General features: G+C 64.6%; 60 protein-coding genes and 1 pseudogene (1 of these 61 cut by a window edge). 31 read left to right on the forward strand and 30 right to left on the reverse strand.

The annotated features are described in order from the left end of the window. Window positions 1–82: 82 nt before the first annotated feature. The 5 genes and pseudogenes from EN804_RS32465 to EN804_RS32485 all read right to left on the reverse strand — a co-directional run bounded on the left by EN804_RS32465 (window position 83) and on the right by EN804_RS32485 (window position 2,748). A complete protein-coding gene (locus EN804_RS32465) occupies window positions 83–868 on the reverse strand; it encodes a DUF72 domain-containing protein (protein ID WP_135922148.1) in 786 nt (261 codons plus the stop codon). Between the two features lie 70 nt (window positions 869–938). Next, window positions 939–1,430: an SRPBCC domain-containing protein gene (locus EN804_RS32470; RefSeq protein ID WP_135863503.1), complete on the reverse strand. Its 492-nt coding sequence runs from the start codon at window positions 1,428–1,430 to the stop codon at window positions 939–941. Between the two features lie 43 nt (window positions 1,431–1,473). Then, window positions 1,474–1,920: an SRPBCC family protein gene (locus EN804_RS32475; RefSeq protein ID WP_135922149.1), complete on the reverse strand. Its 447-nt coding sequence runs from the start codon at window positions 1,918–1,920 to the stop codon at window positions 1,474–1,476. Next, window positions 1,920–2,237: a helix-turn-helix domain-containing protein gene (locus tag EN804_RS32480; RefSeq protein WP_135922150.1), complete on the reverse strand. Its 318-nt coding sequence runs from the start codon at window positions 2,235–2,237 to the stop codon at window positions 1,920–1,922. The genes EN804_RS32475 and EN804_RS32480 overlap by 1 nt, the downstream gene beginning before the upstream one ends. A gap of 86 nt (window positions 2,238–2,323) precedes the next feature. Continuing rightward, window positions 2,324–2,748, reverse strand: a pseudogene (locus EN804_RS32485) (GNAT family N-acetyltransferase). A gap of 153 nt (window positions 2,749–2,901) precedes the next feature. Between EN804_RS32485 and leuD the strand changes: the two are divergent. The 6 genes from leuD to leuB all read left to right on the forward strand — a co-directional run bounded on the left by leuD (window position 2,902) and on the right by leuB (window position 8,201). Then, window positions 2,902–3,507 carry a 3-isopropylmalate dehydratase small subunit gene (gene leuD / locus EN804_RS32490; RefSeq protein ID WP_127276567.1) on the forward strand — a complete coding sequence of 202 codons (606 nt, stop codon included), beginning with the start codon at window positions 2,902–2,904 and terminating at the stop codon, window positions 3,505–3,507. Window positions 3,508–3,561: 54 nt separating this feature from the next. Further along, on the forward strand, window positions 3,562–4,497 hold the full coding sequence (locus EN804_RS32495; RefSeq protein WP_135922151.1) for a hypothetical protein: 936 nt from the start codon (window positions 3,562–3,564) through the stop codon (window positions 4,495–4,497). Between the two features lie 314 nt (window positions 4,498–4,811). After that, complete coding sequence (locus EN804_RS32500) at window positions 4,812–5,819, forward strand: L,D-transpeptidase (protein ID WP_135922152.1); 1,008 nt, start codon at window positions 4,812–4,814, stop codon at window positions 5,817–5,819. Between the two features lie 204 nt (window positions 5,820–6,023). Then, window positions 6,024–6,407, forward strand: coding sequence for a RidA family protein (locus EN804_RS32505; RefSeq protein WP_127276581.1), 384 nt, complete (start codon window positions 6,024–6,026; stop codon window positions 6,405–6,407). 13 nt (window positions 6,408–6,420) lie between these two features. Beyond that, window positions 6,421–6,771, forward strand: coding sequence for a VOC family protein (locus EN804_RS32510; protein WP_135922153.1), 351 nt, complete (start codon window positions 6,421–6,423; stop codon window positions 6,769–6,771). A 326-nt stretch (window positions 6,772–7,097) separates the two neighbouring features. Beyond that, on the forward strand, window positions 7,098–8,201 hold the full coding sequence (leuB, locus tag EN804_RS32520) for a 3-isopropylmalate dehydrogenase (RefSeq protein ID WP_135922154.1): 1,104 nt from the start codon (window positions 7,098–7,100) through the stop codon (window positions 8,199–8,201). Between the two features lie 13 nt (window positions 8,202–8,214). On the opposite strand, the gene EN804_RS32525 is transcribed toward leuB, so the two are convergent. The 3 genes from EN804_RS32525 to EN804_RS32535 all read right to left on the reverse strand — a co-directional run bounded on the left by EN804_RS32525 (window position 8,215) and on the right by EN804_RS32535 (window position 9,959). Next, the gene (locus tag EN804_RS32525) at window positions 8,215–8,670 is read right to left on the reverse strand and encodes a MarR family winged helix-turn-helix transcriptional regulator (protein ID WP_135922155.1); all 456 of its coding nucleotides are present in this window, start codon (window positions 8,668–8,670) and stop codon (window positions 8,215–8,217) included. Continuing rightward, window positions 8,663–9,091 carry a polyketide cyclase gene (locus EN804_RS32530; RefSeq protein WP_135922156.1) on the reverse strand — a complete coding sequence of 143 codons (429 nt, stop codon included), beginning with the start codon at window positions 9,089–9,091 and terminating at the stop codon, window positions 8,663–8,665. The genes EN804_RS32525 and EN804_RS32530 overlap by 8 nt, the downstream gene beginning before the upstream one ends. Before the next feature lie 157 nt (window positions 9,092–9,248). Continuing rightward, a complete protein-coding gene (locus EN804_RS32535) occupies window positions 9,249–9,959 on the reverse strand; it encodes a DUF805 domain-containing protein (RefSeq protein WP_135922157.1) in 711 nt (236 codons plus the stop codon). 137 nt (window positions 9,960–10,096) lie between these two features. On the opposite strand from EN804_RS32535, the gene EN804_RS32540 reads away from it, so the two are divergent. Then, window positions 10,097–11,536, forward strand: coding sequence for a glycosyltransferase (locus EN804_RS32540; RefSeq protein ID WP_135922158.1), 1,440 nt, complete (start codon window positions 10,097–10,099; stop codon window positions 11,534–11,536). A 33-nt stretch (window positions 11,537–11,569) separates the two neighbouring features. Here EN804_RS32540 and EN804_RS32545 read toward each other — a convergent pair whose 3' ends face one another. Next, on the reverse strand, window positions 11,570–13,438 hold the full coding sequence (locus tag EN804_RS32545) for a DEAD/DEAH box helicase (protein WP_127872776.1): 1,869 nt from the start codon (window positions 13,436–13,438) through the stop codon (window positions 11,570–11,572). A gap of 398 nt (window positions 13,439–13,836) precedes the next feature. Here EN804_RS32545 and EN804_RS38760 point away from each other — a divergent pair, with 398 nt between their 5' ends. The 3 genes from EN804_RS38760 to EN804_RS32560 all read left to right on the forward strand — a co-directional run bounded on the left by EN804_RS38760 (window position 13,837) and on the right by EN804_RS32560 (window position 15,728). Further along, window positions 13,837–13,971, forward strand: coding sequence for a hypothetical protein (locus EN804_RS38760; RefSeq protein WP_281404934.1), 135 nt, complete (start codon window positions 13,837–13,839; stop codon window positions 13,969–13,971). 107 nt (window positions 13,972–14,078) lie between these two features. Continuing rightward, on the forward strand, window positions 14,079–15,113 hold the full coding sequence (locus tag EN804_RS32555) for an aspartate-semialdehyde dehydrogenase (RefSeq protein WP_127279020.1): 1,035 nt from the start codon (window positions 14,079–14,081) through the stop codon (window positions 15,111–15,113). Between the two features lie 162 nt (window positions 15,114–15,275). After that, complete coding sequence (locus EN804_RS32560; RefSeq protein ID WP_135922159.1) at window positions 15,276–15,728, forward strand: GNAT family N-acetyltransferase; 453 nt, start codon at window positions 15,276–15,278, stop codon at window positions 15,726–15,728. 2 nt (window positions 15,729–15,730) lie between these two features. Here the strand turns inward: EN804_RS32560 and EN804_RS32565 are convergent, their stop codons facing one another. Next, the gene (locus tag EN804_RS32565; RefSeq protein ID WP_135922160.1) at window positions 15,731–16,138 is read right to left on the reverse strand and encodes an ACT domain-containing protein; all 408 of its coding nucleotides are present in this window, start codon (window positions 16,136–16,138) and stop codon (window positions 15,731–15,733) included. A gap of 177 nt (window positions 16,139–16,315) precedes the next feature. Here EN804_RS32565 and EN804_RS32570 point away from each other — a divergent pair, with 177 nt between their 5' ends. The 3 genes from EN804_RS32570 (at window position 16,316) to EN804_RS32580 (ending at window position 18,121) form a co-directional block, all read left to right on the forward strand. Beyond that, on the forward strand, window positions 16,316–17,221 hold the full coding sequence (locus tag EN804_RS32570) for a bestrophin family ion channel (protein WP_127872780.1): 906 nt from the start codon (window positions 16,316–16,318) through the stop codon (window positions 17,219–17,221). Window positions 17,222–17,324: 103 nt separating this feature from the next. Beyond that, window positions 17,325–17,735 carry a DoxX family protein gene (locus EN804_RS32575; protein ID WP_135922161.1) on the forward strand — a complete coding sequence of 137 codons (411 nt, stop codon included), beginning with the start codon at window positions 17,325–17,327 and terminating at the stop codon, window positions 17,733–17,735. Between the two features lie 122 nt (window positions 17,736–17,857). After that, window positions 17,858–18,121: a YMGG-like glycine zipper-containing protein gene (locus EN804_RS32580; protein WP_127279015.1), complete on the forward strand. Its 264-nt coding sequence runs from the start codon at window positions 17,858–17,860 to the stop codon at window positions 18,119–18,121. 76 nt (window positions 18,122–18,197) lie between these two features. On the opposite strand, the gene rpsP is transcribed toward EN804_RS32580, so the two are convergent. The 6 genes from rpsP to EN804_RS32610 form a co-directional block, all read right to left on the reverse strand. Continuing rightward, window positions 18,198–18,599 (reverse strand): 30S ribosomal protein S16, encoded by a 402-nt coding sequence (rpsP, locus tag EN804_RS32585; RefSeq protein ID WP_127279014.1) that lies wholly within the window; start codon window positions 18,597–18,599, stop codon window positions 18,198–18,200. Window positions 18,600–18,663: 64 nt separating this feature from the next. Continuing rightward, complete coding sequence (locus tag EN804_RS32590) at window positions 18,664–19,005, reverse strand: chorismate mutase (RefSeq protein ID WP_135883770.1); 342 nt, start codon at window positions 19,003–19,005, stop codon at window positions 18,664–18,666. 8 nt (window positions 19,006–19,013) lie between these two features. Further along, window positions 19,014–20,618, reverse strand: a complete 1,605-nt coding sequence (gene ffh / locus EN804_RS32595; RefSeq protein ID WP_135922162.1) for a signal recognition particle protein — start codon at window positions 20,616–20,618, stop codon at window positions 19,014–19,016. A gap of 292 nt (window positions 20,619–20,910) precedes the next feature. Next, window positions 20,911–21,864, reverse strand: a complete 954-nt coding sequence (locus EN804_RS32600; protein ID WP_135922163.1) for a type II CAAX endopeptidase family protein — start codon at window positions 21,862–21,864, stop codon at window positions 20,911–20,913. A 176-nt stretch (window positions 21,865–22,040) separates the two neighbouring features. Next, window positions 22,041–22,640 carry a DUF1236 domain-containing protein gene (locus EN804_RS32605; RefSeq protein ID WP_127280417.1) on the reverse strand — a complete coding sequence of 200 codons (600 nt, stop codon included), beginning with the start codon at window positions 22,638–22,640 and terminating at the stop codon, window positions 22,041–22,043. Window positions 22,641–22,703: 63 nt separating this feature from the next. After that, window positions 22,704–23,801 (reverse strand): putative zinc-binding metallopeptidase, encoded by a 1,098-nt coding sequence (locus tag EN804_RS32610; protein WP_135922164.1) that lies wholly within the window; start codon window positions 23,799–23,801, stop codon window positions 22,704–22,706. Between the two features lie 296 nt (window positions 23,802–24,097). Here EN804_RS32610 and EN804_RS32615 point away from each other — a divergent pair, with 296 nt between their 5' ends. Beyond that, complete coding sequence (locus EN804_RS32615; RefSeq protein ID WP_127872785.1) at window positions 24,098–24,895, forward strand: lytic transglycosylase domain-containing protein; 798 nt, start codon at window positions 24,098–24,100, stop codon at window positions 24,893–24,895. Window positions 24,896–24,943: 48 nt separating this feature from the next. Here the strand turns inward: EN804_RS32615 and EN804_RS32620 are convergent, their stop codons facing one another. Further along, a complete protein-coding gene (locus EN804_RS32620; RefSeq protein ID WP_135916555.1) occupies window positions 24,944–25,465 on the reverse strand; it encodes a hypothetical protein in 522 nt (173 codons plus the stop codon). Window positions 25,466–25,470: 5 nt separating this feature from the next. Continuing rightward, window positions 25,471–26,694: an argininosuccinate synthase gene (locus tag EN804_RS32625; RefSeq protein WP_127872787.1), complete on the reverse strand. Its 1,224-nt coding sequence runs from the start codon at window positions 26,692–26,694 to the stop codon at window positions 25,471–25,473. 307 nt (window positions 26,695–27,001) lie between these two features. Between EN804_RS32625 and EN804_RS32630 the strand changes: the two genes are divergently transcribed. Together EN804_RS32630 and EN804_RS32635 are read left to right on the forward strand one after the other, a co-directional pair. Next, window positions 27,002–29,053: a bifunctional diguanylate cyclase/phosphodiesterase gene (locus tag EN804_RS32630; RefSeq protein ID WP_246693518.1), complete on the forward strand. Its 2,052-nt coding sequence runs from the start codon at window positions 27,002–27,004 to the stop codon at window positions 29,051–29,053. 91 nt (window positions 29,054–29,144) lie between these two features. Next, window positions 29,145–29,786 carry a LysE family translocator gene (locus EN804_RS32635; RefSeq protein WP_127280596.1) on the forward strand — a complete coding sequence of 214 codons (642 nt, stop codon included), beginning with the start codon at window positions 29,145–29,147 and terminating at the stop codon, window positions 29,784–29,786. Here EN804_RS32635 and EN804_RS32640 read toward each other — a convergent pair. The 3 genes from EN804_RS32640 to rlmN are packed head-to-tail and all read right to left on the reverse strand — an operon-like array spanning window position 29,758 to window position 31,915. Further along, window positions 29,758–30,237, reverse strand: coding sequence for a hypothetical protein (locus EN804_RS32640; RefSeq protein WP_135922166.1), 480 nt, complete (start codon window positions 30,235–30,237; stop codon window positions 29,758–29,760). The genes EN804_RS32635 and EN804_RS32640 overlap by 29 nt on opposite strands. Next, window positions 30,234–30,683, reverse strand: coding sequence for a hypothetical protein (locus EN804_RS32645; protein ID WP_135863465.1), 450 nt, complete (start codon window positions 30,681–30,683; stop codon window positions 30,234–30,236). The genes EN804_RS32640 and EN804_RS32645 overlap by 4 nt, the downstream gene beginning before the upstream one ends. Then, window positions 30,680–31,915, reverse strand: coding sequence for a 23S rRNA (adenine(2503)-C(2))-methyltransferase RlmN (rlmN, locus tag EN804_RS32650; RefSeq protein ID WP_135922167.1), 1,236 nt, complete (start codon window positions 31,913–31,915; stop codon window positions 30,680–30,682). The genes EN804_RS32645 and rlmN overlap by 4 nt, the downstream gene beginning before the upstream one ends. A 268-nt stretch (window positions 31,916–32,183) precedes the next feature. Here rlmN and EN804_RS32655 point away from each other — a divergent pair, with 268 nt between their 5' ends. Together EN804_RS32655 and EN804_RS32660 are read left to right on the forward strand one after the other, a co-directional pair. After that, a complete protein-coding gene (locus EN804_RS32655) occupies window positions 32,184–32,483 on the forward strand; it encodes a hypothetical protein (protein ID WP_135863461.1) in 300 nt (99 codons plus the stop codon). A 208-nt stretch (window positions 32,484–32,691) separates the two neighbouring features. Continuing rightward, entirely contained in the window at window positions 32,692–34,047 is a 1,356-nt protein-coding gene (locus tag EN804_RS32660) for a chloride channel protein (protein ID WP_135922168.1), read from the forward strand. A 53-nt stretch (window positions 34,048–34,100) separates the two neighbouring features. Here the strand turns inward: EN804_RS32660 and EN804_RS32665 are convergent, their stop codons facing one another. The 3 genes from EN804_RS32665 to EN804_RS32675 all read right to left on the reverse strand — a co-directional run bounded on the left by EN804_RS32665 (window position 34,101) and on the right by EN804_RS32675 (window position 35,673). Next, window positions 34,101–34,604 carry an invasion associated locus B family protein gene (locus tag EN804_RS32665; protein ID WP_127278701.1) on the reverse strand — a complete coding sequence of 168 codons (504 nt, stop codon included), beginning with the start codon at window positions 34,602–34,604 and terminating at the stop codon, window positions 34,101–34,103. Window positions 34,605–34,875: 271 nt separating this feature from the next. Further along, on the reverse strand, window positions 34,876–35,238 hold the full coding sequence (locus EN804_RS32670) for a YkvA family protein (RefSeq protein ID WP_127278702.1): 363 nt from the start codon (window positions 35,236–35,238) through the stop codon (window positions 34,876–34,878). Between the two features lie 138 nt (window positions 35,239–35,376). Further along, on the reverse strand, window positions 35,377–35,673 hold the full coding sequence (locus EN804_RS32675) for a 4a-hydroxytetrahydrobiopterin dehydratase (RefSeq protein ID WP_127278703.1): 297 nt from the start codon (window positions 35,671–35,673) through the stop codon (window positions 35,377–35,379). Window positions 35,674–35,729: 56 nt separating this feature from the next. On the opposite strand from EN804_RS32675, the gene EN804_RS32680 reads away from it, so the two are divergent. Continuing rightward, entirely contained in the window at window positions 35,730–36,248 is a 519-nt protein-coding gene (locus EN804_RS32680) for a low molecular weight protein-tyrosine-phosphatase (protein ID WP_135922169.1), read from the forward strand. On the opposite strand, the gene thpR is transcribed toward EN804_RS32680, so the two are convergent. Together thpR and EN804_RS32690 are read right to left on the reverse strand one after the other, a co-directional pair. Continuing rightward, window positions 36,152–36,748 (reverse strand): RNA 2',3'-cyclic phosphodiesterase, encoded by a 597-nt coding sequence (gene thpR, locus EN804_RS32685; protein ID WP_135883779.1) that lies wholly within the window; start codon window positions 36,746–36,748, stop codon window positions 36,152–36,154. The two genes, EN804_RS32680 and thpR, sit on opposite strands and share 97 nt — an antisense overlap. Before the next feature lie 128 nt (window positions 36,749–36,876). Then, window positions 36,877–37,521: an arylesterase gene (locus EN804_RS32690; RefSeq protein WP_135922170.1), complete on the reverse strand. Its 645-nt coding sequence runs from the start codon at window positions 37,519–37,521 to the stop codon at window positions 36,877–36,879. Window positions 37,522–37,606: 85 nt separating this feature from the next. On the opposite strand from EN804_RS32690, the gene EN804_RS32695 reads away from it, so the two are divergent. The 4 genes from EN804_RS32695 to EN804_RS32710 all read left to right on the forward strand — a co-directional run bounded on the left by EN804_RS32695 (window position 37,607) and on the right by EN804_RS32710 (window position 42,533). Then, complete coding sequence (locus tag EN804_RS32695) at window positions 37,607–38,302, forward strand: ABC transporter ATP-binding protein (protein WP_135883781.1); 696 nt, start codon at window positions 37,607–37,609, stop codon at window positions 38,300–38,302. Next, the gene (locus EN804_RS32700) at window positions 38,302–40,851 is read left to right on the forward strand and encodes an ABC transporter permease (RefSeq protein WP_135922171.1); all 2,550 of its coding nucleotides are present in this window, start codon (window positions 38,302–38,304) and stop codon (window positions 40,849–40,851) included. The genes EN804_RS32695 and EN804_RS32700 overlap by 1 nt, the downstream gene beginning before the upstream one ends. Before the next feature lie 231 nt (window positions 40,852–41,082). Next, complete coding sequence (locus EN804_RS32705; protein ID WP_127872799.1) at window positions 41,083–41,856, forward strand: Bax inhibitor-1/YccA family protein; 774 nt, start codon at window positions 41,083–41,085, stop codon at window positions 41,854–41,856. A gap of 104 nt (window positions 41,857–41,960) precedes the next feature. Next, a complete protein-coding gene (locus EN804_RS32710; protein WP_135916562.1) occupies window positions 41,961–42,533 on the forward strand; it encodes a GNAT family N-acetyltransferase in 573 nt (190 codons plus the stop codon). 105 nt (window positions 42,534–42,638) lie between these two features. Here the strand turns inward: EN804_RS32710 and EN804_RS32715 are convergent, their stop codons facing one another. Then, the gene (locus EN804_RS32715; RefSeq protein WP_135922172.1) at window positions 42,639–43,025 is read right to left on the reverse strand and encodes a DUF2794 domain-containing protein; all 387 of its coding nucleotides are present in this window, start codon (window positions 43,023–43,025) and stop codon (window positions 42,639–42,641) included. Window positions 43,026–43,554: 529 nt separating this feature from the next. On the opposite strand from EN804_RS32715, the gene EN804_RS32720 reads away from it, so the two are divergent. Genes EN804_RS32720 through EN804_RS32730 form a run of 3 tightly spaced genes read left to right on the forward strand, consistent with a single transcriptional unit; the run spans window position 43,555 to window position 45,898 of the window. Further along, the gene (locus EN804_RS32720) at window positions 43,555–44,214 is read left to right on the forward strand and encodes an XRE family transcriptional regulator (protein ID WP_135922173.1); all 660 of its coding nucleotides are present in this window, start codon (window positions 43,555–43,557) and stop codon (window positions 44,212–44,214) included. Window positions 44,215–44,233: 19 nt separating this feature from the next. Then, on the forward strand, window positions 44,234–44,491 hold the full coding sequence (locus tag EN804_RS32725; protein WP_245511786.1) for a TOBE domain-containing protein: 258 nt from the start codon (window positions 44,234–44,236) through the stop codon (window positions 44,489–44,491). A gap of 21 nt (window positions 44,492–44,512) precedes the next feature. After that, window positions 44,513–45,898 carry an FAD-binding oxidoreductase gene (locus EN804_RS32730; RefSeq protein ID WP_135916563.1) on the forward strand — a complete coding sequence of 462 codons (1,386 nt, stop codon included), beginning with the start codon at window positions 44,513–44,515 and terminating at the stop codon, window positions 45,896–45,898. Window positions 45,899–45,944: 46 nt separating this feature from the next. Here the strand turns inward: EN804_RS32730 and EN804_RS32735 are convergent, their stop codons facing one another. Both EN804_RS32735 and acnA read right to left on the reverse strand, forming a co-directional pair. Beyond that, window positions 45,945–46,760 (reverse strand): thioredoxin family protein, encoded by an 816-nt coding sequence (locus tag EN804_RS32735; RefSeq protein WP_127279203.1) that lies wholly within the window; start codon window positions 46,758–46,760, stop codon window positions 45,945–45,947. A gap of 436 nt (window positions 46,761–47,196) precedes the next feature. After that, on the reverse strand, window positions 47,197–49,887 hold the full coding sequence (gene acnA, locus EN804_RS32745; protein ID WP_135863433.1) for an aconitate hydratase AcnA: 2,691 nt from the start codon (window positions 49,885–49,887) through the stop codon (window positions 47,197–47,199). 281 nt (window positions 49,888–50,168) lie between these two features. Between acnA and ccmA the strand changes: the two genes are divergently transcribed. The 4 genes from ccmA (at window position 50,169) to EN804_RS32765 (ending at window position 52,532) form a co-directional block, all read left to right on the forward strand. Continuing rightward, window positions 50,169–50,777, forward strand: coding sequence for a heme ABC exporter ATP-binding protein CcmA (ccmA, locus tag EN804_RS32750; RefSeq protein WP_135916564.1), 609 nt, complete (start codon window positions 50,169–50,171; stop codon window positions 50,775–50,777). A 211-nt stretch (window positions 50,778–50,988) separates the two neighbouring features. Then, window positions 50,989–51,654, forward strand: coding sequence for a heme exporter protein CcmB (gene ccmB / locus EN804_RS32755; RefSeq protein WP_127872807.1), 666 nt, complete (start codon window positions 50,989–50,991; stop codon window positions 51,652–51,654). Window positions 51,655–51,786: 132 nt separating this feature from the next. Continuing rightward, the gene (ccmD, locus tag EN804_RS32760; protein ID WP_127280270.1) at window positions 51,787–51,960 is read left to right on the forward strand and encodes a heme exporter protein CcmD; all 174 of its coding nucleotides are present in this window, start codon (window positions 51,787–51,789) and stop codon (window positions 51,958–51,960) included. Further along, window positions 51,957–52,532, forward strand: coding sequence for a DsbE family thiol:disulfide interchange protein (locus EN804_RS32765; RefSeq protein WP_127872808.1), 576 nt, complete (start codon window positions 51,957–51,959; stop codon window positions 52,530–52,532). The genes ccmD and EN804_RS32765 overlap by 4 nt, the downstream gene beginning before the upstream one ends. A 243-nt stretch (window positions 52,533–52,775) precedes the next feature. Here the strand turns inward: EN804_RS32765 and EN804_RS32770 are convergent, their stop codons facing one another. Further along, a complete protein-coding gene (locus EN804_RS32770) occupies window positions 52,776–52,943 on the reverse strand; it encodes a hypothetical protein (RefSeq protein ID WP_127280268.1) in 168 nt (55 codons plus the stop codon). Window positions 52,944–53,193: 250 nt separating this feature from the next. Between EN804_RS32770 and EN804_RS32775 the strand changes: the two genes are divergently transcribed. Next, window positions 53,194–53,947: the 5' portion of an SMP-30/gluconolactonase/LRE family protein gene (locus tag EN804_RS32775; protein WP_127872809.1), read on the forward strand. It continues 167 nt past the right edge of the window; only the first 754 of its 921 coding nucleotides appear in the window; it begins with the start codon at window positions 53,194–53,196; its stop codon lies off the right edge, out of view.

Consider the following 53,947-nt stretch of genomic DNA (forward strand, 5'->3'; position numbering starts at 1 on the left):
CCGAAAGATTATGACCATCCTCAGCGCCATGCTTCGACACAACCAACCCTGGTATCCAGACAAAGCCTGAAAACACAGTTGCTCATCCGTCGCCTTCGGCGACACCTTCTCCCACAAGGGGAGAAGGAAGAAGCGTCTGGGCGATCGTCGATTCGACGGCAAGCGCGTTGCCCAGCGCATGGCCGGCGGCCGTGTTGTCGAAGATGCCCCAGACCTCGGCACCGAAAGCCGCCGCCGCCTCCATTTGCCGGCCAAATCTGGCGAGGCTATCGGCATCGTAGTCGGAGTAATAGGCGCGCGGCGCGCCGTGCCAGCGGAAATAGGCGAGGCCGGGCCAGCCTGCCGGCGCCGCAGCAGATGGCACCGGAGCGGGGTCGGCGGCGACACGCGCGATCCGGCGATCGGCCAGAAGCGCTTCAGCGTCGGCTTCGAACCAGCTGGGATGGCGCGGTTCGCAAACCAGCCTTGCTTGGGTTCGCTTGCCGACCATGTCGAAGAAACCGCTCGCGACATCCGGCTCGAAGGATAGGCTCGGAGGCAGCTGCACCAGAAGCACGCTCAGCTTTGCGCCGAGACCTTCGGCCTGCAGGAGAAAGCTCTCAAGGAGGTCGTCGCAGCCGGCGAGGCGGTGCTCATGGGTGATGGCCTTCGGCAGCTTGACGGCGAAGCGGAAGTGCTCCGGCACGGCGCGTGCCCAGCGCTCATAGGTCTCGCGGCGGTGCGGCTTGTAGAAGGATGTATTGATCTCGGCGACCGGAAAGTGCCGGGAATAGCGTTCGAGATGCGAACCGGGTTGTGGGAAGTCTTGGCCGTATCGTGTCGGAACGCCCCAACCGGCCGTGCCTATGAAACATGCCTGTTTTCCCATGTATGGGATGTGGGCCGGATGAGGTGTGGGTCAAGGCGGAGAGAGGCTACGCAAAGCAACGGCCCGCCGCTCACGCCGCGGCCAGTCTTCCAGCCTCGACATGTGCCTGCAGCCAGGCAAGCACCCGCGCCCAGCCCTCTGCATGTTCCGCCGCCGCTTCGTGCAGCCCGGCAAAACCGCCATGGCAGATGGTAAGGCGCGTGCCCCTGGCAACCGGCTGCAGCAGCCAGGCTACCGTGGTTTGCCGTCGGCCAAGCGCGGGATGGTCCCATGCATAGGCCCGCGTCTGGACGATCCGGCGCGGCGCCTCGATCTCGAGGAATTCGCCGCTGGCCGGCAGGTCCGTGCCGTCGGCCGTTCGGACAATAGCGGTCCAATGGCCGCCGACGCGCAGGTCGGCTGACCAGTCGACCATCCGTTCGGTGTCGGCCGACCCCCACCATTGCCCGATTTCCTCGCCGACCAGTGCCTCGAAGATGCGTTCCGGAGGCGCTTCGATCTCGGCCGATGCCATGACGGTGTCGCCATTGGTCATGCTCCGTACCCTGGGAGCGTGGATCATGGATGCCTCCACATCAAATTTGTTTCGTCGACGAAACGAGCCTTCAACCCTTTGATGGCGGACGCTCGAAGCCCTTGCCGGTCTCGAGCAGGCTCTTCAGGCTGGCCAGCACCAGCGGCCACCCCTTGGCGACGTTGCCGATCAGCCTGTGCGGCCCGTCCGCTTCATGGGTTACGGCAAGCTTCATCAGCTCGCCGTCCGGCTCGAAGGTGAAGGTGCAGCGCGTGTAGCCGTCTTCCCTGATCTCGGGCATCCATTCATTGCGCCATTTGATGACCAGGCGCCGCGGCGGATCGATCTCGAGGATCTCGCCGCTGTCGGCGACCCGCCCGTCGGGGAAGATCAGCTTCCAGCTGGAGCCCACCTTCCATTCGCTCTCCTGATAGGAGCAGAGGAAGAACTGCCGGTTGAACTCCGGGTCGGTCAACGCTTCCCAGAGCTTTTCGGCCGTGGTGCGAATATAGGTCACATAAACGAAGCTGTTGCTCATCAGTCTTCCCTTTCGAGGCGTTTCTTCAGGTCGCTGAGGGCAGTCAGCCGCCCCCGCTCGAATTTGCCAATCCAGCGGTCGGCGATCTCGTTGATCGGAACCGGGTTGAGGTAGTGCTCCTTCTCTCGACCCCGGCGGATGGTGGCGACGAGGTTTGCTTCCTCCAGGATCACCAGGTGCTTGGTCACCGCCTGGCGGGTCATGGCCATCTCGGCGCACAGCGCATTCAGCGTCTGCCCATTCCTGGCATGGAGGCTGTCCAGCAATTGCCGGCGTGTCGGGTCCGCCAGGGCGCGAAAGACTGCATCCATGCTCATTGCTCTAATATGCAACCATTTGGTTGCATGTCAAGCGGCAAGATCGCACGCCGTTGGCGACCGGATAGATCGCGGCAGATAAAGAATCAGCGCTTGCGGGAGATCCAGAAGGCGTCCGGCATGCGCTTCATGCCGATGCGTTCGTAGAAGCCGACGGCATCGGGCATCGAAATCAGGCTGATGGCGACCGACGTCCGAGCTGCCGGGCCACCTCGTCCATCAGGCCCTTGCCGATGCCAAGTCCCTGCGCCTTGGCCGATACGGCGAGGTCGGAGATGTAGCAGACCCAGGAAAAGTCGGTCAGGCAGCGGGCAACGCCAATCAGCGGCTTGCCTTCCATGTCGAGACGGGCGGTCACGATCAAATCGGCGCCCTCCAGCATCGCCTTCAGTCTGGCCTCGTCATCGACGGGCCTGACTTCGCCGAGGCCGGATTCGGCCAGCACGCGGCGGAACTGCGCGGTATCGAGGGATGCTTCGCGGGCGTAGAGGACGTGGGAGTTTTCTGCCATCACAGCCAGAGTGCACCATCGGGCGGTGAATTCGAAGCCGTTTCGTCGGCACCCTGGCGCCGGCGCGCACGAACAGCTGCCTTTTATTTGCCCGCGGCTTTGTGTAAACCGGGCTCCAGAAAATCCCCCGCAACGAAAACACGGGCCAAAGCCATGGAAAAATTCACCAAGCTCACCGGCGTCGCCGCCCCCATGCCGATCGTCAATGTCGACACCGACATGATCATCCCGAAGGATTATCTCAAGACGATCAAGCGTACAGGGCTTGGCACCGGCCTGTTTGCCGAGATGCGCTACAAGGACGACGGTTCGGAAAATCCGGACTTCGTGCTCAACAAGCCGGCCTACCGCAAGGCGCAGATCCTGGTCGCCGGCGACAATTTCGGCTGCGGCTCGAGCCGGGAGCACGCGCCATGGGCGCTGCTCGATTTCGGCATACGCTGCGTCATCTCGACCTCGTTCGCCGACATCTTCTACAACAACTGCTTCAAGAACGGCGTGCTGCCGATCACCGTCAGCCCCGAGGACCTGGAGAAGCTGATGGACGACGCCTCGCGCGGCTCCAACGCAACTCTGTCGGTCGATCTCGAAGCCAAGGAAATCCGTGGCCCGGACGGCGGCGTCGTGACCTTCGATCTCGACGACTTCAAGCGGCATTGCATGCTCAACGGGCTCGACGACATCGGCCTGACCATGGAAAAGGCCGGCGCCATCGCCTCGTTCGAGAAGAAGAACGCCGAACTGCGCCCCTGGGCCTGAGCAGCCGATAGGCCCGGCCTTTCCTGCCGGGCGGCGACTGAGGGAGGGACAGTCATGAGACACCAGCTTCTGGCCGGCGCCTGCGGGGTGGCCTTGTTGTTGGCACCCACCGCGTTTGCGCAAACCCAGACACAGACGCCCGCCGCGGAGCAGGCGCCGGCGGCCGAAAAGCCAGCCACCGACGAGGACACGGGAACGAACGCTGCCGACGCTTCCGAGGACGACAAGCAGGCGCCGATCCCGTTCGAAGGCGGCCAACTCACCATCACGCAGCCGGAGCAGGACGGCGAGAAGGTGCTGTCCTATGACGGCAAACAGCTGGCCAGCAACTATGACGTCTTTTTCGACAAGATCGTCAAGATCGGCGACGTCAATGTGGCGCTGGTCGATGTCGGCGATGGCGGCAACCAGTGCGGCCCGGCCAAGGTGATCGTCTGGAAGCCGGAGGGCGGCGCCATCCAGAGCATCACGGTCGAGCAGGACGAGTGCGGCGCGCCGCCCTCGGCGGTGTCCGACAACGCCATCTATTTCGTGCCGTATCTTTTGCCCGGCGATGAAAAGCCGGCTTTGCAATGGTCGCCAGCGAGCGGACTGACCATTTCGGGCAATCTGGCCTACATGCCGGAGCCCGGCACGGACTGGAAGGATATCGACCCGTCGAAATACGACAACATCATCGACGCCTTCCACAATGAGGCCGTCTACAAGGAAGCCCAGAAACTGCTCGGCAAGGACATGCCCGACATGGCGACCAGCCTGCTGGTCGGCGGCGGCACGGAAAAGACCGCATCGGGCGCCTTCTATGCCAGCGGCTGCGTACCGCATGATTGCGGCGGCAATGACGGCTTCATGGCGGTTGACCCGGCCAAGCACCAGCTCTACTTCGCCCGTCGCGGCGACAATGGCCAACCGAACGCCTGGCCGCCGGTGGCGACATGGCCGGCCGATGTGAAGAAAGCGCTGGACAAGGCGCTGGGGTCGGCGAACTAACCGGGGCATTTCCGGCGAAAACACGGCGCACTCCAGTCTCTGTCCCTTTGTTTCACGCAGCAGGCGAATCAGACGCCAAGCCGATCAAGCAGGTCAAATTCGCACCACATGCGGCCACCGCGGATGCCGACGCGCGGGACCGCGGTTTATACGCCGTTCTTTCCTTTGAGCGCCGCCGGTCACCGGCACGGAGATCAAGGATGGCCTTCTGCCCAACCAGACTCAACGGCGATATTCGCTGGGACAAATGGAACCAGATCGGCCGCGCGGCGTCATAGAAGCAGCTTCGCGCGGCAGTGCCTGGAGTAACATTGATGGTCAGTCTCGGTCTTCTGGCGCTTGTTTTGTTCGCCTTCGCGGCTGGCGCCACAGAGGCGGCAAAGCTGGACGCAGCCACCGTCAACAATGCTCAATTTGGCGACGCCGCAACGAAGGGCGTCGATGCGACCGTGCTGAAGGCACAGATCCTTTTGGATCGCGCGCGGTTCTCGCCGGGCCTCATTGACGGCCACCAGGCGGAGAACTTCACCAAGGCGGTGCGGGCATTTCAAGCGGCCAACGCTCTGCCCGCCGATGGCAAGCTCAACCGGGAGACCTGGGACAAGCTGGTAGCAACCTCGCAAGGCGGCACGGTTCTTGTGAACTACGAGCTGACGCGCAAGGACGTGCGTGGACCGTTTACCAAGCGCATTCCGGCCAGCATGGAAAGAATGGCTCACCTGCGCAGGCTCGGCTATCGCAGTTCGCTGGAACGGATCGCAGAGCGCTTCCACATCAGCGAACAATTGCTGCGAAGGCTCAACCCGGGCATCAGCTTCAGGACGGCGGGCGCAAAGTTGCTGGTGCCGGCTATCGCCCGAGACGATCCCGCCTCAGCCGTTGCCAGCCTCGAAGTCGACAAGGCCGCGCGCGAAGTTCGCGTTCTCGACGATTCCGGCAAAGTGGTTTCGGTCTACCCCGCCTCGATTGGAAGCGAAGAGAAGCCGGCGCCGAGCGGTGAGGCACAAGTCACACGCGTGGTCCACAAACCCACCTATCACTATGATCCCCACTTCGCCTTCAAGGGGGTGAGAACCAAAAGGCCCTTCACCATCGCTGCCGGACCCAACAATCCTGTCGGATCGGTCTGGATCGATCTGTCCATTGAAAGTTACGGGATTCACGGTACGCCCGAACCAGGCAAGATCGGGAAGACCTTCTCGCATGGTTGCATCAGGTTGACCAATTGGGATGCCGAAGATCTCGCCCTTGAGGTGCACAAAGGCACAAGGGTTGTCTTCACTGGAGAAACGGCTGGATCGGCCAAGGACCAACCCGGCTGACGCATGGCGGGCAATGCAGACCTCTGGGCCGGTGCCGGATAGGCGTCGTGGAATGCCGGATCATAGAGGCCGGCGTCGCCCGGCGTGCGCGCGATCGCGCGGCACGTCGACGCCACAGATACTGCACTGCCGATCCATTCGTATGGCCCATGGCAGGATCGGCGTTTTCGCCACAGAATGGTTGCAATCATGGCGAGGCTCCTCATGCGCAAACTCATCTCCACCGGCTCACCCTTCGAAAAGACCGCCGGCTATTCGCGTGCCGTGGTGCAGGGCGACTGGTGCTTCGTGTCCGGGACGACCGGCTATGATTATGCGACCATGACGATGCCGGAAACGGTCGAGGCGCAGACGCGTAACTGCCTGGCGACGATCGGCAAGGCGCTCGGGGATGGCGGCTTCGAAATGGCGGATGTGGTGCGGGCGCATTACTACATCACCGACCAGGCCTTCGTGGATGTCGTCTTCCCGATCCTCGGCGAGACGTTCGGCGACATCAGGCCGGCGGCGACGATGATCGTCTGCCAGCTGAACAAACCGGAAATGAAGATCGAGATCGAGGTGACGGCGCTGCGGCGTACGGCCTGAGGGGACCAAGGCGATGAAGGTCCGGCGCGTCGTGGCCAATATCGAGACACGGGACGCTGCGGCGGCCAGCCGTTTCTACCACGATGTGCTCGGCCTCGATCTGCTCATGGACCAGGGCTGGATCGCCACCTACGGCTCCGGGGAGACGATGCAGGTGCAGGTCAGCTTCATGGCGCAAGGCGGGTCCGGCACGCCGGTGCCGGACCTGTCGATCGAAGTCGACGATGTCGATGCGGCGCTCGAAGCGATGCAGGCCGCCGGTTTCGCCATCGAATATGGGCCTGCCGACGAACCCTGGGGCGTGCGGCGCTTCTATGTGCGCGATCCCCTCGGCCGGCTGGTCAACATTCTCTCGCATCGGTGATGGCATCTTCCATGGGGCAGTAACTTGGGCATCCCGGCGGGGCAGCGCCCCCCTCTGCCCTGCCGGGCATCTCCCCCACGAGGGGGGAGATCGGCAGCTTTGCTAACGGCGCTATCTGTAAACGCCTGACATTTGCGAAGGCCGATATGATAGCCAATGTCCCCCCTCGTGGGGGAGATGTCCGGCAGGACAGAGGGGGGGCGCGAAGGATCGCCGATGGTGCCCTTGTTCGCATCGCGGCGTTCTCCCTCCCGTTACGGCTTGCGCTGCAACCACTTGGCGTTTAGCAAGGCCGCGGTTCAAATCTTTCTGGGACGGTTTTCTCCATGGCAACGAAGCATCTTTTCCTGCTCCCCGGCGACGGCATCGGCCCCGAGGCCATGGCCGAGGTCAAGAAGCTGATCGCGGCGATGAACGAAAAGCTCGGCAGCGGCTTCGTCACCGATGAGGGCCTTGTCGGCGGCTGTGCCTACGATGCGCATGGCGCGGCGATCTCCGATGCCGACATGGAAAAGGCGATGGCGGCGGACGCGGTGCTGTTCGGTGCCGTCGGCGGGCCGAAGTGGGATGCGGTGCCTTACGAGGTGCGCCCCGAGGCCGGGCTCTTGCGCCTGCGCAAGGACATGGAGCTGTTCGCCAATCTCAGGCCCGCAATCTGCTATCCGGCGCTGGCGGCATCTTCCTCGTTGAAGCAGGAAGTGGTCGAAGGCCTCGACATCCTCATCGTGCGCGAGCTGACCGGCGGCGTCTATTTCGGCGAGCCCAAGCAGATCATCGATCTCGGCAACGGCCAGAAGCGCGGCATCGACACGCAGGTCTACGACACGTTCGAGATCGAGCGCATTTCGGGCGTCGCTTTCGAGCTGGCGCGGACCCGCAAGAACCACGTCACCTCAATGGAAAAGCGCAACGTCATGAAGTCTGGCGTGCTGTGGAACGAAGTCGTCACCCAGACCCACAAGGCGCGCTATTCCGACGTCAAGCTCGACCATATGCTGGCGGACGCCGGCGGCATGCAGCTGGTGCGCTGGCCAAAGCAGTTCGATGTCATCGTCACCGACAATCTGTTCGGCGACATGCTGTCCGACATCGCCGCCATGCTGACCGGCTCGATCGGCATGCTGCCGTCGGCTTCGCTCGGCGCGCCTGATGCCAAGACCAAGAAGCGCAAGGCGCTGTACGAGCCGGTGCACGGCTCGGCGCCCGACATTGCCGGCAAGGGCATCGCCAACCCGATCGCCATGATCGCCTCCTTCGCCATGTGCCTGCGCTATTCCTTCGGCATGGTCGATGAAGCCGACAAGCTCGAAGCTTCAATCGCCGCCGTGCTCGACCAGGGCCTGCGCACCAAGGATATCTTCTCGCCCGGCATGACCGAGGTCGGTACGGTCGCGATGGGCGACGCGATTATCGCCAAGTTCCTGGCGTAACGCTCGTTCGGCCTCAGCGGATCTCGCCGGCAAGCTGACGCAGCATGCCGACGAGCTGGGCCTCGTCCACCGGTTCGAAAAACGCCGCGTCGGCGGCCTCGACGGCGACAATGGCGCGCTGTGCGGCGGCGGCCCCGGCTGATGTGACGCGGATGACCTTGGCCCGGGAATCCCGGGGATCGGCCTCGCGTGCGATCAATCCCTTGGCTTCCAGCCGGGCGACGACATCCGACGTCATCTTCACCTCGGTGCCGGCCTGGGCGGCGAGTTGCACCTGGTTGGGGGCCTCGCCATCGCGGCCGAGCCACATCGCCGATGCCAGCAGCACGAACTGGACATGGGTCAGGTCGAGGGGGGCGAGTGCCGCCGTCATGACGCGCTGCCAGCGCATGCTGGTTCGCCAGAGCAGCAACCCGGGGCTCTCCGAAGGTCCGCTGAAGCGGGTGTTCAAATCCTGACCGTCAGCCATTTTTCGCCAACGCCTCCGCTTGCTCGAACAGCCTGGCCATCGAGACGTCGAAATCGCCACTGATCTGCGGCCCGAGTTCCGGGCCGACCTCGGCGGCCGAAGGGCCCGAGATATCGAGCCGGTGCGTCACCTGCGTGCCGCCTTCGACCGGCACCAGCGTGTGCCGGAACAGCAGCGTCGTGTCGCCGAACGAGGTTTCGTCGGCATAGGTCACGTTGTCGACGAGATCGACGATGACCGATTCGAACGTGTCCTGACCGACCGGTGTCACCGAGACGCGAGTGCCCTTGGCGAACGGCCCGTGCAGCACGAAGGTGTCGGAGCCCTCATAGGTCAGGCGGCCTTCATGCAATGCCTTGAGCGCGTTCCAGATGGCTTGCGCCGGAAGCGGGGAAGTCGCGGTGTATTCGTTGGTCCACATCGTCTTGCTCCATCCGTTTTGCCTGATCGATCATTCGATCCGTGCACAGACTATCTGTGCACGGACTAAATGGCAAGAAAAATCTTCCGCCGTGATGACCTCCGGCCCACCGGTGGGATCCTGGAGCGACTTAATCCTCCGCAATATGCACGCTGGGCTAGATTCTGACCCCCGCCGGTACCGGTCCCCACTGGTTTTCCCGCGCCTGGGTCGGGATCAGCGCGAAGACCAGGATGATCAGGCTGCCGATGCTCGGAATGAGGATCAGCAGATAGAGCCAGCCCGACAGGCCGATGTCGTGCAGCCGCCGTACGGTCATGCCGAGGCCGGGCAGGAACGTCGCCAGCAGGAAGGTGCCGCACAGGCCGACCGTGACCGCCGCCGAGACGTCGGAGTCGAAATTGCCCATTTCGATATCGGTGAAGATGCCGATGCCGAAGATGATCAGCAGGCAGACCACCCAGAACAGGCAGTAGCCCCAATATTCCTTGCGACGGGCGCGGCCGGCGAAGTTGAAGTAGTTCTGCGTCAGTCCACGCCAGAAATAGCCCCAGAGATCACTGGGTTCGGTTGGCTCGGACATCCGGCCGAAATGCTGCGCGTGCGATGCGGCGGCCGCGGGTGCGGGGCCAGCTTGAGCCGGTGCGGTGCCTGTGGCGGCGTCGGTGGCCGGGTTTGCGGCCTGGGCGGCGATCGAGAAAACGTCGCGCGCCTGACCACCGCCTGCCTGGAACTCGACCACCGTGCCTTTGGGCATGGGGGTCTGCCGGCGCAGGTTCTCGCGGGCGAAGGTGTAGCGGCTGCCGTCGGCTCCGGTGATGAAGCCGAAGCCCTGATCCTCGTCATAGTGGAGCACTTCGCCGCGCATCGCCCACCCCCTTGTCGCCACGTCCCTGCCAAGATGTGGCACAGGGCCGAGCCGATGGGCAAGCCGCCCGTGGCTACCGCCTTCGCGGCAAATGAAGCATAAGACATCGAGTGCAACCGTTTTGGCCAAGGCAGACAATGACAGTCGAACGTTCCGATGCCGGCGCGATGACCGCGGATGGCGAGGTGACCATGCCACCGGGACGGGTCTCTCTGGCCATCGACGCCACCGGGCTGATGTTCTGGCCGGCCGGCAAGGGCCTGGCGGGCATTCCGCGCGTGGAGAGCTTTCTCGTCAACGCGGCGCTGGCGGATCCCGATCCTTGTGTGGAGGTGGTGGCGTTCAGGCCGAACGAGGGCAAGTTTCGGCCGCTTGCCCCCTATGAACTGGATCACGTCGCGGCTGGCCGGATTTCCCCGCACCGCCTCAAACGGTGGCCGGGAAGACGCACGGCCCTGTCGCAGGCTTTGGCTGCGGTGAGGCAGCAGCCATGGAACAAGCGCGAGACGGACCGTCATCTTGCCAAGACGGTGACGAACGGCCGCAAAGGGGTCGCCTACCAGGCGACGCGGCTGCTGATCCGCGCCTATCGTCTGTATCAGCGAGCACGGATCCGGTTGGGCGCGGAGCCCGATGCACCGGGCCAGAGCGCCGAGGCGGAGCCGGGCCTCGTGCTGATCAGCCATCATGTCCTGACCCAGCAAGACCGGTCCGCGGTTGCAAGCGCCGCAGGCAAGCTTGCCTTGCTTTGCCACGATCTCATCCCGGCGCTGCGCCCGGACCTGGTCGGTTCGGGCATCGGCGAAACCCGTTTCGGCTCTTATCTCGAGCAGTTGGTGCGCAGCGGCGCGCCGGCGTTCTGCGCTTCCGAAGAGGTTGGCGCGACGCTGACCGATCACATGCGCAAGGCCGGCGTCGCCGCGCCGGTGGTGTACCGGTTTCCGATGCCTTCGATCTTGCACGAAACCGCTTCGCGCATGGGCGCGACCTCGCGCATCGAGACCGGCGAACCGTTCGTCATCTATTGTTCGACCATCGAAGTGCGCAAGAACCACATCCTGCTGGCCCGGATCTGGCAGCAGGCACTGGAAGAAGGCGTAAAACTGCCGCGGCTTGTCTGCGCCGGGCGCTGGGGCTGGATGATCGAGCCGCTGCGCGCCTATCTCGCGGCGCATCCCGAGCTGCTCCAGTCGGTCACGTTCACCGGGCTGGTCAGCGACGAGGATCTCATCGGCTATTATCGCAGCGCTGCTTTCGGCGTCTTTCCCTCGCACATAGAGGGCTGGGGCTACGGCGCTTCGGAATGCCTCGATTTCGGCGTTCCGGTCATCGTCTCGACCGCGCCGTCGCTGATCGAGGCGACCGGCGGAATGATGCCGGCGATCGACCCCGACGACCAGGCCGGCTGGTACGCTGCGATCCGCAAAATGGCGGAAGACCATGCCTGGCGATCCGCGCTGTCAGGGCGCATCGCCCAAAACCACCGGCCGGCGCCGGCATCGGCAAGCTGGGCCGCCATCAAGGCCGGCCTGAAGGAGAGCGCGGCCCGCCAGCATTCCGAGACTGCCGCACCCTGACGCGAAATCAGCGGCCCCGCCATCGCGTCGGTCTTACGACGGTCGCTTCTTCGTCTTCTTGTGCTTCGGCGCGCCGGTATTTTCGAATTTCGGCTTGTTGGGTTTTTTCGCCCACGGCTTTGCCTCATGCGCGGCGGCCGGGCGCTGGTCGACCGAGGCCGGAGCACGCTTGTCGAATTTGCGCTTCGGCGCGTTCGGATCGAACGGCGCCTTGCCGCGATGCGGCTTCTTGTCCGGGCTCGGCGGCTGATAGCCGGCCCGCGACAGGTCCGGCGTGCCGTCCAGCCGCTTCACCAGGATGGTGCCCTGCAATTTGCGGTCGGGGCCGATTGCCGCCACGAACCGGTCCGCCCAGTCGGCGGCGATCTGCACGAACGTCTCTTCCGGCTGCATCTTGATGGCGCCGATCTCGCGCTTCGAGATGCTGCCCGCACGGCACAGCATCGGGATCAGCCAGCGCGGCTCGGCATTCTGCCGGCGCCCCACCGAGAGCGAGAACCAGACGCTGGCGCCGAAATCGTCCCGGCGGCTGGGCGCCTCGTCGCGGTGCGCGAACTTCTCGCCCGCCAGTCTTTCGCGCGAAGGTGTGAACGGCGCGACGTCCATGAGGTCCTCGGGCGCCGAGCGGCTGGAGCGGCACTGGCGCACGAAGGCGGCCGCCACCTGTTCGGCACCGTGCCTGGCGAGCAGCGCGTCGATGAATGCACGCTCGTCATCCTTCACCGGTTCGTCGAAAGCCGGATCGGCAAGGATGCGCTCGTCGTCGCGCCGCATCACGTCGTCGGCCGAGGGCGGGCTCGCCCATGTCGCCGTCAGCTTGGCGCTTTGCAGCAGCCGCTCGGTGCGCCTGCGGGCGCTGCCCGGCACAATCAGTGCGCTGACGCCCTTGCGCCCGGCACGCCCGGTGCGGCCGCTGCGGTGCAGGAGCGTTTCCGGATTGGTCGGCAGGTCGGCGTGAATCACCAGCTCGAGGTTGGGCAGGTCGATGCCGCGCGCCGCGACATCAGTGGCGATGCAGACTTTGGCGCGGCCGTCGCGCATCGCCTGCAGCGCGTGGCTGCGTTCGTTCTGGCTGAGCTCGCCCGAAAGCGCCACGACCGAAAAATTGCGGTTGTTGAAGCGCGCGGTCAGATGGTTGACGGCGGCGCGGGTGTTGCAGAACACCAGCGCGTTCTTGGCCTCGTAGAAGCGCAGAACGTTGATGATGGCGTTCTCGCGGTCGGCCTGGGCGACATTCAGCGCCCGGTACTCGATGTCGAGATGCTGCTTTTCCTCGCCGGCGGCCGAGATGCGTACGGCATCGCGCTGATAGCCCTGGGCGAGCGTGGCGATGGAGCGCGGCACGGTGGCCGAGAACATCAGCGTGCGACGGTCGGCCGGCGCGGCGTCGAGGATGAATTCGAGGTCTTCGCGAAAGCCAAGATCGAGCATCTCGTCGGCCTCGTCGAGAACCACGGCCTTGAGCGTCGACATGTCGAGCGAATTGCGGGTGATGTGGTCGCGCAGCCTGCCGGGCGTACCGACGACGATATGGGCGCCGCGCTCCAGCGCGCGCCGTTCGGTGCGCATGTCCATGCCGCCGACGCAGGACGCCACCGTGGCGCCGGTCGGCTCGTAGAGCCATTCGAGCTCGCGCGTCACCTGCAGCGCCAGCTCGCGCGTCGGCGCCACCGCCAATGCCAGCGGCGCCGCGGCCGGGCCGAACCGTTCCGCGCCGTCGAGCAGCGTCGGCGCCATGGCAAGGCCGAAGGCCACGGTCTTGCCCGAGCCGGTCTGGGCCGACACCAGCGCGTCGGCCTGGCCGAGTTCCAGTACCGCCTTCTGCACCGGCGTCAGGTCGGAATAGCCGCGTTTTTCCAGCGCTTGGGCCAGCGCGGGAACAATACCATCGAAGTTGGACATCTCGTTCTTTCGGAATTCAGGGTTCTGCGCTCATCATGGAGCACATGACGGGGCTGGCGCCGCGCCAGCCGAACAATCTTGGCCGTTCGTACTTCCTGCCGCCCTTCTTGTACAGGGTGCTGCGTAGCACGGCGATTGGCGAAACCGCTGGAGGGAGCGCCCCTCTCCCCGTCACTATACGGGGAGAGGATGCCGGCAGGCAGGTGAGGGGCGGCGCGAATGCTGATAGGTAAGGCGAGGAGGCTCACTCCGGACGAGCTATCTGCCAACGTCAGCGCCGCCCCTCATCCTCCCTTCGGGCACCTTCTCCCCGTATAGTGACGGGGAGAAGGAAGGGCGCCCCAATTGACTCTTTATCGAAACCGCGTAAAAGCCCGCTTCGAACGGGATCGTTTTCGATGCGCGGCCTTTTGATGGCTCATCTTGCATTCGATGCCCCCAGCCTCAATGCGAACCATTGGGCCGGGCGTGTCGGCGCGTCCGCTCGTTCCAGCAAAACCATGGCCAAAAAAACCACCACCAAAACGGTGTGATTCCCTTGGCCTAACCACCCTCTCCCGGGTCCGGCCCGGGGGACGGAACCCGCACTTGGCCGGCGGGTTTTCTCCAAAAACCAAGCGGAGAGGGACAGGAGATTTCTATGAGTTTCAAGGTTGCAGTCGTCGGCGCCACGGGCAATGTGGGCCGGGAAATGCTCAACATACTGGAAGAGCGCGGCTTTCCGGTCAGCGAAGTCGTGGCGCTGGCCTCGCGGCGAAGCATGGGCACGGAAGTGTCGTTCGGTGACCGCACGCTGAAGGTCAGGCCGCTCGACCAGTATGATTTTTCCGACACGGACATCTGTATCATGTCGGCCGGCGGCAATGTCTCCAAGGAATGGTCGCCGAAGATCGGCAAGCAGGGCTGCGTCGTCATCGATAATTCGTCGGCCTTCCGCTACGACCAGGACGTGCCGCTGATCGTGCCGGAAGTGAATCCGGACGCGATCTCGCTGTTCACGCGCAAGAACATCATCGCCAACCCGAACTGCTCGACGGCGCAGCTCGTCGTGGCGCTGAAGCCGCTGCATGACGCCGCCACCATCAAGCGCGTCGTCGTCGCCACCTACCAGTCGGTGTCGGGCGCCGGCAAGGAAGGCATGGACGAACTGTTCACGCAGACACGCGCGGTGTTCGTCGCCGACCAGGTCGACGTCAAGAAGTTCACCAAGCGCATCGCCTTCAATGTCATTCCGCATATCGATGTCTTCCTCGACGACGGTTCCACCAAGGAAGAATGGAAGATGGTCGCCGAGACCAAGAAGATGCTCGACCCCAAGATCAAGCTGACGGCGACCTGCGTGCGCGTGCCGGTGTTCATCGGCCATTCGGAAGCGGTCAACATCGAGTTCGAAAAGCCGATCACCGCCGACGAGGCGCGCGACATCCTGCGCGAGGCGCCGGGCTGCCAGGTCTTGGACAAGCGCGAGGACGGCGGCTACATCACGCCGCTCGAATCGGCCGGCGAGGACGCCACCTTCATCTCGCGCATCCGTGAGGATTCGACCATCGACAACGGCCTGTCGATGTGGATCGTCTCCGACAATCTGCGCAAGGGCGCGGCCCTGAACGCGGTGCAGATCGCCGAGCTGCTGGTCGAGCGCGGCCTGATCCAGCCGAAGAAGAAGGCGGCATAATTTTTCGCTCACGGGCCGCACCGCCGCTGCCGCGGCTGGCCCTCCGCGGGGGCGCCGGACGACCGCTGCCCGCGGTCGCGGGCTCGGCCTTCGGCCGTTAGCTCCCTTCTCCCCGTTCACGGGGAGAAGGTGCCCGAAGGGCGGATGAGGGGCCGGGCCGGGATGTCCAATTTTCCTGAAGTCTTGCTGCGAGCGGCCACCGCTTCCGATGCCGCCGCCATCGCCAAGACCATGCGCGCGTCGCTCAACGCGTTCGACTGGATGCCAGTGTTGCACACACCGGAGGAAGACCTTTTCTTCGTCCGTGATATCGTGTTGCCCAACCAGCAGGTCACGGTCGCTGAGGACGGCGCCGACATTGTCGGCTTCATCGCCGTCATCGGCGATTGGGTGGAACAGCTCTATCTCGACCCGGCATCGACCGGGCAAGGCATCGGCCGCCGGCTGCTGATGGACGCGACCGCCGCGCTGCCTCAAGTCAAACTCCATTGCTTCCAGGCCAATACCGGCGCCCGGCGGTTCTATGAGCGTCATGGGTTCCAGGCGAAGGCATTCGGCGATGGCACGACCAACGAGGAAGGGTTGCCGGACATTCTTTATGTCCGCAGGCGCTGATTTCAGGTCGCGCTGTCCTCCGCCAGCCTTAGCAACAATGCCATCGCCTCTTCCGCCCGCTCGGCCGGCACGAACAGATGGTCGTGATAGAAAGCCGAGACCGGATTGACGCCCATGCCGGCGGCGGCGAGGCGCGCGGTGATGGCGGCAAGGAAGCCGACCGCTTCCAGCGAGGAGTGGATGTTCAGCGTGATCATCCGGCAGCGGAACGAGGCCGCCAGCCCCATCGTCCGGGCGGCTTCCTCGGTCACGATCAGGGTCGTGCCTTCGCGCTCGCGAAACACCATCACCGGCTCCAGGCCTTCGGGCTGCGCAACGCCGGGCTCCAGCGTGGCAAAGACATAGGTGCCATCAAGCAATTCCGGCGTCATCGACGCCAACAGAGTCCTCAGATCGGTCTCGCCGGTCATTTTTCTCGCCTGTATCGGGAGGGCCGCAGGTTTCTCAATATCCGTAACCAGCACACACCGGTAGTCCGCACACCGTATGGACGACATGACGACGTCGCTGGCGGCTGAGCTTGCGCATCTGGCGCATCGCACAATAGAGGATCTGAGGGCCGACGCCGGCCCGTGAAAGGCCCCCCAATGATCGTCCGTCCGCGCCCCACCTTCCTGCAGCTGTTCTTCATCATGCGCGGCTCGGTGGTGCCACGCATCCTGCCGCAGATTTTCGGCTTCGCGATCTATTCGGTCGTCATCCTCGTCGTGGCGCGCTGGTTCCAGCTCGATCTCGGCGTCTTCAACATCACACCCTTCGGCTTGGTCGGCGTCACCTTGTCGATCTATCTGTCGTTTCGCAACAACGCCGCCTATGACCGCTGGTGGGAGGCGCGCAAGCTGTGGGGCGCGCTGGTCTTCGAAATCCGCAATCTGGCCCGCGCCACGACCAGCCTCATCCCCGATCGGACCGAGCAACGCGCCCTGCTGATGGAGGCGTTGGCCTTCTGTCATTTCCTGCGCGGCCAGTTGCGCAGGATCGACAGCGTCAAGGACGTCCGTGCCTTCATCGAGGCAGAAGCCGAGACGGCGGCGCGTTTCGCCAATCCGGCGGACGAGATGGTCAGGCGCATGGGCCGCCGCGCCAACGCGCAGCGCCAAATTGGCGAGTTCGACACGATTGGTTTCCGCATCCTGGATGAGAGGCTGGCATCAATCACCGCCATCCAGGCCGGCTGCGAGCGGATCGCCGGCACGCCCTTGCCCTTCGCCTACACGCTGCTGGTCCACCGCACGGCCTACATCGTGTGCCTGCTGTTGCCGATCGGCCTGATCTCGACCACCGGCTGGGCGACGCCATTGTTCACCGCGCTGATCGCCTACACCTTCTTCGGCCTCGACGCGCTTTCGGAAGAACTCGAGGATCCGTTCGGCACCGAAGCCAACGACCTCGCGCTCGACGGCCTGTGCCGGGTCTGTGAAATCTCTGTGTTCGAGGCCCTGGGCGAAACGCCGCCAAAGATGCTGCCGGCCGAAAAGTTTTACTTCTCGTAGGGCCGCATCGTCAAAGAATCCGGACACTTGTCGGACCGACGCCTCACGGCACGTCCTTGGTTCGACCCCGCTGAAAAGGGGCTAACCAACCGGAGGGAAACCAATGAGCATTTCCGAAATCGCGCCCGTCTCATCCGGCGCCTTGTGGACCGGCCGCGTGCTCAGCGGCCTCATCGTCCTGTTCATGATCTTCGACGGCGCCATCAAGTTGCCGCCGCTCGATATCGTCACCCAGACGATGGTGCCGCTCGGCTGGCCGGCCGACGCCAACGTCGCGCGCCTGCTGGGTGTTATCGGCCTGGTCTCGACCGCGCTCTACGCACTGCCGCGCACCTCCGTGCTCGGCGCCATCCTGCTCACCGCCTATATGGGCGGCGCCATCGCCACCAATGCGCGTATCGGCAATCCGCTGTTTTCGCACACGCTGTTCGGCGTTTATCTCGGCATCATCCTGTGGGGCGGCCTCTATCTGCGCGATCCCAGGGTGCGCGCTCTGATCCCGCTCAGCCGATAGCGGTTCCGCGCCACCCGCTGCTGGCTGCCGTGGCGATCTTGATTCTCTCGGGATCAAATTAGCCGCCTGAGAGTTAAGCCCTTGGCGGCGAGACGGCGACCCGCATGTGAGAGGAACGACAAATGAAGAAAATCCTGACCATTCTGGTGCTGACGACGGCGCTCGGCGCCTGTTCGCAAACGGAGAAAGGCGCGGCCGTCGGTGGCCTTGGCGGTGCCGCGGTCGGCGCAGCGGTGGCTGGTGACCCGGTGCAGGGCGCAGTCGTCGGCGGCGCTGTCGGCGCGGTGGCCGGGGCGCTGATCGGCCATGCCAGCGAAAGCGGCCAATGCCGGTACCGCGACCGCTACGGTCGCACCTATGTCGATCGCTGCCCAAGCGGCTATTGATCGGCGACCAAGATTGAACACAGCAAAACGGCGGGCACAGGCCCGCCGTTCTGTTTCCGCAAGGAATAGGAAGCGATTACTCCGCCGTGGCGGCTTCCGCTTCGGCCGGTGCGGCAGTGGCCGCGGCGACGGCGGCAGCGGCGTCTTCCTGCGCCTTCTTCAGCAGCGCGGCGCGCTCCTGCGCCTTCTTGCCCGGCTCGGCCTTCTTCGGGTTGGAGCGGGCTTCGCGCTTGGCAAGGCCGGCTTCATCGAGGAAGCGCAGCACGCGGTCGGTCGGCTGGGCGCCGTGCGACAGCCAATGCTTGACGCGGTCGGCGTCGACCTTGATGCGCTCGCCGTCCTTCGGCAGCAGCGGATTCCACGAGCCGAGCGACTCGATGAACCGGCCGTCGCGGGGCGAACGGGCGTCGGCGACGACGACGTGGTAGTAAGGACGCTTCTTCGAGCCCGCACGGGCCAGTCGGATCTTCAGTGCCATTTTCTTTTCTCCTAAAAGCTCTGATTTCGTTGATTAATCGAGGCTGGTCATCAGCCGGTTTTCGTCACGCCGTTGGCAGCGCGTTTTTTGACCCGCCGCTGCTCGAAGCGGCGATCTGTTCGTGGTGGCGGATCACTTCGCGGACGACGAAGTTGAGGAATTTCTCCGCGAAATCGGGGTCGAGATGCGCGTCATGCGCCAGCTGGCGGAGACGCGCGATCTGCTGCTGCTCGCGCGCCGGGTCGGCTGGCGGCAGGCCATGCTCGGCCTTGAGCACGCCGACCGCCTTGGTGCAGCGGAAGCGCTCGGCCAGCATATGGATGAGGGCTGCATCGATGTTGTCGATCGAGGCGCGGTAGCCGGCCAGGATGATGCGGGCGTCGGCCATGTCCTTTTCTTCGTTCATCCTTGTCCTCACTTCTTCTTGCCCAGACCCGGCAGACCGCCACCGCCGCCAAGGCCGGGCAGCCCCGGAAGTTTCATGCCGCCGGGCAAGCCCGGCAGGCCAGCGCCGCCCGGGGCGGGCAAGCCCTTCATGCCGCCGAGGCCGGCGGCCTGCGCCTGCTTCTGCAAGGCTTCGAGCTGCTTGGGGTCCATCTTCGACAGATCGGGGATGCCGCCGCCCATCATGCCGCCCATGCCACCAGGCATCATGCCGCCGAGGCCCATCTTGGAGGCAAGACCGCCCATCATGCCGCGCATCAAGCCGCCGCCTTTGCCCTTGCCGCCCATCGCCTTCATCATGTCGGCCATGCCGCGATGCATCTTGAGCAGCTTGTTGATCTCGGCGGCATCGGTGCCGGAGCCGGCGGCGATGCGCTTCTTGCGCGAGTGTTTCAGCATGTCGGGATTGGCGCGCTCGGCCTTGGTCATCGAGGAGATGATGGCGAGCTGGCGGCCGAACATCTTGTCGTCGAGACCGGCGGCGGCCATCTGGTCCTTCATCTTGCCCATGCCGGGCATCATGCCCATGATGCCGCCCATGCCGCCCATTTTCGACATCTGCTGAAGCTGCTGGGCAAGGTCGTTCAGGTCGAACTTGCCCGACTGCATCTTCTTGGCCATCGCCGCCGCCTGCTCGGCGTCGATGTTTTCCGCCGCCTTCTCGACGAGCGAGACGATGTCGCCCATGCCCAGGATGCGGTCGGCGATGCGCTTGGGGTGGAATTCCTCCAGCCCGTCCATCTTCTCGCCGGTGCCGATCAGCTTGATCGGCTTGCCGGTGACGGCGCGCATCGAAAGCGCGGCGCCGCCACGGCCGTCGCCGTCCATACGGGTCAGCACCAGGCCGGTGATGCCGACGCGCTCGTCGAAGCTTTTCGCCAGGTTGACGGCGTCCTGGCCGGTCAGGGAGTCGGCGACCAGCAGGATTTCGTGCGGGCTCGACACCTTCTTGATGTCGGCCATCTCGACCATCAGCGGCTCGTCGATATGGGTGCGGCCGGCGGTGTCGAGGATGACGACGTCATGGCCGCCGAGCTTGGCCGCCTGCACGGCGCGCTTGGCGATATCGAGCGGGTTCTGGCCTGATATCACAGGCAGCGTCGCGACCTTGACCTGCTCGCCGAGCTGGCGCAGCTGCTCCTGCGCGGCGGGGCGCCGCGTGTCGAGCGAGGCCATCAGGACCTTCTTGTTCTGCCGCTCGGTCAGGCGCTTGGCGATCTTGGCCGAAGTCGTCGTCTTGCCGGAGCCCTGCAGGCCGACCATCATGACGACGACCGGGGCCGGCGCGTTGAGGTCTATGGCGACGCCCTCGGCGCCGAGCATGTCGACCAGCTCGTCATGGACGATCTTGACGACCATCTGTCCCGGCTTGATCGACTTCAGCACCGCCGCGCCGACGGCCTTCTCGCGCACCTTGTCGGTGAAGGAACGCACCACTTCCAGCGCCACGTCGGCCTCGAGCAGCGCACGGCGCACCTCGCGCAACGCCGCCGAGACATCCGCCTCCGACAGCGCGCCGCGGCCGGTCAGGCCGTTCAGGATGGAGCCAAGGCGCTCCTGCAGCGATTCAAACATCTTGCTTCCTTCGATCCCGGTTCATTCGATCCGAGAGGTAATGCGTTCGCGCCCAGTCTCCAAGCAAAAGCCAGTCCAAGCAAAAGCCCAAAACCAAAAAGCACCCGGGGGCGCACAGCGCTGCCGGGTGTTGGCCTCCAGGATCTGTTTACAGCACTTGGCCTCAAAGAGGCTTCGGCGTCCTGGTCGGCTTGCTCGGAGGGATACTCGTCGCGGAATTCGAGGGCTGTAGACAGGAAATCGGCGCGAGAGTCAAGGCAAGGCCCGCGTCACGCCGTTTCCCGGGCCGCGATCAGGCCGCACGCGCGCCGTCCGTAACCTCGGCCGTAACCCTCAGCGGCGAGCGCGGATGCAGCAGCAAGACAATCGTCAGCAGGCTGCAGGCGATGCCGATGAGGGCAATGAGAATGGCATCCGACATCATCCAGCCCGGCCCTTCGAGCGGCTTGGCGGTGAACAAGGCGAAGGAATTGTAGCTCTCCTGATGCGAGATCAGCAGGAAGCCGGTCAGGTTGTTGCCGAGATGAACGCCAAGTGCCGCGCCGAGATTGCCGGTGGCATAGACCACGAGCGTCAGAAGCAGCGCGAAAGCGGCGATCGAGACCAGGACGCAGGCGTTGATGGCGGCCGAGGAGCCGCCGCTCCAGTGCAGCGAGGTGAACAGCAGGCCGGGCAGCAGCCCCCAGATGAAAGGGTTGCGGAACCGGTTGGCCAGGCCGCGCAGCAGGTAGCCACGAAACAGCACCTCTTCCGACGAGGTCTGCAGCACGACGAGCGCGACGATCGGGATCGCGAACAACAGCCAGGACGACAGGCTGATCGTGCCGCGAACGATCCCCGGCTCCAGCAAATAGAGCAGGATTTCGGACAAAGCCGAGGTGATCAGCACCGCGATCAGCCCCTTGAGGAAGCCCGGTCGCGATACGCGGCGGCCAGTGCCGAGGAGGGCCGACAGCGGCTCGCCATGCACCCAGCGCATGGCGATCCACAGGCCGATCCAGATACCGGCGAAAGAGGTGAGCGCGCTGAGGATGCCGACGGGCGAAGCAAGGAAGCCCTCCATGCCGTATGGCGAAGCCGCCGCCTGCCAGGCGAAGTAAACATGGCTGCCGCCGAACAGCACCGCCGCGGTCGTGGCGCCCCAGAACGGGACGACGATCAGCGTTCCCAGCAACAGGCGTGGCAAGGTCGTCCTGGCGTTCGGGGTGTTGCGATAGCGCTCGAAGGCGGTGTCGTCGATTGTCACGCTTGTCCTCGATCCCAATCCATAGCTGCTTGATCTAGCCGATGGCCTCGGGAATCGGAATCGATATCAGCAGGGACAGGCGCAAACCGGCGGCCGCGACACCCGGCGCTGGCCGGCTTGCCCCGATCGCCAACCCAGGTGTCGCCAGCGGCCGCGACGGCGACCGCCGGCGTCTATCAACGCACCACGTACATGATGCGCCGTGTCTGCGGATCGATCAGCGCGCGCTGGCCGTTCACATAGACATAACGGTAGTTGTAGTCAGGAATTTCGCGCAGCTCGACCGTGTCTGGCAGGGTCGCGCCGGTGACCACCTCGCCGTCGAGATAGACGGGGTCCAGCCGGTGGGTGTCGACATAGGTCCGCACCGCGGCCGGCGGCGCGGGGAACTCGCCTACGACAGGATCACTGGAAATGATCGCGCCGGTATAGTCGGTGGAGTAGTTGCCGATGTCCTCCGGCGGCGAGACGACGGCGACAGCGGAGCGGCGCTGCGTTAGCACCACACGGCTGCCGCCGAAATCGGCGGTGACGTAGTCGGAATAAACCCAGCCCTGGCCGCCGGCTTCGGCGATGGTGCACCATTTGCTGTTTTCGATGCAGCCGTTGAGCGTCGCCGACTGGCCCGCGGCGAGCACGCCGATCACCGGATATTGCGGACCCGGACCGGCGCGCACATTGAGATCGGTGACCGCCGAGACAGCGGTATCGGCCAATGCGGCGCCAGACATTGCGGTCAGCATCCCGGCTATTGCGGGAAACAATAAGGATTTCATGGGTACTCTCCGTTTTCGTGACCCCTCGGCTGTGAAAACGGGGCAGCGGCGCATGCGTTCCGGCTAAAGTGCGCGAGCCAACTCACGATTTGTTCCCGCGCCTTTCGGCAAATCGGTCACAAGGTCGTGAACAAAGGCCAGTTTTTGCGCCGTCACGTCCGAAATGACGAAGGGGTAGAGATCGGGCAGGCCCATGCAGCGGTTGATCGAATTGGAGGCTTCCGACAGCACCAGCCAACGGACAAGGATCCTGTCGAAGGGCTCGGGCGTGCTTGCAGGCTCCGAAGGCGCAGCCTGCAGCCCGCCGCCGGTGTCGCCCTGCGGCAATTCGTTCGCCTCCACCGTCTCCAGCCGGCCGAGCGGGAAATTCAGGGCATGGACCATCTCCAGCGTGTCGGTGATGTGCAGGTGGTGAGCCCAGGTCTCGGCCCAGTCCTCCCATGGATGCGAGGTGGCGTAGGCCGAGATGTGGTTTTGCTGCCAGTCGGGCGCGGCGCCGTTGGCGTAGTAAACCTTCAGCGCCTGTTCGTAGTCGGCGCGTTCGTCACCGAACAGAGCGCGGAAGGCCTCCAGCCTTTGCGGATCGTCGCGGATCAGCCGGTCCCAGTAATAATGGCCGAGCTCGTGGCGGAAATGGCCGAGCAAGGTGCGGTAGTTCTCGCCCATCTCGATGCGACGTCTTTCACGCTCGGCTGAATCGGCCTCCGCGACGTTCAGCGTGATCAGGCCGTTGTCGTGACCGGTGAGAATCCGTTCGCCGCCCGGGCCGCCACCGATCGGATCGGCGAGGAAGTCGAAGGCCAGCCCGATTTCGTCCGTCGGGCTCTGCTTGGGCGCGACCGGCAGGCCGAAGGCGAGCAGCGAATAGATGGCGCGCTTCTTCGCCGCCTCGACACGGATCCAGCGGCGGCGGTTGCCGTCGACGGAGAGGTCGGGGATCAGCTGGTTCAGCACGCAGGCACGGCAGAAGACCTGCCCCGGCTCGGCCATCCAGTTGCAGGCGCATTCGTCGGCGTTGGTGCACTGGATGGCGCCATCGACGCCGGACAAGACAAAGTGCGCGCCTTCGGGATCGTAGAGCACGAGACTGCGGCAGTTCAGGCATTGGGCGTTCTCGAAATAGAGACGGTGGCCGCAATGCGGGCAGTCGAAAAGTTTCATGTCGGTCTCAATTCATCAGGAAGGCATAGGATGCATGGCGGCCCGTGCCCAAACGCGAACCACCGGCCGGCGTTCCGCACTCCATCGAGACTATTTCGCTTCGCCGGTCCGGCCGCCCCGCCGATGCTGTCCACGGCCGGCATCAACGTCTCTCATGCCTGGCCTCGCCATAATAATCACTTGATCGTAGGCAAATTCCCCGGCATTCGCCAGCATCGCGCCACAGACGGTGACAAATGCGCGTTTCGCTGGCAAATTCGCAATCGGGACGTGAATCAGGCAATCAGGAGAACAACATGGCATTTCTTGCCAAGGGTAGGATTTTAGCGGCCGCAATGGTGGCGGTGCTTGGGCTGGCAACGGGCGCGCAGGCGGCGGCCAGTTGCGGCAAGACCGGCGCCGGCTTCGACGCCTGGAAGCAGGATTTCGCCGCCGAGGCCAAGTCCGAGGGTGTCGGGTCGAGGGGCCTGGCCGCTCTGGCGGGCGCGACCTACGCAACGAGGACGATCTCCGCGGACCGCGCCATCCACAAGGCTTTCAGCGGCTCGGTGGACGATTTCATGAAACGCCGTGGCGGGTCGGCGATCATTTCCAAGGGCCGTTCGCTGAAGAAGTCGAACGCGGCGCTGTTCAACCAGATCGAAGCCAATTACGGCGTGTCGCCGGGCGTGTTGCTCGCCATCTGGGGCATGGAAACCGGCTTCGGTGCCTCGATGGGCAACCAGAACACGGTCTCCGCCATCTTGACGCTTGCCTATGATTGCCGCCGTCCGGACTATTTCCACCCGCATGCCATCGCGGCCCTGAAGCTGGTTGACCGCGGCGCGTTGACCTCGTCGTCGGTCGGCGCCATGCATGGCGAGGTCGGCCACACGCAGTTCCTGCCCGGAAATGTCTTGAAATATGCGGTCGGCAACGGAAACCTGCGCGACAAGGCCACCGCGCTGGCTTCCACCGCCAACTACCTCAAGGGTCATGGCTGGCGGGCCGGCGCGAGCGCGAGCGCCAATATGGGCGCGATTGCCGGCTGGAATTCGGCAAACGTCTATCAGCAAGCCATCGCCCGCATCGCCGACGCGATCGACGCCAACTGATCGAACTTACGGTATTGAACGAAGAACCCGGCCTCCGCGCTGGGTTTTTCATTTCACGTCGAGCGCATAGGAGCAGCCGGCCAGCGCCTTGCCGGGATGGGACTCGACCGTCGAGACGTTGAGCGTGATGCGCGTGACAAGGCTCACGCCGCCGGCTTCCTCTGTGTTTTCGGCCACGACCTTCTCGCCGAGGAATTTGCCAGGCGTCGAGACCGTCGCAGGGACGTCGAGCTGGCGGGCGAGGTCGGGCGCGGCGATGCCGTCAAGCACCGCCATCGGGCCCGTCGCGGTAAAGACGATCGCTCCGGTCTCGCGCCCGAAGACGTGGACCGGGGCGGGCAAGCTGTATTGGCGCAGGAACGGATTGCCTGACGGAACTTCTTTCCAGCCGAGCGTGTCCGCCACGCTGGGCTCGCCTGCCAGCCAGAGGGCAAAGCCGTTGTAGCTGGGCACGTCGACCCGGCACTCGATCAGCGCGGCAAGGTCGAGCGGGCCAGGGTCGAAATCCCCGGCCATGGCTGGGGCCGCCAGAAGGACCAGCGGCACCAGGCATCGGCCGGGACAGCGCATTCCGTCTAGCTGTTGCGGTTGCGCGCGGCCAAAGTCCGCAGCCTCAGCGCGTTGAGGCGGATGAAGCCGGCGGCGTCCTTCTGGTCGTAGGCGCCACGGTCGTCCTCGAAGGTGACCAGCGCGTCGGAATAGAGCGTCTTCTTCGACTTGCGGCCGGTGACCATGACGTTGCCCTTGTAGAGCTTCAGCCGCACCGTGCCTTCGACGTCTTCCTGGCTCTTGTCGATCATCGCCTGCAGCATCAGACGCTCGGGCGAGAACCAGAAGCCGTTGTAGATGAGTTCCGCGTAGCGCGGCATGAACTCGTCCTTGAGGTGCGCCGCACCCCGGTCGAGCGTAATCGATTCGATGGCGCGATGGGCCACGATCAGGATGGCGCCGCCGGGCGTTTCATACACGCCCCGCGATTTCATGCCGACGAAACGGTTCTCGACCAGGTCGAGTCGGCCGATGCCATTGTCGCGGCCGAGATCGTTGAGGGCGGCCAGCATGGTGGCCGGCGACAGCTTCTTGCCGTTGAGCGCGACCGGATCGCCCTTGAGGAACTCGATTTCGATCTCGGTGACGGCGTCCGGGGCGTCCATCGGCGACACGGTGCGCTGGTGGACGAATTCCGGCGGCTCGCTCCATGGATCTTCCAGCACCTTGCCCTCGGAAGAGGAGTGCAGAAGATTGGCGTCGACCGAGAACGGCGCGTCGCCGCGCTTGTCCTTGGCCACGGGAATCTGATGCTGTTCGGCGAAGTTGATCAGGTCGGTGCGCGACTTGAACGACCAGTCGCGCCATGGCGCGATCACCTTGATGTCGGGGTTGAGCGCATAGGCCGAAAGCTCGAAGCGGACCTGGTCGTTGCCCTTGCCGGTGGCGCCATGCGCGATGGCGTCGGCGCCGGTCTCCCTGGCGATGTCGACCAGGTGCTTGGAGATCAGCGGCCGCGCGATCGAGGTTCCCAAGAGATAGGTGCCTTCGTAGACGGTGTTGGCGCGGAACATCGGGAAGACGAAGTCGGCGACGAATTCCTCGCGCACGTCGACGATGCGGATGTCCTTGATGCCCATCATCTCGGCCTTCTTGCGCGCCGGCTCCAATTCGCCGCCCTGGCCGAGATCGGCGGTGAAGGTGACGACTTCGGCGCCGAGTTCGGTCTGCAGCCATTTCAGGATGATGGATGTGTCGAGGCCGCCGGAATAGGCGAGCACGACCTTCTTGACGTCTTTGGTCTTGGACATTTCTGCTCCGTCGAAAAGCGGACGCTTGAGGCAATGGCGTCACGGATTGTCGGAGCGCCTTTTAGCAGGAACCGCAAAGCGAGCAAGCGCAGGCGGCGCCAGCCTTCTGATCCAGCCAATGGCGGGGCAGCCGAACGGGTTGGGGAAACAACCTGCTACAATCAGTGGCTGCATTTATATACCGTATTTAATCAAGTTTTCACCCCCAGCCGCTAAACAACCAAGACAGAGCCGCCTGGCCGCATGTTGGCGCCGAAGCGGCTTTTGCCCGTTCGTCGCGGGTATCCTCGGGCTTGGGTCATCCTCGATGCGCGTTATATCCTGCATCGTCACGGAGCATAATCTGTGGCTTGTCCTGCTGGCCGCGCTGATGTGCGTCACCGGCTGCTGGGTGACGATCGGTCTCCTGGATCGCGCCAGGAAGACCGTCGGCATGCAGATGCGGGGCTGGCTGTTCCTGACCGCGGTCGCGGCCGGCTCTTCGATCTGGTGTACGCATTTCATCGCCATGCTGGCCTATCAGCCCGGCGCGCCGATCACCTTCGATCCGGCGCTCACCATGATATCCCTGGTCATCGCCATGGTTGGAACCGGGGCGGGTTTCGGTCTTGCCCTCGACAAAAGCCGCGGCCTAGCGCCGGAATGGGGCGGATGCCTTGTCGGGCTGGCAATCTGTGCCATGCACTATACCGGCATGATCGCCTATCACGTGGCCGGCATCGTCGAATGGGACGCCCGCTATGTGGTCGCTTCGCTGCTGATCGCGATGGCGTTCTCCGCCGTGGCGATCGGCCAGGCGGAGCGCCGGCCATATCGCTGGTCGCACTATCTCGGCATTGGATTGCTGGTGCTGGCGATCGTCGGCCTGCATTTCACGGCCATGGCCGCGGTGGCGGTGACGCCGCTCTCCTTCATCACCACGGGCACCAATCCCGATATCCTCGAAGCGATGGCCGTCGCCGTCGCCGTGGTCGGCCTGATCGTCGCGGCCACAGGCTTTGCCAGCTACCTGATCGACGAACGCGGCCGGCTCGAGAGCTTCGAGCGACTGCAGCACCTTGCCCTCAACGATGCGCTGACAGGTCTCGCCAACCGGGTCTCCTTCAACGACCGCCTCGACCATGAGATCGAGCGGGCACGCGAGGGAGGCGCGATGACGGCCGTCATCGTCATCGATCTCGACCGCTTCAAGGAGATCAACGATCTCAGGGGCCATGCGGCCGGCGACCAGGCACTCAAGATCATCGCCCGCAGGCTGGCGAAACTGACCGGCGACGGCGAGTTCGTCGCCAGGCTCGGCGGCGACGAATTCGCCGCCATCAAGCAATTCAAGGACCAGAACGAGCTGCTCGGCCTGGTTTCACGCCTGGAGAAGTCCCTGTTCGAGCCGCTGCTGCTCGACGATTTCGAGACCGTTACCGGCGCCAGCATCGGCGTCGCCGTCTATCCGCGTGACGGGGCCGACCGGGAGAGGCTGGTCAGCAATGCGGATCTGGCCATGTACCGGGCCAAGAACGACGTGGCGCGGGCCGTCTGTTTCTACGAATCGGCCATGGACGAGACGGCGCGGGCACGGCGCGCCCTGGCCACCGACCTTCGCCAGGCCATCGAACGTGGCGAACTCACGCTCCACTACCAGGTGCAGACTTCGGTCTCGACCGGCGCCACCTGCGGCTACGAGGCGTTGCTGCGCTGGACCCATCCGGTGCATGGCATGATCCCGCCCGCCGAATTCATTCCGATCGCCGAGGAGAATAGCTCGATCCTGGCGATCGGCGAATGGGTGCTGCGCACCGCGTGCCGCCAGGCAGCGTCCTGGGACAAGGGTCACAAGATCGCGGTCAACCTGTCGCCGGTGCAGCTCGCCCATGCCGATCTCGCCAAGCTCGTCCACCAGATCCTGGTCGAAACCGGCCTGTCGCCGAGGCGCCTCGAACTGGAGCTGACCGAATCGACGATCGTCGCCGACAAGGTCCGCACGCTGCACGTGCTGCGCCAGATCAAGGCGCTGGGCGTGACGATCGCGATCGACGATTTCGGCACCGGCTATTCGTCGCTCGACACGCTGCGCTCGTTTCCGTTCGACAAGATCAAGCTTGACCGTTCCTTCATGGCCGATGTCGAGCGCAGTCCACAGGCCAAGGCGATCATCCGCGCGGTGCTAACACTGGGGCGCAGCCTCGACATTCCGGTGCTTGCCGAAGGTGTCGAGACGCATGTCCAGCTCACCATCCTGCAAGTGGAAGGCTGCAACGAGGCGCAAGGCTACTTCCTCGGCCGCCCCAAGCCGATCGACCAGATTTTGCTGACCGGAGCGGCCGCCCATTCGCTGGCCGAGATCGATCTGTCGGCGGCTTAGAAAACCCCGCCGCGGGAGGATACTCCCGCCTGCGCATCTGGCGTCGGCGCGGCGTATCTTGTATAGGCTCGGGACCTTCCCGAGGCCTTGCATGTCCTTCATTCCCGATACGACCACGCTGATCCAGTTCGCGATCGCCACCGTGATCCTGGCGATCACGCCGGGCCCCGACATGACGCTGTTCGTCTCGCGCACGCTGAGCCAGGGGCGGGCCACCGGATTTGCCTCGATGGCCGGCGCGTTGTGCGGCACGCTGATCCACACCACGCTGGTGGTGGTCGGCGTCTCGGCGCTGATCGTCGCCTCGCCGATGGCTTTCTTCGTGCTGAAGATCTTTGGCGCCGGCTATCTCGTCTTCCTGGCCTGGCAGGCGATCGCCAAGGGCTCGGCCTTCTCGCCGGAGAAGAAGACAGGCCCGCGGATTTCGCTGCTGCGCAGTTGGGCGGCGGGGATCGGCGTCAACCTGCTCAACCCGAAGGTCATTCTGTTCTTCATGACCTTCCTGCCGCAATTCGTCTCCGCGCACGATCCGAACGCGCCCGGGAAGCTGTTCTTCCTCGGCGCCATGTTCATCGTCCTGTCGATCCCGGTGACGGTGCCGATGGTGCTGGCGGCGGAAAAATTCTCGGCGGCGATGAAGGCCAGCCCGCGCGTGACGCGGGTGGTCGACTATCTCTTCGCCGGCGTGTTCTCGGCCTTCGCGCTCAAGATCCTGACGGCCCAGGCGAAGTAGGGGCTTTCTCGACCCACCAGCTTCCCGCCCAGCGCCCGGCGCTGAGCCAGTAGAAGATGCCGCCGACCATGCCGCCGCCAATGACGGCCATGATGGCGCTGGTCTCGGTGACCGCGAAAGCGGATTCGCGGACATTGTCGACGAGGCCGAGGAAAACCCCCGCCACCAGCGCGCCCGCCAGCGCGTAGAACAGCCAGTCGCGCCGGCCCAGGATTTCGGCAATCAGGATGACGACGGCGGCCGGCATGAAGCCGAAATAAGCGACGAACAGGGCGACGAAAGGAATGGAAAAATAGAGCGATGCCGCCGCCGCCGGATGGGCTTGCGCCGGCGCGTAGCCGAGCGAGGCCAGGAACAGGATGTTGAGGAAGGCGCTCGCCGCCAGCGCGGCGACGGCGTAGCCGAACAGGATGACGGCGAAGCGCACGATATAGGCGACGAGACGGGTCATGGGGGGTCGCGTCCCGTGAGATGCCCGGACTTGTGTCCAGCCAGAAGCCAGTAGACCCAGCCGGCGGCAACACCGGCCGCGGCCAGAAAACCGAGGAAGCCCGGGTTGAAAACGAAGCCTCCTGCCGAGCCAGGGACAAAAACACCGAAGGCGATCGACGTGACCGCACCCGTGACGGCGAAGTAGAACCATCCTCGCAGCGCCAGCCGTTCGGCGAGGAAGATCGCGGGACCGACGATCAGCAGCGCGCAGATCGCCACGGTCAGCACGGCGAGCGGGAAGGAGGCCAGCCAGTCGAATGTGAAAATGATCGACCAGTTGCCGTCCTCGATCCCGGCCAGAAGAACGATCAGCAGCACAGGCACCAGGATAGAGGTCAGCACGGCGGCGACGTAGCCGACTGCTATTATGGCGAGGCGCGTGAGGCCGGCGACGAGACGGCTCACACCTCGCCGTGCCCCGCGATCATCATGGCCTCCAGCGCCAGCCGGTCGACCTTGCGCATGCGCTCCGATTCCGACTTCAGCTGGCCGCAGGCGGCCAGGATGTCGCGGCCGCGCGGCGTGCGGATCGGCGAGGCATAGCCGGCATTGTTGATGTAGTCGGCGAATTTCTCGATCGTCTCCCAGTCCGAGCACTGGTAATTGGTGCCCGGCCACGGGTTGAAGGGGATCAGGTTGATCTTGGCCGGAATGCCCTTGAGCAGCTTGATCAGGCCCTTGGCGTCCTCGATGGAATCGTTGACGTCCTTCAGCATCACATATTCGAAAGTGATGCGCCTGGCGTTCGACAGGCCGGGATAGGCACGACAGGCGGCGATCAGCTCCTTCAGCGGATACTTCTTGTTGATCGGCACCAGCAAGTCGCGCAGATCGTCATTGGTGGCATGCAGCGAGATTGCCAGCATGACGCCGATCTCCTCGCCGGTGCGGAAAATTTCCGGCACGACACCGGAGGTCGACAGCGTGATGCGGCGCTTCGACAGGGACAGGCCGTCGCCGTCGGAGGCGATCAGCAGCGCCTTCTTCACCGCCTCGAAATTGTAGAGCGGCTCGCCCATGCCCATCATGACGATGTTGGAGACTTTGCGGCCTTCGGCCGGCACGATGGCGCCGTCGGGCGTGTCGCGGTCGGGGAAGTCGCCGAGCCGGTCGCGCGCGGTAAGCAACTGCGCCAGGATTTCTTCCGCCGTCAGGTTGCGCACCAGCTTCTGCGTGCCGGTGTGGCAGAACGAGCAGGTCAAGGTACAGCCGACCTGCGAGGAGATGCAGAGCGTGCCTCGGCCTTCCTCGGGGATATAGACGGTTTCGATCTCGACCGGCCGGCCGGCGCCGCGCGGCGGGAAGCGGAACAGCCACTTTCTGGTGCCGTCGGCGGAAATCTGCTCCTCGACGATTTCTGGCCGGGCGACGGTGAAATGCCTGTCGAGCTCGGCGCGCAGGTCCTTGGAGATGTTGAACATGCCGGCAAAGTCGGAAACGCCGCGCACATACATCCAGTGCCAGAGCTGCTGGGCGCGCATTTTTGCCTGACGCTCCGGCACGATGCCTGAAGCGACGAGAGCCTCGCCGAGTTCGGCTCGTGTCAGGCCAATCAGCGAGGGCTTTTCTGTCTGCACGGGGCGAGCGCGCAAGGCGTCGCGGGCGCCTTCGGCGGTAAGGTCGAGTGAAAGGGTCATGGTTCCACTGATATAAGCGGTTTACGGCCGATTTCATCCATCGGCCCGATGTCAAGCGCGGCGCATAGCACAGCTTGGCGGCAGAGTCATGCCGCGGGCGATCGGGCGGCCTGTCCCGCCGCCGGGTCGCGGTGGACAAGCCGCGCCTGGCTGGTGCTGTTTGCCGGCGCGCGATCGATCACATATTCGTGTTGGCGTAACGGCTGGCGAGCCATCGGCGAACCCTGAAATGGGGCAACTGTGCCCCCGCACAATGGGAGTATGCAGAATGAAATCGATCAAACTCGCCGTCATTGCCGGCGTCGCCGCTCTTTGCGCCTCGCAGGCGTTTGCCGAGGATACGATGGGCACCATGACCATGATGAAAGGGGGCCAGGTGACGGCGATCATGCCGGACGGGCACATGGGCACCATGATGCCGGACGCGAAGATGAGCGCCGACATGATGAAAATGGCCAAGCCCATCAAGCATTGCATGATGATGATGACCGACGCCAAGGGCAAGGCCTACATGATCGATACGTCGACCAAGAAGGCCCAGGCCGAATGTGAAAAAATGGCCATGTGACGATCTCGCGAGCGCTTGCCCGCCGGCTTGGAGGCCGGCGGGACGGGCAGTTCTCACTTCGATGGAACGGGGGCTTATGCGCTTTGTGAACCATGCCCGCGAGCGGACGCCCAACATCGCGGCCCTTTGGTCCCGGTCCGATCATCAGACTATTGCTTGATTGGCATCGTGCCTGTGTTACGGCTGGGGTTTCCCCACGAGGACAGACATGGCCGGCCAATCGCGAAGACATCCCATGCTGCGGCGTTCGCGCGCCATGTGGGCATCGCGGCGTGTCTGGCAGCCGCGCCTGGTGTTCTGGGCGGGTGCGATCTCGATCGGCCTGATCAGCGTGTTGTTTGCCGTGCTGGCCGACAAGGCACAGGCGCTGTTCCATGCGGTGATCGGCAATGATGGCGGCTGGCGTTTCTATCTGCCGCTGGCGATCACGCCGCTCGGCTTTGTCCTGTGCGCATGGCTGGCGCACGCCTTCTTTCCGGGCTCGCAAGGCAGCGGCATTCCGCAAGCGATCGCCGCCCGGCATCTGCGCGACGATGATGACCGCAGCCATATCCTGTCGCTGCGGCTGGTGGCGGGCAAGATAGCCCTCACGCTGGTCGGCCTGTTCTGCGGCGCTTCCATCGGCCGCGAAGGGCCGACCGTGCAGGTCGGCGCGTCGCTGATGCTGCAGGCGGCACGCTGGGGCGGCATGGCGCAGGCGCGCGGCCTGATCCTGGCCGGATCGGCCGCCGGCATCGCCGCCGCGTTCAACACGCCGCTTGCCGGCATCGTCTTCGCCATCGAGGAGATGGGCCGCACCTATGAGGCGCGCACCAACGGGCTGGTGCTGACGGCGGTCATCCTGGCCGGCCTCGCCTCGCTTGGCGTGCTCGGCAACTACACCTATTTCGGCGTGTCCAAGGACACGATCTCGTTTGCCGCCGACTGGCCGCTGGTGATCGTCTGCGGCGTCATCGGCGGCGGCTTTGGCGCCCTGTTCTCGTTGCTGGCGCTGAAGGCGACGCGGCGCATCCGGCGCTGGAACGCGCTGCAGCCGCTGTGGCGCGCGCTGCTGGTGGCGGCCGTCTGCGGGCTGGCCGTGGCGGTGATCGGCATCGTCTCGGGCGGGCTGACCTTCGGCACCGGCTACGTGCAGGCGCGCAGCGCCGTCGAAGGCACGCCCCTGCCCTGGTTCTTCTTTGCCGAGAAATTCGCAGCCGGCCTGCTATCGATGATTTCAGGAATTCCTGGCGGTATCTTCGCGCCCTCGCTGGCGGTCGGCGCCGGCATCGGCAGTTCGCTCGGCCTGGTGTTCGGCAGCAGCGCCGGCGTCGCGGCGCTGCTCGGCATGGCCGGCTATTTCGCCGGGGTCGTGCAGGCGCCGATGACGGCCTTCGTCATCATCCTCGAAATGACCGGCAATCACGACAATGTCATCGGCCTGATGCTGGCCTCGATGCTGGGCTACGGCACGGCGCGCCTGATTTCGCACGAGCCGCTCTATCACGCGCTGTCGCGGGTCTTCGTCGCCGATGCGATCCGGCGGCGGCGGGCGGAAGCCGCACCGGAATCAGGCCTGGGCTGAAAAGCAAAAAGCCGGGCGTTGCGGCCCGGCCTTGGTTCAAAAACGAAGATAGCCTATTTGCACTTGGCGATCGAGGACAGCGCCGCCGAAATACCCTTCAGCGAGAAGACATAGTTCGTGGGATTGCCGCGGCCCGATTTCGCCGACACCTTCATGTCGGTGCCGGTCTTCATCGCCGCGATCAGCACCGGCTCCTCGGCGGCGTTCTCGACCCAGGCCGATTTTCCGCGCGTGAACATCGAGAAGGTCTTCTTGTCGATGGTGACGGTGGCCTTGGAGCCTTCCTGGAAATTGTAGCCGGCGATGAACTGCGGCTCATAGGATACCTGCTGGCCGGGCCGCTGGCTGACGAAGAAGAACATGTCGCCATGGTCGAGCGTCGGCGGCTGCTTGTCGGTCGGCACGGTCAGCACGTAGCAGACCTTGCCGCCCGACGCCTGGTAACTGTAGGTGCCCCAGGCATTGTGCTGGCCGATCTTGGTCGCCTGCTGCGCCAGCGCCGGCGCTGCCGAGGCGGCCAGGACCAGGCTCGAAACTAGTGCAATCAATCCGCGCATCGTTTTTCCCGTATTCCAAATGGTGCGGAGGCGGGCCGCATGGCGTCCTGCCGTCGGTTCATTTTGATTTAATCTGGGTTACCAAACGGTGAAGTTCCCAAGAGAAAAGGACCCTCACCCCAGGAAACCGCCGCCATTTCCGCGCCGCCGCCTTGTCAGCGGCCGGCACGGCGTCCCTTTGGTGACTTGGAGGCCACGAAAACGGCAAGAGTTTGACTTTTGACGCGCCGCTGAACGCCCGATCCAGAAGCCGGGCCGAGGCGGCGGGACTTCAGCCCTTGTCGGCGATGGCGTCCTTGGCGGCCTGCCGGTGCGCGGGCGTGATATGGGCGCTGACGGCGGTGATCGCGGCGGTCAGCACGGCGATGTCGTCGGTGAAGCCGAGACCGAAGATGAAGTCGGGGATGAGGTCGACCGGCAGGACGAAATAGCCGAGCGCGGCCACCAATATGCCCTTGGCTCGAAGCGGCGTGTTCTTGTCCATGGCGCAGTAATAGGCGGCGACGACGTCTTCCATGAACGGAATCTGCCGCGCGGCCTTCTTGGCCGTGCGCCAGAACTTTTCGCGCACTTCGCCCTCGCCGCCCAGCCTGTCGCCAAAGCCGAAGAAGTCAAAACCGGGTTGTTGCGCCATCAATCTCTCCTTGCGGGTCCCATGCGCGGACTGGCGCATGCTCGCGGATCAAAATGTGGTGAAAGCCGAACCCGGCTGCAAGATGCCGGTGCCGATTTGGCGGGTCCGCGCCCGGCCCAGAGCATGGACAGCCGGTGTTCAGCCGCCGAAATAGCGGTTCATCTTCTTGGCCAGCTCGATATCGAGCGCCGTCACGCCGCCAGCGTCATGCGTGTTCAAGGTCACGTCGACCGTCTTGTAGACATTCGACCAGTCGGGATGATGGTCCATCTTCTCGGCGGCGAGCGCGACGCGGGTCATGAAGGCGAAGGCCTCGGAGAAATTATTGAAGGTAAAGGTGCGGCCGATCGAGGCGCCGTCCTGTGCCAGCGCCCAGCCGTCAAGTCCAGTCAGCGCTGCTTCGGCGGCTTCCCTACCCAGTTTCTCTCTCGTCATGTCCGCTTCCCGTGCTATTGCGCATGCGCTGAAGTCGCCACCATAGCGCCGGATCCATGATCGCGAAGCCCATAAATTCCATTCTTTTCGTCTGCCTCGGCAACATCTGCCGGTCGCCTCTGGCCGAAGGCGTCCTTCGCGCCGTGCTGGCGGAGCGCGGATACGGCGGGGATATGGTGCTCGACTCGGCCGCCACCAGCGGCTGGGAGGTCGGCTCCGCCCCGGATCCGCGCTCGATCGCGGTCGCGACGAGCCACGGCATCGACCTTTCAGGGCAGCGGGCGCGCAGGATCACACCGGCGGATTTTCACCGCTTCGACCTGATCCTCGGCATGGACCGGTCCAACGTCGCCGACCTGAAGGCGCTGGCGCCGGCGGCGGTGCGCGACCGCGTCCACCTGTTTCTGGAATTCGCCGAGGGAGAGCCGCGCGATGTGCCGGATCCCTATTATGAGGACCAGGAAGCGTTTGCTTCGGTCTACCGCATGATCCGCGAGGCGTCCGAGGCGCTGGCGACACGGCTGGCGGCGCGGGTATCGACGCCTGACAGCGGCCAGGCTTCCTCGACGATATAGGGGCCGCCGCCGACCGAATCGCGCGACGACATCAGCACGAAGCGGCCGATGCGGAAGGGCAGCGTCGAGAAATTGCCGCGCGCCGACAGATATTGGGCGACGTCGAGCGGGCTCGAATTGCGCAGCCTCGCCAGGGTGATGTGCGGCGTGAACTTGCGCGGATCGGCGGCCAAGCCGAGCCGCTGGCAGATGCGGTCGATCTCGCCCTGCAGGGCGCTCAGATCCGGTGATGGGGCGACGCCGGCCCACACGGCGTGCGGCTTCTTCTGGCCGAAAGCGCCGACACCCGACAGCGTCAGCGAGAAGGACGGGCGGTGCACCCGGTCCAGCGCGTTGGCGATCTCGTCGGCGACATGACCCTCGACATCGCCGATGAAGCGCAGCGTCAGATGGTAGTTTTCGACATCGATCCAGCGGGCCCCGGGCAGGCCGCCCCGGAGCAGGGACAGCGAAAGGGCAGCATCACGCGGAATTTCGAGGGCGGTGAAAAGACGCGGCATGAAGAGCCTCCCTTCCTCGAATCGAACTGTCACCTGTAGCGAATCATCGATAGCCTGATCGAGCAAGAGGTTTATTGGTCACAGTCATTGCTAAAAACTTCCCTAACGGAAAGCGATTCCTGGCGGCCTCACGACCCTCCTGGGGCCGCCGCGATGGCCTTCTCGACCGTCGGCAGGATGCGCTCGACCATCAGGTCGACACCCCCCGCGTTAGGATGCAGGCCATCCTCGAGCTCCAGGGTGGGCTGCCCCGCGACGCCGTCGAGGAAGAACGGGTAGAGCGGCACAGCGTATTTGCCGGCCAGGTTCGGAAAGATGGCGTCGAAGGCGTTCTGGTAGTCGGCGCCGAGATTGGGCGCGGCGCGCATGCCGGTCAGGAGCACGGCGATCTTGCGCTCCTTGAGCTTGCCCAGCATGGCGTCAAGGTTCTTCCGGGTGATGTCGGGCGAAACGCCGCGCAGCATGTCGTTGGCACCGAGTTCGAGGATCACCAGTTGCGTGCCGTCGGGCACCGACCAGTCGAGCCGCGCCAGGCCGCCGCTGGAGGTGTCGCCGGAGACGCCGGCATCGGCGACGGTGACGTCATGGCCCCTGGCGCGAAGGGCGGCCTGCAATTTGTCTGTAAAACCCTGGCCCGGGCCAAGACCGAACCCCGCCATCAGGCTGTCACCGAAGCCGACGATCTTGAATGGCTCGGCGCGCGCCGACGAAATGGCGCCGCAAATGGCGAGGAAAACGATCAGGCCTGCGGCAAAGCGGCGTTTGAAAGACATGCGGCAAGCCCCATATGACATAGAATTCTTCCGGCGATGGCTTGCGACAGGCAGAGCCTCCCTCCCCATATAGGACGCTTTCATTTTGACAGAAGCCGTCATCGCGCTGAAAGATGTATCCCTGACACTCGGCGAAGGCGCTTCGTCCGTCCATGTGCTGAAGGGCGTCAGCCTCGAGGTGGCGCGCGGCGAGGCGACTGGTATCGTCGGCCCGTCGGGGTCCGGCAAGTCCACATTGCTGATGGTTCTGGCAGGGCTGGAGCGGGTCGATTCGGGTACGGTACGAATCGCCGGCGAACTGCTCAACGGCAAGACCGAGGATCAAATCGCTTCGTTTCGTGGCCGAAACATTGGCATCGTGTTTCAGTCCTTCCACCTTATCCCCAACATGACGGCGCTCGAAAATGTCGCGGTGCCGCTGGAATTGGCCGGCCACGCGGATCCGTTTTCGGTGGCGGAGCGGGAACTGGCGGCCGTGGGCCTCAGCGACCGCGTCACCCACTACCCCGGCGAGCTCTCCGGTGGCGAGCAGCAGCGCGTGGCGATCGCGCGGGCGCTGGCGCCATCGCCGCGCATCCTGATCGCCGACGAGCCGACCGGCAATCTCGACCAGGCGACGGGGCGGCAGGTCGCCGACCTGCTGTTTGCCAAGGCGGCCGAGCGCGGCATGACGCTGGTGCTGGTCACCCATGATCCGGCGCTCGCGGCGCGCTGTTCGCGCCAGGTGTCGATGCGCTCCGGCAGGATCGAAGCGCCGGCGCCGATCAAGGTCATTGCCTGATGCCGCTGGCGCGGACATTGAAGCTCGCCATCCGTTTCTCGCTGCGCGAGATGCGCGGCGGCCTGTCCGGGTTTCTCATCTTCCTCGCCTGCATAGCACTCGGCGTCGCGGCCATCGGCGGCGTCAATTCGGTGGCCCGCTCCATCACCGCCGGTGTCGCCGATCAGGGCCAGACGCTGCTTGGCGGCGACCTTCGCTTCCAGATCAACCAGCGCGACGCCAGCCAGGCCGAACTTGGCTTTCTCGACGGGCTGGGCGTCGTTTCGCACACCGCCGGCATGCGCTCGATGGCGCGCCTGGCCGACGGATCCGACCAGGCGCTGGTCGAGGCCAAGGCGGTCGACGATGCCTATCCGCTCTATGGCGCGCTGGAAACCGAACCGGCGCTGACGAAGCAGGAACTGTTCAGCGGGCAGTTCGGCGTTTTCGGCGCTGCGGCACCCGACCTTCTGTTCGAACGGCTGCATCTCAAGATCGGCGACCGGCTGAAGCTCGGCACCGCCATCTTCGAACTGCGCGCCAGGCTGGTGACCGAGCCCGACGCGGTCTCCGACGGCTTCGGCTTCGCGCCAAGGCTGATGATCTCGACAGAGGGCCTGACCGCCACAGGGCTGATCCAGCCGGGCAGCCTGGTCGAGAATGCCTACAAGGTCCGGCTGCCCGCCGATGCCGACGAGGCGCGGCTCAAGGCCATCCAGGACCAGGCGGCCAGGGATTTTCCGGAGGCCGGCTGGTCGATCCGCACGCGCGGCAATGCCGCCCCGGCGTTGTCTTCCAACATCGAACGCTTCTCGCAGTTCCTGACGCTGGTCGGGCTCACCGCGCTGGTGGTCGGCGGCGTCGGCGTCGCCAACGCGGTGCGTGCCTATCTCGACGGCAAGCGCGGTGTCATCGCCACTTTCAAGAGCCTGGGGGCATCCGGCGGCTTCGTCTTTGCCGTCTACCTCGTACAGATCCTGATCATCGCCCTGATCGGCATCGGCGCCGGCCTGGTGCTGGGTGCGCTGATGCCCTTTGCCGCAAGTGCGGCCCTGCAGTCCGTCATTCCGGTGCCGGCGCGAGGCGGCTTCTATCCCGGCGCACTCGCCATGGCGGCCCTGTTCGGCCTGCTGGTGACGCTCGCTTTCGCGCTGCTGCCGCTCGGCCGCGCCCGTGATGTGCCGGCGACCGCGCTGTTCCGGGAGATGGGGCTGGAAGGCCGTGGCCTGCCGCGCGCCGTCTATGTCGTCTGCGCGCTCGGCATCGCGCTTTTCCTGGCGGCCCTGGCGATCCTGTTTTCGGGCGACCAGCGCATCGCCTCGATCTTCGTCGGCGCCACGATTTTTGCTTTCCTGGTGCTGCGTCTCGTCGGCGCGCTGGTGCAATGGGCGGCCAGGAAAAGTCCGCGCGTGCGCTTTGTCGCGCTCAGGCTCGCCATCGGCAACATCCACCGGCCCGGTGCGCTGACGCCGTCCGTGGTGCTGTCGCTGGGGCTTGGACTGACACTCCTGGTGACGCTGGCGCTGATCGACGGGAATCTCAGGCGCCAGATCTCCGGCAACCTGCCGGCGCGGGCGCCCAACTTCTTCTTCGTCGACATCCAGGGCAGCGAGGTCGATGCCTTCTCCGCGCTGATCGCAAAGGAGGCGCCGCGGGGAGCGCTGGCCAGGGTGCCGATGCTGCGTGGCCGGGTGATGGCGCTCAACGGCGTCGATGTCGACAAGGTCAAGGTGCCGGCCGAGGGCGCCTGGGTGCTGAAGGGCGATCGCGGCTTGACCTATGACGCCAGGCAGCCGGAAAACACGACACTGACCGAGGGCAAATGGTGGCCGGACAATTATGCCGGCGAGCCGCTGGTTTCGTTTTCCGACAAGGAAGGCAAGGAAATCGGGCTGAAGCTCGGCGACACCGTCACCGTCAATGTGCTTGGCCGCAACGTCACGGCCCGGATCGCCAATTTCCGCCAGGTCGAATGGGAGACGATGGGCATCAACTTCGTCATGGTGTTTTCGCCCAACACATTCGCGGGCGCCCCACATGGCTGGATAGCGACGCTCACAGAAAAGAGCGCGTCGACGGCCGATGACGCGCGCGTCCTCAACGCCGTCACCCGCGCTTTTCCGGCCGTGACGACGGTGCGGGTCAAGGACGCGCTCGACATCGTCAACCGGCTGGTGGGCCAGCTCGGCACGGCGATCCGGGCGGCGGCCGGCGTGGCGCTGATCGCCTCGGTTCTGGTGCTTGCCGGCGCGCTTGCCGCCGGCAACCGGGCGCGCATCCACGACGCAGTGGTGCTGAAAACGCTCGGCGCGACGCGCACGACGCTGATATCGGCCTTCTCGCTGGAATACATGCTGATCGGGCTCGCCACCGCGATCTTCGCGCTCGCCGCCGGCGGTGCAGCCGCCTGGTACATCGTCGCGCGCATCATGGCCTTGCCGTCGCATTTCATGCCGGAGGTCGCGGTCGCCACAATCGCCTTTTCGCTGGTGATCACGGTCGGCATCGGCCTTGCCGGCACCTGGCGGGTGCTCGGCCACAAGGCGGCGCCCGTGCTGCGCAACCTCTGATTCGCCGGTCCGGCGCGGCCTGCCCCGGGTTAAATCTTGGTAAGAATACCGTCCGAAACGGCCGGCGAAGCGGCATTTTAGCCTGTCACGAACCGTTACAACAGGTTACGGACTTGTTCTTGACGCCAAGAACCATCATATTCCGCGCAGGCATGCTGGAGCCCCGCCAGCGGCGCCTGGGTCCGCAAGAGGCCCGACACCGGACGGGGCAGAAGCAACAGAGGATTTCCAATGGCTGATCCCATTCGCAATTATCAGACGTCGGCGGTGCCCGGCGTCCGTGCCGACATCGACCAGGGTCTGCGCGCGTATATGATCAAGGTCTACAATCTGATGGGGCTCGGTCTGCTCATCACCGGCCTTGCCGCCATCGGCACGATCATGCTGGCCACCACCACCGACCCGGCCTCGGCCGTCGCGACGCTGCCGAGCGGCGAGATGCTGACCTCGTTCGGCTACGCGATCTTCGGTTCGCCGCTGCGCTGGGTTGTCATGCTGGCCCCGCTGGCCGCCGTGTTCTTCCTGTCGTTCAGGATCCGGTCGATGAGCGTCGCCGCCGCGCAGACGACCTTCTGGGTCTATGCCGGCCTGGTCGGCCTGTCGCTGTCTTCGATCTTCCTGGTATACACCACGGCAAGCATCTCGCAGACCTTCTTCGCCACCGCCGCCGCTTTCGGGGCGCTGTCGCTGTTCGGCTACACCACCAAGCGCGACCTGTCGGCGATGGGCTCGTTCCTGATCATGGGCGTGTTCGGCATCATCATCGCCTCGGTGATCAACATCTTCCTGCAGTCGTCGGCGCTCACCTTCGCCGTATCGGCGATCGGCGTGCTGGTGTTCGCCGGCCTCACCGCCTACGACACGCAGAAGATCAAGGAGATGTATTTCGAAGGTGACGCTTCCGATGTCGCCGGCCGCAAGGCGATCATGGGCGCGCTGTCGCTCTACCTCGACTTCATCAACCTGTTCATGTTCCTGCTCCAGTTCATGGGCGACCGCCGCTAAGGGTATTGGACCATCAACTTTCGCAAGGGCGGCCCAATGGCCGCCCTTTTCTTTTGTGCGGGCCTCTGCTGTTGTTGGAGGCACAAAAGAGGTTTGCATAAAGAATGAGCAACATCGTGATCAGGCCGGCGACCCCGGCCGACCTCGACACCATCACCGAAATCTATGCCGACGCGGTCGCCAACGGCACGGCGAGCTATGAACTGGAGCCGCCCAGCCGTGCCGAGATGGGGACGCGATTCGCCACGCTCGCGGCCGGCGGCTTTCCCTATCTGGTGGCGGAGAAGGACGGCGCCGTGCTCGGCTATGCCTATGCCGGCCCCTTCCGGCCGCGCCCGGCCTATCGCTTCATCGTCGAGGATTCGGTCTATGTCGCGCCTGACGCCAAGGGCCAGGGCGTCGGTCTCAAGCTGATGCAAAGCCTGGTCGCCGCGGTCGAGGGGGCGGGCTTTCGCCAGATCGTCGCGGTGATCGGCGACGGCCGCGCCGACAGCGCCTCGGTCAGGTTGCACGAGAAGCTCGGCTTTCGCCATTCCGGCCGGCTCGAAGGCTCCGGCTATAAGCATGGGCGCTGGCTGGACACGGTGTTCATGCAGCTATCGCTGAACGGCGGGGCATCGGTCGCGCCCGATCCGGATTCGCTGCCGGAGCGGAGGTTCAGGCTCGGAGGGAAATGAGAAGAATGGGAATTGAAGAATTGAGGAATTGAAGAACTGGAGAAATGTCAGGCGCTTAGCGCTCTTTTCTCCAATTCCTCATTTCTTCGATTCCTCAGTTCCCCTTCACGCCTCGACCACCTTCAGCTTCGGATCGAAGACGCCAAGCACGCGGCCAAGCTCCTGGCCGCGTTTGAGGATACGGCCGCCCGCCGCGATGACGGCGAAGGCGCCCTGTTTACGTGCCAGTTTCGGATCCTTGACGATCTGGAACAGCGGCACTTCGCTGGCGCGGCGAAAGACGGAAAAGACGGCGCGGTCGGTGAGATGATCGATGGCGTAGTCGCGCCATTCATTGGCGGCGACCATGCGTCCGTAGAGCCTCAGGATCAGATCCAGTTCACGCCGGTCGAAGCGGACCGGCTGGTTGAGGCGTTCACGTCGCGCCTCGTGTAGCGGGATCAATATTGCGGATGCGTCTCCATCCCCCATCCCGCCGCCGTCATCAGTCATGCCTCGATCCCTCGAAATGAATCTTTGCCAACCAAAGTTGGCCCCTTCGCACCGCAATTGCAAGAGCCGGCGAAGCGGAGGCGGCGGTGCGCCGTTTCCGTCGCGTCCAGTCACGTTTGTGAAACGCATGTTGGAATTGGTGATGCTTCGCCACATTTCTGCCTTTTTTTATCCGCGCTCATGCCCCAATGTCCGACGAATTTACCGGCGTTGCCTGAGACGGTTCGGTCCGGCACCGGCTCGTAAACCCCAAGCCCCCCGCCCACGGGTCTGCGTCGGATCGAACCAACCTCGGTCTTTTCCTCGGAAAAACCAGGTGCGACGATCCCAAAACCTAAATGACCGGCGTCAGAAGCAAGCTGACGTCGGTTTTTTCGTTTTTGGACCTTTTTTAACCCGGATCGTGGCGAGCGTGGGAAGCCGGCGCAGGCTCGAAGCGGCCAGCCCTCACATCGCGACTCAATTCCGCCGACCCTGCTTGCCATCTGCCGTCTCACTTAATAGGGTGTTAAGTGGAACGGAGACAGCAATGCCACGCGCATCGGACTCCATGGCAAAACAGTTGGATGGTGTAGCGGCCGCGCCGGAGGCCGGCGGCGTCGGCCCTCGCATCAAGGCGTTGCGCACGGCACGGCGCGTCTCGCTGCGGCAGCTCGCCGACATGACCGGCACGACGGCGAGCTTCATCAGCCAGCTCGAGCGCAATCTGTGCGGCGCCAACACCGGCACGCTGCTCAAGATCGCCGGCGCTCTAGACCTTGGCATCAACGATCTGTTCGAGGACAATGCCCGCCCCTTGCACAAGGTGCTGCGGCGTGAGGAACGGCCGGTCGTCCCGGTCGGCAGGTACGGCCGCAAGATGCTCCTGTCGCGGCGGCCGATCCACCAATTCGAGGCCTATGCCGGCCATTTCGAGGTGGGCGGCTCGACCGGCGACGAGACCTATGCCCATAGCGGCGAGCACGAAATGTTCATGGTGCTCAAGGGCACCGTTGAACTGACACTCGCCGATGAGCGCCACGTCATGCACGAAGGCGACAGCGTCGAATACGCGACCTCGGTGCCGCATCGCACGGTCAATGTCGGCGACACGCCGGCGGAGGTGCTGTGGATCATCGCCCCGCCGACCGCCGGCGCGTTCGAACTCGATCAATACAGGCCCGGAAACCGCTCGCATCCGGGTGAATGAAATCAAAAGCGAGTCTGCAATGGAAAAACTGGCGCTCGCCCGTCGCGGCGTTGCCGGTGACGGCCGCAACCGGCTCACGGGGCGCATCGGCGAAGCGATCTACCTCGGTTCGGGCTCCAAATACGAGGTCGATCTGGCCGACGGGTCGAAAGCGATCGTGCGCTCGACGCTGGAAGCAGACAGTTTTGCCATCGGCGACGAGGTCGATGTGCTGTTCGCCGGCGCCGACGTGAAGCTGCTCGCCGATGACGACAAGGCCGACCTTACGCTCACCTGATTTCGGAACGGATTTCAAAAAATGCAAGCCAAGCACAATGGCGACGTGTCGTTCTGGTATGCCGATATCGGCGGCGTGCCGGCCTATCGCCCGTCCCTGCCCGGCGACATCGAGGCCGATGTCTGTATCGTCGGCGCCGGCTACACCGGCCTGTGGACCGCCTACTATCTGAAGAAGGCGCAGCCCGCGCTGCGCATCGCCATCGTCGAGAAGGAGTTCGCCGGCTTCGGCGCTTCGGGCCGCAATGGCGGCTGGCTGTCGGGCGGCTTCAGCTGGTCGCGCGAGAAATACGCAAAAACCTCGTCGCGCGGCGCGGTGATCGACATGCAGCGGGCCATGTTCGGCACGGTCGACGAGGTGATCGCGGTGACGGAAGCCGAGGGCATCGACGCCGATATCCGCCGTGTCGACAACATCACCGTCGCCACCAACGCCGCGCAATTGCAGCGCGCCAGGGCCGAATACGAGGAGCTGCTGAGCTGGGAGATGCCGCCGGAGCGGCTGGCCTTCCTCGACGCGCGGGAGGCGCGCCAGCGCATCGCCATCGACAAGGTGCTGGGTGCTTTCGTCGTGCGCAACGTCGCGCGCGTGCAGCCGGCCAAGCTGGTCCAGGGTCTGGCGGCGGCGGTCGTGCGGCTCGGCGTGCCGATCTACGAGCAGACACAGGTGCTGGCGATCGAGAAGGGCAAGGTCACCACCGCCAGGGGCATCGTGCGGGCGCAGAAGATCGTCCGCGCCACCGAAGGCTTCACGGCGGGCATTCCCGGCTATGAGCGTCTCTGGCTGCCGCTCAACAGCGCCATCGTGGTGACGGAGAAGCTGCCGCAGAAGCTCTGGGACGCGATCGGCTGGAACGGCTACGAGGTGCTGGGCGATGCCGCCCACACCTATTGCTACGCGCAGCGCACGCGCGAAGGCCGCATCGCCATGGGTGGCCGCGGCGTGCCCTACCGCTTCGGTTCACGCACCGATGTGCGGGGCCGGACCCAGCAGGCGACCATAGACCAGCTGCAGGAGGTGCTGACCAGGCTGTTGCCGCAGACCAAGGGCGCGCGTCTCGACCATGCCTGGTGCGGCACGCTCGGCGTGCCGCGCGACTGGTGCACGACTTCGGGTTTCGATAGGGAAAGCGGCATCGGCTGGGCCGGCGGCTATGTCGGGCTCGGTGTGTCGAGCTCCAACCTGTCGGGCCGCACCTTGTGCGACCTGGTGCTCGGCCACGACACCGAGTTGACCCGGCTGCCCTGGGTCAACCGTACGGTCAAGAAATGGGAGCCGGAACCGCTGCGCTGGCTCGGTGTGCACACCATGTACCAGCTCTATCGCATCGCCGACCGGCGTGAAGCAAACGGCCTGGGCCGGACCTCACGCCTTGCGGCCTTTGCCGATCGCCTGACCGGGCACTGACGATGTGCAGCGGTTTCCGTCTGGAACCGCGCCGAACCGCGTGACGTTACAGTTTTCGATCGAGAGAGGTCTCGGATCCGGGCTTGTGGATGAAAGCCGCACCCAGGATGGGACCTGGCAGGCCATCCTTGCCGACCGACTGCAGAAGCACGGCGCAACCGCCCTTCTTGGTGATCTCGCTCAGCGGCAATTCGTAGCGCTGCGCCTTGCCGTGCCACATGCCGGCGGTCTGGATCCCGGTCACCGCGTTCCAGTAGGTCATCTTGCGGCCGGAGTTCTCACCCTCGGCGATCTTGACCGTCTGCGGAGGCTCGAAATAGACGATGACGACATGGGCGTCGCTGGGGCCCGCCCCGGCATCGCCGGCGTCTATGATCACGCGGTCGCTGGTCCGGCTGACCTTGATGGCGACGCGCATCCCTTCGCCGCCCCGGGCCATGCGGGCAAGCGCGCCGTCGACTTCGCCGCGGTTGGCGCCGTTGACGTGGACACGGCCATTGATGACCGCTTGCGGCGTGTACACGGAGCGGCTGCCGAAGGCGCGCATATAGTCGTTCTGGCGCTCGGTATTCTCTTTGTGGCTCAGCGTGTCCCGCCAGCCGAGATAGTCCCAATAGTCGACGTGATAGGAGAGCGCGACGAGGTCTTCCTGGACAGCAAGTTCGGCGAAGAAGGCATCGGCCGGCGGACAGGAACTGCAGCCCTGGCTGGTGAAAAGCTCAACCACGCCGAGCGGCTTCTCCAGCTGGGGCTTGTCTGCCTGGGCCCTCTCGGTCTCGCCGGCATGGCCAGCGCCGGCAAAAGCCGGGAAGGCCAGCGCGAAGGCTGCCAGCCACAATGATCGTCGCGAGGCCATGACCATTCCAATTCCCGCCGGTGATGCCGGCTTTGTTCTGCTTTGCCGAAATATGTGGCAGAACGGGAAGTCAACGGGAAGTCACGTTGCGGTGAAATTTTACCGCCGCAACCGTGGGGTAAGGCCGCAATAGGGGAAGCCACTGCATTTCAGGGCGTGGTTCGATTCGGCGGCGGCATCATCCCCATGTGGCAGGTTCTCCTCACCCCCGTCGATCTCTATTGCGAGCGAACCGGCCGTGAACTTTGGTCCGAGCCGGTCAATGCTTTGACGAACCTTGCCTTCATCGCCGCAGGACGGGGGAGTAGGGGAGTAGGGGAGTAGGGGAGTAGGGGAGTAGGGGAGTAGGGGAGTAGGGGAGTAGGGGAGTAGGGGAGTAGGGGAGTAGGGGAGTAGGGGAGTAGGTTACCCATCCCCAGCTAGTTCCCTACTCCCCTACTTTCTACGCTGCCAGATCGCGCAGCACGTATTGCAGGATGCCGCCGTTCTTGAAGTAGTCGAGCTCATCCAGCGTATCGATGCGGCAGATGATCGGCACGTTCTTCACCGTGCCGTCGCCATAGGTGATCTTGGCGGTCATCGTCTGGCGCGGCTTGATGGCGCTCAAGCCATCGATCTCGACCAGCTCGTCGCCCTTGAGGTTGAGCGAGGCCCAGGAGGTGCCTTCCTCGAAGACGAAGGGGATGACGCCCATGCCGACCAGGTTCGAGCGGTGGATGCGCTCGAAGGACTGGGCGATGACGGCGCGGACACCAAGCAGGTTCGTGCCCTTGGCCGCCCAGTCGCGCGACGAGCCGTTGCCGTATTCGACGCCGGCGAAGATGACCAGCGGCACGCCTTCCTTCTTGTATTCCATCGCCGCGTCGTAGATCGATTCCTCTTCCTTCGTGGGATAGTGGATGGTGTAACCGCCCTCGCGGCCATTCTCGCCCAGCATGTGGTTGCGGATGCGGATGTTGGCGAAGGTGCCGCGCATCATCACCTCATGGTTGCCGCGCCGCGTGCCGTACTGGTTGAAGTCGGCGACGCCGACGCCATGGTCGGTGAGGTATTTGCCGGCCGGCGAGGCGGCCTTGATCGACCCGGCGGGCGAGATGTGATCGGTGGTGATCTTGTCGCCGAACAGGCCGAGCACGCGGGCGCCCTTGATGTCGCCGATCTTGCCGAAACCTGATGTCATGCCGGCGAAGTAGGGCGGGTTCTGCACATAGGTCGAATTGTTGTCCCAGGCATAGGTCTGGCCTTCCGGCGCCTTGACGTTCTGCCAGTACTCGTCGCCCTTGAAGACGTCGGCATATTTGCGGGCGAACAGCTCGCGGGTGACGTTCTTCTCGATGAACTCCTGGATCTCGGCCGAGCTTGGCCAGATATCCTTGAGATAAACCGGATTGCCATTCTTGTCGTCGCCGAGCGGCTCTGATGTCAGGTCCTTGGTGACGGTGCCGGCGAGCGCGTGGGCCACGACCAGCGGTGGCGAGGCGAGGTAGTTCGCCTGCACGTCGGGAGAGACTCGACCTTCGAAGTTGCGGTTGCCGGAGAGCACGGCGGCAGCGATCAGGCCTTTGTCGTTGATGGTCTTGGAGATCGGCGCCGGCAGCGGGCCGGAATTGCCGATACAGGTGGTGCAGCCGAAGCCCACCAGGTTGAAGCCGATCTGGTCGAGCTCCTTCTGCAGGCCCGACTTTTCCAGATATTCGGCCACCACCTGACTGCCGGGGGCCAGCGAGGTTTTTACCCACGGCTTCTGCTTCAAACCGAGGCGGTTGGCGTTGCGGGCAAGCAAGCCGGCGCCGATCAGCACGCTCGGATTCGAGGTGTTGGTGCACGACGTGATGGCGGCGATGACGACGTCGCCATGGCCGAGGTCATGGTCGGTGCCTTCAACGGCGTAGCGCTTGGAGATTTCCGCCGCCTTCTTGTACTCGGTGTCCATCGCCTTGGCGAAGCCGGCCGGAATGCCTTCGAGCGCCACACGGCCTTCCGGGCGCTTGGGGCCGGCCATGGACGGCACGACGCTGTCGAGTTCCAGTTCGAGCAGGTCGGTGAAGACCGGATCGGCGGAACCGGCCTCGCGCCACATGCCTTGCGCCTTGGAATAGGCCTCGACCAAGGCGATGCGGTCCTCGCTGCGGCCCGACATTGTGAGGTAGCGGATGGTTTCCGAATCGACCGGGAAGAAACCGCAGGTGGCGCCGTATTCGGGCGCCATGTTGCCGATGGTGGCGCGGTCGGCCAGCGTCATGTTGGACAGACCGGGCCCGAAGAACTCGACGAACTTGCCGACGACGCCCTTCTTGCGCAGCATCTGGGTGACGGTGAGCACGAGGTCGGTGGCGGTGACGCCCTCCTTGAGCTTGCCGGTGAGGCGGAAGCCGATGACTTCGGGCAACAGCATGGAAACCGGCTGGCCGAGCATGGCCGCCTCGGCCTCGATGCCGCCGACGCCCCAGCCGAGCACGCCAAGGCCGTTGATCATGGTGGTGTGCGAATCGGTGCCGACGCAGGTGTCGGGATAGGCTGTGGTTTCGCCGTCCTCGGTGCTGGTCCACACGACCTGGCCGAGATATTCGAGGTTGACCTGGTGGCAGATGCCGGTGCCGGGCGGCACGACGCGGAAGTTGCGGAACGCCTGCTGGCCCCATTTCAGGAATTTGTAGCGCTCTTCGTTGCGCTCATATTCGAGTTCGACATTGCGGGCGAAGGCCATCGGCGTGCCGAACTCGTCGACGATGACGGAATGGTCGATGACGAGGTCGACCGGGACCAGCGGGTTGATCTTCTGCGGATCGCCGCCGAGCGAGGCCATGGCGTCGCGCATGGCGGCGAGATCGACCACGGCCGGGACGCCGGTGAAATCCTGCATCAAGACGCGGGCCGGGCGGTAGGCGATCTCGACGCCGGCGGTGCCCTTGTCGGTCAGCCAGCCGGCCACCGCCTGGATCGATTCCTTGGTGACGGAGCGGCCATCCTCGTTGCGCAGCAGGTTTTCCAGCAGCACCTTCATCGAATAGGGCAGCTGGGCAATGCCGGTGAGGCCGTTCTTCTCGGCCTCGACGAGGTCGAAATAGACATACTCGGCGTCGCCCGCTTTCAGCGTGCGGCGGCAATTGAAACTGTCGAGGGATTTTGACACGTGCGATCCTTGTCTGTTCAGCCTGAAAGGGAACGGACGCCGATGGCATGCAATCACGCGCAAAGGTGCGGGTACGGCCATTTCCGCTGTCCGCTCCCAAGCAACCCGAGCCGTTCAAGGCGGCGCGTGCGCTGGTTCGGCGCTAATTCTGTTCCCGTGCCGACCGCTGGCACGGATGACCCGCATATAGAGAATTTTCTGGAATAGTTCTAGACAGTTGCAAAGCAAATTTGTGCGATGCGGCAGCGGCCGTGCCGCTTCGTTCGAGGGACAGGCAAGGGATGCGGCTGATCGCCGAAAATCTGGGCGGCGAGCGCGGCGGCGAGGCGGTGTTTTCCTGCATCGGGTTTGCCCTGGAGGCGGGGCAGGCGCTGGTGGTGACCGGGCCGAACGGCTCGGGAAAATCGACGCTGCTCAGGGTGATCGCCGGGCTGCTGCCGAAAGCGGAGGGCCGCCTGCTGCTCGAAGGCGGCGGCGACGAATTCCCGTCGATTGCCTCGGCCTGCCATTATCTCGGCCATCAGAACGCGATGAAGACGGCGCTGAGCGTGGCGGAGAACTTGCGCTTCTGGCTGGAGTTTCAGGGCGAAGGCCGGCTCGGTGTCGAGGAGGCGCTGGAAACGGTCGGGCTGGGCGGCATCGGTCATTTGCCGTTCGGCTATCTCTCGACCGGGCAGAGGCGCCGCGCGGCGATCGCCAAGCTTTTGGTCAGCCATAGGCCGCTGTGGCTGCTGGACGAGCCGACGGCGGGCCTGGACAAGGCTTCGGAGGGAAGGTTCGCGGGGTTGATGCGCGAGCACTTGGGGGATGGAGGGATGGTCGTCGCGGCAACGCATCTGCCGCTGGGATTGGAGGGGGCGCGCGAGCTGCAAATGAGGGTAGGCCATTGATTTCCGTGCTCTACGGCGCGCCCCTCTGGCCTGCCGGCCATCTCCCCCACGAGGGGGGAGATTGGTGGCTTCGGCGCCTCGCTCATCTTGGCGACGCTAGTGATTGGCGAAAGCCGAACCGACGGCTGATCTCCCCCCTCGTGGGGGAGATGTCCGGCAGGACAGAGGGGGGCGTGACGGAACGCCTTCTTCAACCGGGGACCACATCGTAATGTGGTCCCTCTTAGCCCGCGACATCCGCCTCAATATCCGTGCCGGCGGTGGCGCGCTGACCGGCGTCATCTTCTTCCTTGCCGTCATCGCCACCATCCCCTTCGGGGTCGGGCCGGACCTCAAGCTCTTGGCCCGCATCGGCCCTGCGATCCTGTGGATCGGCGCCTTGCTTGCCTGCCTGCTCGGCCTCGACCGGCTGTTCCAGGCCGACCGCGAGGACGGCGCGCTCGATCTGCTGGTGCTCGGCCACGACCGGCACATGCTGGCGCTGACGGTGCTGGTGAAATGCGTCGCGCATTGGGCGGGAAGCGTCTTGCCGCTGGTGGTCGCCGCGCCCCTGCTCGGCCTGTTCATGAACATGGAACCGGTCGCCATCGGCGCCACGGCACTGACGCTTCTGGTCGGCACGCCGGCCATCACCTTCATCGGCGCCGTCGGCGCCGCGGTGGCGGTGGCGCTGCCGCGCGGCGGGCTGTTGATCTCGGTGTTGGTGCTGCCGCTGACCATTCCGGTGTTGATCTTCGGTGTTTCGGCAAGCTACGGGGCGACGGCGAATCCCGATCCGTTCCTGCAGCCTTTCCTCATTCTTGCCGCGCTGACGTTGTTTCTTGCGGTGCTGGGCCCCGTGGCCGCGGCGCTGGCGCTGCGCCATGGCACGGATTGAGGCGGCCGCGAGCGGCAGAGGCTGCGGCGCGGCGGCAGATTGCGCGGCCCGTGGCGCGAGGTTAAGGGAAGGCATGAGCGAGCGCAGCGAACGGACCGGGTTGGCGAGCGGCATGCCAGGGAGGCGGCCGGCATGAGCCCGCACGCACTCTACGTCACCGCCGCCTATGCCATCACCGCGATCGTGCTGGCCGGGCTGATCGGCTGGATCCTGCTTGACCAGCGGGCACGCAAGCGCGAACTCGCCGAACTCGAGGCGGCCGGGGTGCGGCGGCGCTCCGACAAGACCGGGGCGGGAAAGCCGTGAGCAGCGAAATCGAAACGCCGACGCGTCGCCGCCTGTTCGTGTTCTTGCCGCTGCTGGTTTTCCTCGGCCTGGCCGGCCTGTTCCTGTCGCAGCTTCTGTCGGGACGCGATGTCTCGGAAGTGCCATCGGCGCTCATCGGCCTGCCGGCGCCGCAGACCAGTCTGCCGGCGCTGGAGGGGTCAAACCTGCCGGGGCTCGATTCGAAAGCCTTCGCCGGCAAGGTCACTCTGGTCAACGTCTTTGCGTCGTGGTGCGCGCCGTGCCGGGAAGAGCACCCGGTTCTGTTGGCGCTGGCGCAGGACAAGCGGTTCACGATGGCGGCGCTGAATTACAAGGACCGGCCGGAAAACGCCCGCCGCTTCCTCGGCGACCTCGGCAATCCGTTCCAGGCGATCGGCGTCGACGAAGCCGGCCGCACGGCGATCGACTGGGGCGTCTATGGCGTGCCGGAAACCTTCGTCATCGGCAAGGATGGCAAGATAGCCTACAAGCATGTCGGCCCGCTGACGGCGGAGTCGGCGAGGGATCTCTTGCTGCCACAGATTGAAAAAGCGCTGGCCGTACCGAACTGACAACTCCAACTCGCCTTCGTCATCCTAGGGCGAAGCAAGGAGCGAAGCGACGCGGCGCAGACCCCTGGAGCTGCTTTGCAGCCCAAGGGATCCATGCCGTGATATTAGTGACAGGCAAGGCGGATCAGGATAAGGGACTCTTCGCCGCTGATAGAACCGCTATTCCGAGCCGCTGCATGCTTCGTTTGAAGTCGCGGCATGGATCCTCGGGTCAAGCCCGAGGATGACGAAACGCGGTGGGGCTCAGCCGTAGATCTGCTTGTGGATCTGGTAGAGCATTTCCGAGCGGTCGGCGCGCATGTCGGCGAGGTCGCGGCTGGAGAAGCTGTCGATTTCGGCGACGAGGCGGTTGTAGTGCTTGCGCTTGGCGATGCTGCTGCGAGCGCGGGTCATCAGGTCATTCAAGATCATAGCAAGGTTCCTTCTGTGCCGCATTCTCGCGGCGGGTTCTTCCTCCCTTGATCGATACGGAGCATGACATAGTAATGGTGCATTGCAAAAAGAAGATGTTGCAATGCACCATTGCACTGCGCGCATAGCCGGTTAATGGCGTCCTAAGGAACGTCCCGCCGTTTTGTCTTACAAATTGCTGATACCCCGTCTTGCCAGATCGATCGCGGGCTGGCTTGATCCGGCGTCACGTGATGCCGGGAGGAAATGCATGGCGGCCGCAGACTATTACGAAATTCTCGATCCGCGTTTCGCGCGCCTGTTCAATGGCAGCGCGCAAGTGGAGAAACTGTTCACCGGCTGCCGCTGGGCCGAAGGGCCGGCCTGGTTCGCCGCCGGCCGCTATGTCGTGTGGTCGGACATTCCGAACAACCGCATGCTGCGTTATGACGAAACCGACGGCAGCGTCAGCGTGTTCCGCCAGCCCTCGGGCAATTCCAACGGCAACACCGTCGACCGGCAGGGCCGGCTCGTCACCTGCGAGCATTCGGGCCGCCGCGTCAGCCGCACCGAGCATGATGGCTCGGTCACCACCATCGCCGCCAAATGGAAGGGCAAGCGGCTGAACTCGCCCAACGACGCGGTGGTGAAATCCGACGGCTCGGTCTGGTTCACCGACCCCAGCTACGGCATCGACACCGACTATGAGGGCGACAAGGCCGAGAGCGAGATCGGCGCCTGCAACGTCTACCGGGTGGATCCCGACACGGGCGAGGTCGAGGCCGTGATCACCGACATGGTCAGGCCGAACGGGCTTGCCTTCTCGCTCGACGAAAGCCTGCTCTATGTCGTCGACACCGGCCGCACGCATGGCGCTGAGAACCCGGCGCATATGCGGGTGTTCAACGTCGGCAAGCACGGCAAGAAGGTTTCCGGCGGCAAGGTCTTCGCCGACTGCACATCAGGCCTGTTCGACGGGTTCCGGCTCGACGCCGACGGACGCATCTGGACCAGCGCTGCCGACG

Source organism: Mesorhizobium sp. M8A.F.Ca.ET.161.01.1.1 (assembly GCF_004792105.1).
Lineage (GTDB): Bacteria > Pseudomonadota > Alphaproteobacteria > Rhizobiales > Rhizobiaceae > Mesorhizobium.

Coding starts and splice junctions, on each gene's coding strand:
- thpR (WP_135883779.1), bottom strand. CDS start 36,748: ATGCCGCGTCTTTTCACCGCCCTCGAAATTCCGCGTGATGCTGCCCTT.
- EN804_RS32525 (WP_135922155.1), bottom strand. CDS start 8,670: ATGGCTGACGGTCAGGATTTGAACACCCGCTTCAGCGGACCTTCGGAG.
- EN804_RS32555 (WP_127279020.1), top strand. CDS start 14,079: ATGAGTTTCAAGGTTGCAGTCGTCGGCGCCACGGGCAATGTGGGCCGG.
- EN804_RS32530 (WP_135922156.1), bottom strand. CDS start 9,091: ATGTGGACCAACGAATACACCGCGACTTCCCCGCTTCCGGCGCAAGCC.
- EN804_RS32675 (WP_127278703.1), bottom strand. CDS start 35,673: ATGACGAGAGAGAAACTGGGTAGGGAAGCCGCCGAAGCAGCGCTGACT.
- EN804_RS32670 (WP_127278702.1), bottom strand. CDS start 35,238: ATGGCGCAACAACCCGGTTTTGACTTCTTCGGCTTTGGCGACAGGCTG.
- EN804_RS32470 (WP_135863503.1), bottom strand. CDS start 1,430: ATGATCCACGCTCCCAGGGTACGGAGCATGACCAATGGCGACACCGTC.
- EN804_RS32715 (WP_135922172.1), bottom strand. CDS start 43,025: ATGACTGATGACGGCGGCGGGATGGGGGATGGAGACGCATCCGCAATA.
- EN804_RS32625 (WP_127872787.1), bottom strand. CDS start 26,694: ATGTCCAAGACCAAAGACGTCAAGAAGGTCGTGCTCGCCTATTCCGGC.
- EN804_RS32535 (WP_135922157.1), bottom strand. CDS start 9,959: ATGCGCGGCGAAGTGCTCCACTATGACGAGGATCAGGGCTTCGGCTTC.
- EN804_RS32735 (WP_127279203.1), bottom strand. CDS start 46,760: ATGGTCATGGCCTCGCGACGATCATTGTGGCTGGCAGCCTTCGCGCTG.
- ffh (WP_135922162.1), bottom strand. CDS start 20,618: ATGTTTGAATCGCTGCAGGAGCGCCTTGGCTCCATCCTGAACGGCCTG.
- EN804_RS32630 (WP_246693518.1), top strand. CDS start 27,002: ATGCGCGTTATATCCTGCATCGTCACGGAGCATAATCTGTGGCTTGTC.
- EN804_RS32640 (WP_135922166.1), bottom strand. CDS start 30,237: ATGACCCGTCTCGTCGCCTATATCGTGCGCTTCGCCGTCATCCTGTTC.
- ccmD (WP_127280270.1), top strand. CDS start 51,787: ATGAGCCCGCACGCACTCTACGTCACCGCCGCCTATGCCATCACCGCG.
- rpsP (WP_127279014.1), bottom strand. CDS start 18,599: ATGGCACTGAAGATCCGACTGGCCCGTGCGGGCTCGAAGAAGCGTCCT.
- EN804_RS32475 (WP_135922149.1), bottom strand. CDS start 1,920: ATGAGCAACAGCTTCGTTTATGTGACCTATATTCGCACCACGGCCGAA.
- EN804_RS32540 (WP_135922158.1), top strand. CDS start 10,097: ATGACAGTCGAACGTTCCGATGCCGGCGCGATGACCGCGGATGGCGAG.
- EN804_RS32590 (WP_135883770.1), bottom strand. CDS start 19,005: ATGAACGAAGAAAAGGACATGGCCGACGCCCGCATCATCCTGGCCGGC.
- EN804_RS32500 (WP_135922152.1), top strand. CDS start 4,812: ATGGTCAGTCTCGGTCTTCTGGCGCTTGTTTTGTTCGCCTTCGCGGCT.
- EN804_RS32495 (WP_135922151.1), top strand. CDS start 3,562: ATGAGACACCAGCTTCTGGCCGGCGCCTGCGGGGTGGCCTTGTTGTTG.
- EN804_RS32565 (WP_135922160.1), bottom strand. CDS start 16,138: ATGACCGGCGAGACCGATCTGAGGACTCTGTTGGCGTCGATGACGCCG.
- EN804_RS32570 (WP_127872780.1), top strand. CDS start 16,316: ATGATCGTCCGTCCGCGCCCCACCTTCCTGCAGCTGTTCTTCATCATG.
- EN804_RS32605 (WP_127280417.1), bottom strand. CDS start 22,640: ATGAAATCCTTATTGTTTCCCGCAATAGCCGGGATGCTGACCGCAATG.
- leuD (WP_127276567.1), top strand. CDS start 2,902: ATGGAAAAATTCACCAAGCTCACCGGCGTCGCCGCCCCCATGCCGATC.
- ccmB (WP_127872807.1), top strand. CDS start 50,989: ATGTGGTCCCTCTTAGCCCGCGACATCCGCCTCAATATCCGTGCCGGC.
- EN804_RS32660 (WP_135922168.1), top strand. CDS start 32,692: ATGGCCGGCCAATCGCGAAGACATCCCATGCTGCGGCGTTCGCGCGCC.
- EN804_RS32505 (WP_127276581.1), top strand. CDS start 6,024: ATGCGCAAACTCATCTCCACCGGCTCACCCTTCGAAAAGACCGCCGGC.
- EN804_RS32705 (WP_127872799.1), top strand. CDS start 41,083: ATGGCTGATCCCATTCGCAATTATCAGACGTCGGCGGTGCCCGGCGTC.
- EN804_RS32575 (WP_135922161.1), top strand. CDS start 17,325: ATGAGCATTTCCGAAATCGCGCCCGTCTCATCCGGCGCCTTGTGGACC.
- rlmN (WP_135922167.1), bottom strand. CDS start 31,915: ATGACCCTTTCACTCGACCTTACCGCCGAAGGCGCCCGCGACGCCTTG.
- EN804_RS32770 (WP_127280268.1), bottom strand. CDS start 52,943: ATGATCTTGAATGACCTGATGACCCGCGCTCGCAGCAGCATCGCCAAG.
- ccmA (WP_135916564.1), top strand. CDS start 50,169: ATGCGGCTGATCGCCGAAAATCTGGGCGGCGAGCGCGGCGGCGAGGCG.
- EN804_RS32480 (WP_135922150.1), bottom strand. CDS start 2,237: ATGAGCATGGATGCAGTCTTTCGCGCCCTGGCGGACCCGACACGCCGG.
- EN804_RS32560 (WP_135922159.1), top strand. CDS start 15,276: ATGTCCAATTTTCCTGAAGTCTTGCTGCGAGCGGCCACCGCTTCCGAT.
- EN804_RS32610 (WP_135922164.1), bottom strand. CDS start 23,801: ATGAAACTTTTCGACTGCCCGCATTGCGGCCACCGTCTCTATTTCGAG.
- EN804_RS32635 (WP_127280596.1), top strand. CDS start 29,145: ATGTCCTTCATTCCCGATACGACCACGCTGATCCAGTTCGCGATCGCC.
- EN804_RS32655 (WP_135863461.1), top strand. CDS start 32,184: ATGAAATCGATCAAACTCGCCGTCATTGCCGGCGTCGCCGCTCTTTGC.
- EN804_RS32465 (WP_135922148.1), bottom strand. CDS start 868: ATGGGAAAACAGGCATGTTTCATAGGCACGGCCGGTTGGGGCGTTCCG.
- EN804_RS32730 (WP_135916563.1), top strand. CDS start 44,513: ATGCAAGCCAAGCACAATGGCGACGTGTCGTTCTGGTATGCCGATATC.
- leuB (WP_135922154.1), top strand. CDS start 7,098: ATGGCAACGAAGCATCTTTTCCTGCTCCCCGGCGACGGCATCGGCCCC.
- EN804_RS38760 (WP_281404934.1), top strand. CDS start 13,837: ATGCGCGGCCTTTTGATGGCTCATCTTGCATTCGATGCCCCCAGCCTC.
- EN804_RS32690 (WP_135922170.1), bottom strand. CDS start 37,521: ATGTCTTTCAAACGCCGCTTTGCCGCAGGCCTGATCGTTTTCCTCGCC.
- EN804_RS32510 (WP_135922153.1), top strand. CDS start 6,421: ATGAAGGTCCGGCGCGTCGTGGCCAATATCGAGACACGGGACGCTGCG.
- EN804_RS32620 (WP_135916555.1), bottom strand. CDS start 25,465: ATGCGCTGTCCCGGCCGATGCCTGGTGCCGCTGGTCCTTCTGGCGGCC.
- EN804_RS32720 (WP_135922173.1), top strand. CDS start 43,555: ATGCCACGCGCATCGGACTCCATGGCAAAACAGTTGGATGGTGTAGCG.
- EN804_RS32680 (WP_135922169.1), top strand. CDS start 35,730: ATGATCGCGAAGCCCATAAATTCCATTCTTTTCGTCTGCCTCGGCAAC.
- EN804_RS32725 (WP_245511786.1), top strand. CDS start 44,234: ATGGAAAAACTGGCGCTCGCCCGTCGCGGCGTTGCCGGTGACGGCCGC.
- EN804_RS32665 (WP_127278701.1), bottom strand. CDS start 34,604: ATGCGCGGATTGATTGCACTAGTTTCGAGCCTGGTCCTGGCCGCCTCG.
- EN804_RS32700 (WP_135922171.1), top strand. CDS start 38,302: ATGCCGCTGGCGCGGACATTGAAGCTCGCCATCCGTTTCTCGCTGCGC.
- EN804_RS32545 (WP_127872776.1), bottom strand. CDS start 13,438: ATGTCCAACTTCGATGGTATTGTTCCCGCGCTGGCCCAAGCGCTGGAA.
- EN804_RS32615 (WP_127872785.1), top strand. CDS start 24,098: ATGGCATTTCTTGCCAAGGGTAGGATTTTAGCGGCCGCAATGGTGGCG.
- EN804_RS32580 (WP_127279015.1), top strand. CDS start 17,858: ATGAAGAAAATCCTGACCATTCTGGTGCTGACGACGGCGCTCGGCGCC.
- EN804_RS32710 (WP_135916562.1), top strand. CDS start 41,961: ATGAGCAACATCGTGATCAGGCCGGCGACCCCGGCCGACCTCGACACC.